Annotated in this window: 45 protein-coding genes; 26 read left to right on the top strand and 19 right to left on the bottom strand. The window is 73.6% G+C overall.

The genetic code is table 11. The features are described from left to right. Window positions 1-57 precede the first annotated feature (57 nt). Both ABTW95_RS25515 and ABTW95_RS25510 read left to right on the top strand, forming a co-directional pair. A complete protein-coding gene (locus ABTW95_RS25515; RefSeq protein WP_500227590.1) occupies window positions 58-1,143 on the top strand; it encodes an NAD(P)H-dependent amine dehydrogenase family protein in 1,086 nt (361 codons plus the stop codon). Between the two features lie 25 nt (window positions 1,144-1,168). Further along, window positions 1,169-1,906, top strand: a complete 738-nt coding sequence (locus ABTW95_RS25510) for a glucose 1-dehydrogenase (RefSeq protein WP_500227589.1) — start codon at window positions 1,169-1,171, stop codon at window positions 1,904-1,906. A 48-nt stretch (window positions 1,907-1,954) separates the two neighbouring features. On the opposite strand, the gene ABTW95_RS25505 is transcribed toward ABTW95_RS25510, so the two are convergent. The 9 genes from ABTW95_RS25505 to ABTW95_RS25465 form a co-directional block, all read right to left on the bottom strand. Next, window positions 1,955-3,499 carry a pectate lyase family protein gene (locus tag ABTW95_RS25505; RefSeq protein ID WP_396446502.1) on the bottom strand — a complete coding sequence of 515 codons (1,545 nt, stop codon included), beginning with the start codon at window positions 3,497-3,499 and terminating at the stop codon, window positions 1,955-1,957. Between the two features lie 54 nt (window positions 3,500-3,553). Next, window positions 3,554-5,134 carry a right-handed parallel beta-helix repeat-containing protein gene (locus ABTW95_RS25500; protein ID WP_396446501.1) on the bottom strand — a complete coding sequence of 527 codons (1,581 nt, stop codon included), beginning with the start codon at window positions 5,132-5,134 and terminating at the stop codon, window positions 3,554-3,556. Between the two features lie 309 nt (window positions 5,135-5,443). Continuing rightward, the gene (locus ABTW95_RS25495) at window positions 5,444-6,520 is read right to left on the bottom strand and encodes a dienelactone hydrolase family protein (protein ID WP_396446500.1); all 1,077 of its coding nucleotides are present in this window, start codon (window positions 6,518-6,520) and stop codon (window positions 5,444-5,446) included. Then, complete coding sequence (locus tag ABTW95_RS25490) at window positions 6,520-7,803, bottom strand: Gfo/Idh/MocA family protein (protein WP_396446499.1); 1,284 nt, start codon at window positions 7,801-7,803, stop codon at window positions 6,520-6,522. Before ABTW95_RS25490 ends, ABTW95_RS25495 begins: the two co-directional genes overlap by 1 nt. 91 nt (window positions 7,804-7,894) lie before the next feature. Further along, window positions 7,895-9,157, bottom strand: coding sequence for an ABC transporter substrate-binding protein (locus ABTW95_RS25485; RefSeq protein ID WP_500227588.1), 1,263 nt, complete (start codon window positions 9,155-9,157; stop codon window positions 7,895-7,897). Window positions 9,158-9,213: 56 nt separating this feature from the next. Next, a complete protein-coding gene (locus ABTW95_RS25480) occupies window positions 9,214-10,074 on the bottom strand; it encodes a carbohydrate ABC transporter permease (protein ID WP_396446497.1) in 861 nt (286 codons plus the stop codon). After that, window positions 10,058-11,050, bottom strand: a complete 993-nt coding sequence (locus tag ABTW95_RS25475; RefSeq protein ID WP_396446496.1) for a carbohydrate ABC transporter permease — start codon at window positions 11,048-11,050, stop codon at window positions 10,058-10,060. The genes ABTW95_RS25480 and ABTW95_RS25475 overlap by 17 nt, the downstream gene beginning before the upstream one ends. Window positions 11,051-11,258: 208 nt before the next feature. Then, window positions 11,259-12,221 (bottom strand): aldose epimerase family protein, encoded by a 963-nt coding sequence (locus ABTW95_RS25470; RefSeq protein WP_396446494.1) that lies wholly within the window; start codon window positions 12,219-12,221, stop codon window positions 11,259-11,261. Next, window positions 12,218-13,180 (bottom strand): LacI family DNA-binding transcriptional regulator, encoded by a 963-nt coding sequence (locus ABTW95_RS25465; protein WP_396446492.1) that lies wholly within the window; start codon window positions 13,178-13,180, stop codon window positions 12,218-12,220. Before ABTW95_RS25465 ends, ABTW95_RS25470 begins: the two co-directional genes overlap by 4 nt. Window positions 13,181-13,325: 145 nt before the next feature. Between ABTW95_RS25465 and ABTW95_RS25460 the strand changes: the two genes are divergently transcribed. From ABTW95_RS25460 to ABTW95_RS25450, 3 genes are read left to right on the top strand one after another with little or no spacing between them, the layout of a single operon-like run. Next, a complete protein-coding gene (locus tag ABTW95_RS25460; protein WP_500227587.1) occupies window positions 13,326-14,213 on the top strand; it encodes an NAD-dependent epimerase/dehydratase family protein in 888 nt (295 codons plus the stop codon). 9 nt (window positions 14,214-14,222) lie between these two features. Continuing rightward, complete coding sequence (locus ABTW95_RS25455; RefSeq protein ID WP_396446490.1) at window positions 14,223-15,269, top strand: mandelate racemase/muconate lactonizing enzyme family protein; 1,047 nt, start codon at window positions 14,223-14,225, stop codon at window positions 15,267-15,269. After that, entirely contained in the window at window positions 15,266-17,269 is a 2,004-nt protein-coding gene (locus ABTW95_RS25450; protein ID WP_500227586.1) for a DUF6807 family protein, read from the top strand. Before ABTW95_RS25455 ends, ABTW95_RS25450 begins: the two co-directional genes overlap by 4 nt. On the opposite strand, the gene ABTW95_RS25445 is transcribed toward ABTW95_RS25450, so the two are convergent. Together ABTW95_RS25445 and ABTW95_RS25440 are read right to left on the bottom strand one after the other, a co-directional pair. After that, the gene (locus ABTW95_RS25445; protein ID WP_500227585.1) at window positions 17,238-22,703 is read right to left on the bottom strand and encodes an ATP-binding protein; all 5,466 of its coding nucleotides are present in this window, start codon (window positions 22,701-22,703) and stop codon (window positions 17,238-17,240) included. The two genes, ABTW95_RS25450 and ABTW95_RS25445, sit on opposite strands and share 32 nt — an antisense overlap. A gap of 151 nt (window positions 22,704-22,854) precedes the next feature. Further along, window positions 22,855-24,888, bottom strand: a complete 2,034-nt coding sequence (locus ABTW95_RS25440; RefSeq protein WP_500227584.1) for a SpoIIE family protein phosphatase — start codon at window positions 24,886-24,888, stop codon at window positions 22,855-22,857. A gap of 263 nt (window positions 24,889-25,151) precedes the next feature. On the opposite strand from ABTW95_RS25440, the gene ABTW95_RS25435 reads away from it, so the two are divergent. The 7 genes from ABTW95_RS25435 to ABTW95_RS25405 all read left to right on the top strand — a co-directional run bounded on the left by ABTW95_RS25435 (window position 25,152) and on the right by ABTW95_RS25405 (window position 34,919). Further along, window positions 25,152-27,947: a LuxR C-terminal-related transcriptional regulator gene (locus tag ABTW95_RS25435; protein ID WP_500227583.1), complete on the top strand. Its 2,796-nt coding sequence runs from the start codon at window positions 25,152-25,154 to the stop codon at window positions 27,945-27,947. Between the two features lie 208 nt (window positions 27,948-28,155). Beyond that, window positions 28,156-30,603 (top strand): M4 family metallopeptidase, encoded by a 2,448-nt coding sequence (locus ABTW95_RS25430; protein WP_500227582.1) that lies wholly within the window; start codon window positions 28,156-28,158, stop codon window positions 30,601-30,603. 80 nt (window positions 30,604-30,683) lie between these two features. Next, entirely contained in the window at window positions 30,684-31,208 is a 525-nt protein-coding gene (locus ABTW95_RS25425) for a DUF488 domain-containing protein (RefSeq protein WP_500227581.1), read from the top strand. Window positions 31,209-31,399: 191 nt separating this feature from the next. Next, the gene (locus ABTW95_RS25420; RefSeq protein ID WP_396446482.1) at window positions 31,400-32,134 is read left to right on the top strand and encodes an SDR family oxidoreductase; all 735 of its coding nucleotides are present in this window, start codon (window positions 31,400-31,402) and stop codon (window positions 32,132-32,134) included. Further along, a complete protein-coding gene (locus ABTW95_RS25415) occupies window positions 32,131-32,892 on the top strand; it encodes a class I SAM-dependent methyltransferase (protein ID WP_396446481.1) in 762 nt (253 codons plus the stop codon). The genes ABTW95_RS25420 and ABTW95_RS25415 overlap by 4 nt, the downstream gene beginning before the upstream one ends. Window positions 32,893-32,915: 23 nt before the next feature. Further along, window positions 32,916-34,184, top strand: a complete 1,269-nt coding sequence (locus ABTW95_RS25410; RefSeq protein WP_396446480.1) for a low temperature requirement protein A — start codon at window positions 32,916-32,918, stop codon at window positions 34,182-34,184. An 81-nt stretch (window positions 34,185-34,265) separates the two neighbouring features. Beyond that, on the top strand, window positions 34,266-34,919 hold the full coding sequence (locus tag ABTW95_RS25405) for a TVP38/TMEM64 family protein (protein ID WP_500227580.1): 654 nt from the start codon (window positions 34,266-34,268) through the stop codon (window positions 34,917-34,919). Between the two features lie 76 nt (window positions 34,920-34,995). Here ABTW95_RS25405 and ABTW95_RS25400 read toward each other — a convergent pair whose 3' ends face one another. The 3 genes from ABTW95_RS25400 to ABTW95_RS25390 all read right to left on the bottom strand — a co-directional run bounded on the left by ABTW95_RS25400 (window position 34,996) and on the right by ABTW95_RS25390 (window position 37,022). After that, window positions 34,996-35,403, bottom strand: coding sequence for a cold shock domain-containing protein (locus tag ABTW95_RS25400; protein ID WP_500227579.1), 408 nt, complete (start codon window positions 35,401-35,403; stop codon window positions 34,996-34,998). A gap of 115 nt (window positions 35,404-35,518) precedes the next feature. Continuing rightward, a complete protein-coding gene (locus tag ABTW95_RS25395) occupies window positions 35,519-36,622 on the bottom strand; it encodes an NAD(P)/FAD-dependent oxidoreductase (protein WP_396446477.1) in 1,104 nt (367 codons plus the stop codon). Window positions 36,623-36,653: 31 nt separating this feature from the next. Further along, window positions 36,654-37,022, bottom strand: coding sequence for a metal-sulfur cluster assembly factor (locus ABTW95_RS25390; protein WP_396446476.1), 369 nt, complete (start codon window positions 37,020-37,022; stop codon window positions 36,654-36,656). Between the two features lie 155 nt (window positions 37,023-37,177). Between ABTW95_RS25390 and ABTW95_RS25385 the strand changes: the two genes are divergently transcribed. Further along, window positions 37,178-37,651 carry a hemerythrin domain-containing protein gene (locus tag ABTW95_RS25385; RefSeq protein WP_396446474.1) on the top strand — a complete coding sequence of 158 codons (474 nt, stop codon included), beginning with the start codon at window positions 37,178-37,180 and terminating at the stop codon, window positions 37,649-37,651. Between the two features lie 44 nt (window positions 37,652-37,695). On the opposite strand, the gene ABTW95_RS25380 is transcribed toward ABTW95_RS25385, so the two are convergent. Then, window positions 37,696-38,157: a DUF2249 domain-containing protein gene (locus tag ABTW95_RS25380; RefSeq protein ID WP_396446473.1), complete on the bottom strand. Its 462-nt coding sequence runs from the start codon at window positions 38,155-38,157 to the stop codon at window positions 37,696-37,698. Between the two features lie 98 nt (window positions 38,158-38,255). Here ABTW95_RS25380 and fdxA point away from each other — a divergent pair, with 98 nt between their 5' ends. Further along, entirely contained in the window at window positions 38,256-38,597 is a 342-nt protein-coding gene (gene fdxA / locus ABTW95_RS25375) for a ferredoxin (protein ID WP_396446472.1), read from the top strand. A gap of 137 nt (window positions 38,598-38,734) precedes the next feature. Here the strand turns inward: fdxA and ABTW95_RS25370 are convergent, their stop codons facing one another. Beyond that, entirely contained in the window at window positions 38,735-39,166 is a 432-nt protein-coding gene (locus ABTW95_RS25370; protein WP_396446471.1) for an SPW repeat protein, read from the bottom strand. A 267-nt stretch (window positions 39,167-39,433) separates the two neighbouring features. On the opposite strand from ABTW95_RS25370, the gene ABTW95_RS25365 reads away from it, so the two are divergent. The 4 genes from ABTW95_RS25365 (at window position 39,434) to ABTW95_RS25350 (ending at window position 43,901) form a co-directional block, all read left to right on the top strand. After that, window positions 39,434-40,276: an SAM-dependent methyltransferase gene (locus ABTW95_RS25365; protein WP_396446470.1), complete on the top strand. Its 843-nt coding sequence runs from the start codon at window positions 39,434-39,436 to the stop codon at window positions 40,274-40,276. A 63-nt stretch (window positions 40,277-40,339) separates the two neighbouring features. After that, entirely contained in the window at window positions 40,340-42,853 is a 2,514-nt protein-coding gene (locus tag ABTW95_RS25360) for a CHAT domain-containing protein (protein ID WP_500227578.1), read from the top strand. Then, on the top strand, window positions 42,850-43,200 hold the full coding sequence (locus ABTW95_RS25355) for a hypothetical protein (protein ID WP_396446468.1): 351 nt from the start codon (window positions 42,850-42,852) through the stop codon (window positions 43,198-43,200). The genes ABTW95_RS25360 and ABTW95_RS25355 overlap by 4 nt, the downstream gene beginning before the upstream one ends. Before the next feature lie 89 nt (window positions 43,201-43,289). Then, complete coding sequence (locus tag ABTW95_RS25350; protein WP_500227577.1) at window positions 43,290-43,901, top strand: hypothetical protein; 612 nt, start codon at window positions 43,290-43,292, stop codon at window positions 43,899-43,901. Between the two features lie 122 nt (window positions 43,902-44,023). Here ABTW95_RS25350 and ABTW95_RS25345 read toward each other — a convergent pair whose 3' ends face one another. From ABTW95_RS25345 to ABTW95_RS25335, 3 genes are all read right to left on the bottom strand, one after another. After that, entirely contained in the window at window positions 44,024-45,211 is a 1,188-nt protein-coding gene (locus ABTW95_RS25345; protein WP_396446542.1) for a hypothetical protein, read from the bottom strand. After that, window positions 45,208-46,527: a hypothetical protein gene (locus tag ABTW95_RS25340; protein WP_396446466.1), complete on the bottom strand. Its 1,320-nt coding sequence runs from the start codon at window positions 46,525-46,527 to the stop codon at window positions 45,208-45,210. The genes ABTW95_RS25345 and ABTW95_RS25340 overlap by 4 nt, the downstream gene beginning before the upstream one ends. A 351-nt stretch (window positions 46,528-46,878) precedes the next feature. Further along, window positions 46,879-47,106 (bottom strand): hypothetical protein, encoded by a 228-nt coding sequence (locus ABTW95_RS25335; protein ID WP_396446465.1) that lies wholly within the window; start codon window positions 47,104-47,106, stop codon window positions 46,879-46,881. A 267-nt stretch (window positions 47,107-47,373) separates the two neighbouring features. Between ABTW95_RS25335 and ABTW95_RS25330 the strand changes: the two genes are divergently transcribed. The 8 genes from ABTW95_RS25330 to ABTW95_RS25295 all read left to right on the top strand — a co-directional run bounded on the left by ABTW95_RS25330 (window position 47,374) and on the right by ABTW95_RS25295 (window position 57,091). Then, window positions 47,374-47,577 carry a cold-shock protein gene (locus ABTW95_RS25330; protein ID WP_024936225.1) on the top strand — a complete coding sequence of 68 codons (204 nt, stop codon included), beginning with the start codon at window positions 47,374-47,376 and terminating at the stop codon, window positions 47,575-47,577. Window positions 47,578-47,716: 139 nt separating this feature from the next. Next, window positions 47,717-49,108 carry a DEAD/DEAH box helicase gene (locus ABTW95_RS25325; protein WP_500227576.1) on the top strand — a complete coding sequence of 464 codons (1,392 nt, stop codon included), beginning with the start codon at window positions 47,717-47,719 and terminating at the stop codon, window positions 49,106-49,108. A gap of 213 nt (window positions 49,109-49,321) precedes the next feature. Beyond that, window positions 49,322-51,067, top strand: a complete 1,746-nt coding sequence (locus ABTW95_RS25320) for an ATP-binding protein (protein ID WP_500227575.1) — start codon at window positions 49,322-49,324, stop codon at window positions 51,065-51,067. Window positions 51,068-51,084: 17 nt separating this feature from the next. After that, complete coding sequence (locus ABTW95_RS25315; protein WP_500227574.1) at window positions 51,085-52,254, top strand: metallophosphoesterase family protein; 1,170 nt, start codon at window positions 51,085-51,087, stop codon at window positions 52,252-52,254. After that, the gene (locus ABTW95_RS25310) at window positions 52,254-54,698 is read left to right on the top strand and encodes an AAA family ATPase (protein ID WP_396446461.1); all 2,445 of its coding nucleotides are present in this window, start codon (window positions 52,254-52,256) and stop codon (window positions 54,696-54,698) included. The genes ABTW95_RS25315 and ABTW95_RS25310 overlap by 1 nt, the downstream gene beginning before the upstream one ends. Continuing rightward, entirely contained in the window at window positions 54,695-55,666 is a 972-nt protein-coding gene (locus ABTW95_RS25305; RefSeq protein WP_396446460.1) for a hypothetical protein, read from the top strand. The genes ABTW95_RS25310 and ABTW95_RS25305 overlap by 4 nt, the downstream gene beginning before the upstream one ends. Window positions 55,667-55,709: 43 nt before the next feature. Next, window positions 55,710-56,270 carry a GNAT family N-acetyltransferase gene (locus ABTW95_RS25300; RefSeq protein WP_396446459.1) on the top strand — a complete coding sequence of 187 codons (561 nt, stop codon included), beginning with the start codon at window positions 55,710-55,712 and terminating at the stop codon, window positions 56,268-56,270. Between the two features lie 53 nt (window positions 56,271-56,323). Continuing rightward, window positions 56,324-57,091 (top strand): ribosome hibernation promotion factor, encoded by a 768-nt coding sequence (locus tag ABTW95_RS25295; protein WP_500227573.1) that lies wholly within the window; start codon window positions 56,324-56,326, stop codon window positions 57,089-57,091. Window positions 57,092-57,230 lie beyond the last annotated feature (139 nt).

The raw sequence follows: 57,230 nt of genomic DNA, 5'->3' as shown, positions 1-57,230 counted from the left end.
ACGTGTTCTACATACTCTGGAATACTGACTGGACAGCTGTCTATCCGGAGGAGCAGCATGGCCGTCCGCGTCCTGCACGTGGCGACCGGCAACGTCGGCCGCATCGCCCTGGCGCAGCTGATCGAGGATCCCCGCTTCGAGCTGGCCGGGCTCGTGGTGTCCAGCCCGGAGAAGGTCGGCCGCGACGCCGGTGAGCTGGCCGGGCTCGACGTGGTCACGGGCGTGGCGGCCACCGGCGACCTCGGCGCGGCGCTGGCCGCCCGGCCGGACTGCACCGTCTACTGCGCGCTCTCGGAGACCCGGCTGTCCGAGGCGCTCGACGACGTCCGGCGGATCCTCGCCGCCGGCAGCAACGTCGTCGCCTCCTCGCCGGTGCCGCTGATCTACCCCTGGGGCCTCCTCCCGGACCGCATGATCGACCCCATCGAGGACGCCTGCCGCGAGAGCGGGGTGAGCGTCTTCGTCACCGGAGTGGACCCCGGCTGGGTCAACGACCTGCTGCCCTTCGCGATCGCCAGCACCTGCCAGCGGGTCGAGCAGGTGCGCTGCTCGGAGATCGCCGACTACGCGACCTACGACGGCGGCCCCGTCATGTTCGACTTCATGGGGTTCGGCAGGCCCGTGGGCGACCTGCCGAAGATGTTCAAGCCGGGGATGCTGGCGGCGTCCTGGGGCGTTAGCCTCCGGATGATGGCCCGCGGGTTCGGTTTCGAGCTGGACGACATCACCGAGTGGTTCGAGCAGGAGCCGGCGCCGGAGGCGTTCGACGTGGCCGCCGGGCACATCCCCGCGGGCGGAGTGGCCGCGATGCGCTTCCAGATCCGCGGGATCGCCGCCGGCCGGGAGGTGCTCGTCATCGACCACACCACCAGGCTGCGCGGCGACCTGCGCCCCGACTGGCCGCAGCCGGCGCAGGACGGCGGCTCCTACCGGCTGGAGATCGCCGGCGAGCCCTCCTACCGCGTGGACGTCTGCCCGTCCAGCGCGAGGGGCGACCACAACTACGCCGCGATCGCCGCCGGAGCCGGGCGCATCGTCAACTCGATCCCGGACGTCGTCGCGGCGCCGCCGGGCCTGCGTACCCCGCTCGACCTGCCCTTCAACACCGCCCGCGGCGTCTTCGCGACGGCGCCGGCCGACTGAGACCCCGCCGGAGAGGAGACCAGTGATGGGACGCGTGGCCGGGAAGGTCGCCCTGATCAGCGGAGGCGCGCGCGGCATCGGAGCGGCCGGCGCCCGCGCGCTGGCCGCCGAGGGGGCCAGGGTCGTGATCGGCGACATCCTCGACGACGAGGGCGGGGCCGTCGCGGACGAGCTGGGCGACGCGGCCCGCTACGTGCACCTCGACGTGACGCGCCCCGAGGACTGGGCGGCCGCGGTCGAGACGGCCGTCGGCGAGTTCGGCCGCCTGAACGTCCTCTTCAACAACGCGGGGATCGCCAACGGCGCCGCCATCAACCGGTTCAAGCTGGAGAAATGGCAGCGGATCATCGACGTGAACCTCACCGGCCCGTTCCTCGGCATCCGCGCGGCCACCGACGCGCTGATCGCGGCCGGCGGCGGCTCGATCATCAACAACTCCTCCATCGAGGGCCTCCGCGGCACGTCCTGGGCGCACGGCTACGTGGCCTCGAAATGGGGCCTGCGCGGCCTGACCAAGTCGGTCGCCGTCGAACTCGCCCCGCACGGGATCCGCGTCAACTCGCTGCACCCGGGACTGATCCGCACCCCGATCACCGAGGGCATCCCGGACGACATGGTCCCGATCCCGCTCGGACGCCCGGGGCAGCCCGAAGACGTCGCCTCCTTCGTGGTCTTCCTGGCCAGCGACGAATCGTCCTTCGCCACCGGCTCCGAATTCGTCATAGACGGGGGCACCGTCAGCCAGATCCCGCACAAGGCCTGACCGCGCCGGGCACCCGGGAGAGGGGAGGCCGGGTGCCCGGCGACGGTGTCAGGCGGCGTAGGTCTCGAACTCGGCGACCCTGGGGGTGCCGTTCGAGCCGGTGATGTTGAAGGTGATCTTCCGCAGCGAGACCGGGGAGAAGGCGATGACGCCCGCGCCGCTGCCGGAGGCCAGGACGGCGCCGGTGTCGTGGTCGAGGACCTGCCAGGAGCCGATGTTGCCCACGGCGTCGGCCGCCTCCCGGATGTTGATCTTGGACACCGTGGTGGCGGAGCCCCACTTGATCGAAATGGAGCCGGTCGAGCCGTTCGGCGACCAGTAGGTGCTCATGTCACCGTCCCGGACGTTGCCGTAGCTCGTCCCGCTTGCCTTGCTCGATCCATCCGAGCCCGCGCCGATGCTGAGGTTCGTCCCGCTGGGCGGATCGGTCGGCGTGGGGTCGGTGGGCGTGGGGTCGGTAGGCGTCGGCGTCGGGTCCGGCGACTGAGGTGTGCAGTTGCCGTCCGACACCCGCAGGCCCTTGTTGGCGCCGGCCGTCTGGCTCACGATGTCCGGCACGCAGGAGGCTCCGTCGAGGCTGTAGGAGTACGGAATGCTGACCGAGGTGTTGGACTGCACGTTGGGGCCGGCCGGGTGGTTCTCCTCGCCGGGCCGGCTCCAGGTCACGTTGTCGAAGATGTTGCCGCTGACCTGCCAGTAGCCGAGCTCGTCGGTGTAGAAGGTGCCGAGGACGTCCTTGGAGTCCTCGAAGTAGTTGTTCTCCACCTTCACGTGCGCGCCGACCCGGGAGTTGATGCCCGACTTGCTGAGGCCCACGAAGTGGTTGTCGTAGGTGTGGGCGGTGCCGGCGCGCAGCAGCGGCGTGCGCGAGTCGATGTTCTGGTACAGGTTGTGGTGGAAGGTCACGAAGCCGTTCGACGTGTCGCTCTCGCTGGACCCGATGAGCCCGCCGCGGCCGGAGTTGCGCAGGATGCTGTAGGACAGCGTCACGTACCGGGTGTTGTTCTTCATGTCGAAGAGCCCGTCGAACCCTTCGTCCTCGCCGCCCGACGCCTCCAGGGTGACGTGGTCGACCCAGACGTTGCGGACGTCGCTCTCCATGCCGATGGCGTCGCCGCCGTTGGACGTGGGCGAGCCCGACTTCTTGACGTTCCGGACGGTCACGTTCTGGATGACGATGTTGCTGGACTGGCGGATGTGGATGCCCAGCTGGTCGAAGACGGCGCCGCCGCCGACCCCGACGATGGTGACGTTGCTGATGTCCTTGAGCTCGATCTTGTCGTCGGCGGTGTTGCAGCTGTCGCCCGACACCTTGCTGGTGTTGCCGTGGTTGATCGTGCCCTCGACCTGGATGGTGATCGGGGTGCTGCTGCTGGCCCGGTTGCACAGCGCCGCGTGGATCGCGGTGCCCGTGGTGGCGCGGACGGTCTGCCCGCCCGCGCCGCCGGTGGTCCCGCCGTTCTGCGTCGCGTAGCCGGTCGCGCCCCCGGCCGCCGCCGACGTCTGCGGCGTCGACAGGACCACGCCGGCGGTCGCCGCGAGGGCCGCCGCGGCCGACGCCGCGGAGAGTCTCAGTGCCGATTTCCGTCTCATGCTCGCCTTTCCTTCCGTGTGTGCCGGTTCTGTGCGCTGGTCCCGGCGGCTGGGCTACGGCGTGGCCGTCCGGCCGCCGAAGGTGACGACGAGGTGCCCGTCCGAGGCGAAGTACCAGCCGAGGGAGCCGGCGTAGGACCCGCAGCGGGAGCCGTTGGAGCCGGTCCAGAACTGGTTGGAGCCGTCCGCGTTGCCGGCGGTCTTGTCGTTCGACCCGTCGCCGTCGAAGCGGCAGGAGGTGTTGTTCCGGAAGACGGAGCTGCCCGCGTCGAAGGAGAAGTTGCGTTCCTCGTTGTCGATGCTGACGTTGTCCGAGATCGTCATCGAGCCGGGGTTCCGGTTGTAGGTGAACCCGTGGTGGCCGTTGCCGACGGCGAAGGACCGCCGGACGACGTGGTCGACCGGGATGTCCTCGCCGCCGAGCTTGTAGCCGTTGCGGTCGCCGTTCCCGGCCTGTCCGCCGTTGCTGAGCGTGCCGTTGCCGAAGGACAGGGAGTCCTCGATGGTGACGGCGCCGATCGGGCCCGTCTCGTCCTTGGTGTAGAGGTCCCAGCCGTCGTCGATGTTGTTGTGGGACACGTCGTAGCGGAAGACGTTCCCGGGGCCGGAGGTCAGCTTGGCGGCGAACCCGTCGGCGTCCTCGCCGTCGGAGTCGGCGTTGTCGTGCGACTCCGAGCTCAGGATGAGGTTGTTGGACGGCCACTGGCTCTGCGGGGTGTCGGAGCTTCTGCGCGAGAGCTGGAGCCCGGTGTCGCGGTTGAAGCGCGTCACCGCGCGCTCGATGACGTTGTTGCTGCCGCTGACGAAGATGCCGTTGTCGCCGGCGTGCTCGACGACGATGCCGTACACGTGCCAGTACGACCCGTTGACCGCGAGCCCGCGGTTGGCGGAGTCCTCGCTCATGGCCGAGAAGTTCAGGACGGGCGTCTCGCCCGGGTAGGCCGACAGCCGCGTGCGGGCGCCGGAGGTGCCGCCGCTGCCCTGCGGGATGGTGATCGTCTGCGAGTAGCGGTACGTCCCGCCGCGCATGTAGATGGTGCCGCCGGGGGCGATCCGGCCGATCGCCGAGGTGAGCGTCGTCGGGTCCGACTGCGTCCCGGACGCTCCGTCGCTGCCGTTGGGCGCCACGTAGAGCACGTCGCCGCCGGGCGGCTGGGTGTCGCCGCCGTCCGTCTCGGCGTCGATGTAGTCGATGTTGGGCAGCCCGTTCGCGGTGGTGGGCGTGAACCGGACGGTGTTGCCGCCCGCGTGCACCGGCACCGTGAGGGTCTTCGTCGCCCAGGTGTCCCACGAGCCGGTGCTCTCGAACGACGCGGACCCGGTCGCGGACCCGTTCACCGTGACGTCCGCGGGCCGCGCGGTGCCGGTGCCGTTGGCGAACCGGACCCTTAAGGTCGCCGTGCCCGCGGCCGGGGCGTTCACTGTGAACTGGGCGTAGGCGCCGACCTCGTTGTCGCCGTTGCAGAACCCGCGGCCGGAGTAGCCGCCGTGGTCGGAGTCGATGGTCCCGCTGCACACCGCCGGGGGCTCCCCGGCCTCGTACCGGACGGTGTCGGCCTGCGCCGCGTTTCCGGTCAGCGCGACGAGCGCGCCCGCCAGCAGGGTGCCGCAGGCGATGAAGGATGTCCTTTGCATTGTCGTCTCCAAGCTCGGTCGGCTTGGCCGACCCAGATTTCGGGGGAAAGGCGCGGCGGAGAACTCGCGGGGGCGGCGATGGTCGGGTCACCGGCGCATTCCGCCGCATCGGATCGCTGTTCCTGGGTGGTTTCCGGCGGGGGCGGCGGGGCTCGCCGGCGGGGGAGCGGGCGCATGGCTGGGGCCCTTCTGTGGCGGCTGCGGCTGCGGCGATGCGGCCGCTTCGTGGCGGGGGGCGGACCGGACGGGTCGGCGGTCCGGTGCTAAAGAAAGCGCTTTCTCACACGGTAGGCGTTCACCCGGAACGCGTCAATGAACCTGCCGTTCTTTCATATGGCCGGCGGGGGAGAATTGCGCGGCGGTTTCGCTGAGCCAGCTGAAGGCCGCGTCCTGCATGGGCCGGTCGAATTGGTGGGCGGTGTCGAAGAATGCGCCGGTGTAATGGCCGGGCGCATTCCGGTAGGCCGCGGTGATCTGGCGGTGGGCGCGCCGCATGCCCTCGGCGGGGAAGAGGGGGTCCGCGGTCGCGTAGAGGACCATGAGCGGTGCGGGGGCGCGGGCCGCGACCACGCCGGGCCAGTCGGCCAGGCGGGTCAGGCCGGGCGGGAACAGCATCCAGGAGTGCGCGGCCACGTGCTCGTCGCGGAAGTCCCGGAAGGACGCGACCATCGCCGCCACCGCGACCGCGGCGATCCCGGGGTCGAGCGCGCCCAGCAGCGCGGCGCGCGCCCCGCCGCCCGACAGGCCGATCGCGCTGACGGACCCGATGTCGGGCCGGGAGCGCAGGTAGGCGGCGGCCGCGAGGTCCTCCGAGGCGAGGACGCCCGCGAACGAGGTGCCCAGCAGCGCGCAGGACTTCGCCAGGACGTGCTCGTGGTCGCGGGCGGCCCGGTCGTAGCGGTCCGGGTCGCCGCCGGTCCCGGCCAGCGGGAAGCGGCGGCTGCCCCAGGCGAACACGTCGTGGGCGAGCACCGCGAAGCCGCGGCGGGCCAGCTCGCCCGCGTAGGCGCGGCGGCCGTAGAGCGCGGCGCGCAGCCGGACGATCTCCGCGACCGGCGGCTCCGGCCCGTCGGCGATCTTGTCCTTGCCCGCCCACTTCATCCCCGCGTGGCAGTGCATCGCGACGACCCCCGGCAGCGGGCCCGCGGCGTCCTCCGGGCGGAGCAGGTAGGCGCGGGTGCGCGGGCCGAACCCGACCGTCCAGGACAGCTCCTCTCCAGCCAGCCCCGCATCGGTCCAGCGGCGCTCGACCCGGACGTCGCGGGCGCTCAGCTCCAGGACGCCCAGCGCGTCGCGGAGCCGCTCGGGCAGGCCGGGCCCCGGCGGCGGGAACAGGCCCAGGTCGCGTGCGGCGATCTCCGCCAGGCCTGCGAACTCGCCGAGCATCAGCCCGCCCTCCTGGTCCCGCCGGCGGTGAGGGCGACGGGGGCGCCGGTCGCCGCCGACAGGTTCGCGGACACGCCGATCATCACGCTCGCGACCCCCGCGCGGTACCCGGCCCGGCGGGCCAGCGGATCCTCCGAGGGGCCGCGGAACACGTCGTCGAGCAGCAGCGCGTCGCCGCCGCCGTGCGCTCCGGCGCCCCGCTCGACCGGGACCTCCTCCGGCCTCTCCCAGTGCCGCTGCAGCACCAGCCGCTCGGACGCGCCCTCGGCGTGCTCCTTCCCCGACGCGGTCGGGTCGATCGCGGCGTGCGGCGGTGTCCACGCCCGCTCGACGACGTCCAGCTCCAGCCGTCCCGCGGTGCCGTTGAACAGCACCCGGTACCCTTCGGCGGGCGCGTGGGCGTTGAGCGAGTAGGTGAGCAGCGCGCCGCGCTCGTACCGGACGAGGACCGCCATGTTGTCGTCGATCGTCACGCCCTCGCCGAACACGTCCTGGTCGCGGATGTAGCCGTCCTCGTGCTCGGCGTCCAGGTAGAGGCGCTTCAGCCGGGGGTCGGCGGACATGTCCAGCAGGAACGGGTCCGTGCCGAGCCCCGGAGCGTCGAACGCCCGCGCGGGACGGGCGGCGAGCCCGCGCGCCCGGGCGTTGCCGGCGCCGTAGAAGCGCAGGGACGCCTGGGCGTAGACGGACGCGGCCGCGTCGTCGATCCACCAGTTGACCAGGTCGAAGTGGTGGGTGGCCTTGTGCACCAGCAGGCCGCCCGAGTTCGCCCTGTCCCGGTGCCAGCGGCGGAAGTAGTCGGCGCCGTGGATGGTGTCGAGCGCCCACGAGAAGTGCACGGAGGTGACGTCGCCGATCGCGCCGTTCATGATGAGCCGGCGGACGGCGCTGTTGCGGGGCGAGTAGCGGTAGTTGAAGGTGACGATCAGCCTGCCGGCGCTCCGCTCGGCCGCGGCGGCGATCGCCGCGCAGTCCTCGGCGGTGGTGCACAGCGGCTTCTCGACGATGACGTCCTTGCCCGCGTCGAGGGCCTCGACCACGTAGCGGGCGTGCGCGGCGTCGACGGTGGCGACCACGACCGCGTCGGCGAGCCCGAGCATCGCGCCGAAGTCCTCGGGCGCGAAGCACGGCACCTCGCGGCCGATCAGGTCCAGGTAGTAGCGCAGCCGCGTCCGGTTGGGGTCGCAGAGCGCGGCGATCTCGCCGGTGTCGCTCCACGCGCCGAGCAGCGCGTCGACGTACATCTGCGCCCGGTGGCCGAGCCCGACGAAGGCGTATCGCATGGGGGACTCCTGAGAGCGGGGGTGGCGCCGTGCGGCCCGGCCGTCTTCACGGGCCGCACGGCTCGTCGCGGGTTCGCCTGCGACGGGGCCTCTACTGGGACAGCGCGCCGTTGGCCTCGGTCAGGAAGGTCTTGGCCGCCTCGTCGGGCTGCGCCTTGCCGAACAGCACCGAGTCGGTGGCGCGCTTGAGGATGTCCTCCATCTCCATCGCGCCCTTCGGCGGGACGACGATCGGGCTGAGGTCGCTCTTGATCGAGTCCATGAACTCCAGCACCTTCTGGTCGGCCGGGGACAGCTTGCCCTTGATCGCGGCGATGACCTCGGCGTTGGTCGGCAGGCCCCGGTCGCTGAGCAGGATCGCGCCGGCGGCGGGGTCGTTGACCAGGAAGTCGACGAACTTCTGGGCGGCCTCCGCCCGCTCGGTCTTGGCCGAGATCGTGTAGTACATGGCCGGCTGCAGGAACATGCCGGAGGCGGTGGCGCCCGGCGCCTTCGGCATGCGCAGCAGGTCGAGGTCCTGGCCGGAGCCCTTGGTCAGCGCGTCGAGCTGGTTGCTCCACCAGCTCCCGAAAGCGCTTTCGTTGGTGGCGAGCAGCGCCTGGTCGACCTTGGTGCCGGTCTCCAGCATCTCGGCCGCGCTGGGCCCCGCCTTGGTGTCGATGATCTTCTGCAGGAGCGCCCACCAGTCCTTGATGGTCTGCTCGGAGAGGGCGACCTTGCCGCCGGAGTAGAACTGCTCACCGCGCTGCGCGGCGTAGATCTGCAGGAACGCGGGGTTCTCGTTGTACTCGGTGCCCCAGACCTTGCCGCCGCTCTTCTCGGTCACCTTCTGGGACGTCTCGATGTAGTCGTCCCACGTCCACGTCTTGTCGTCCGGTACCTTCTGGCCGTACTTCTTCAGGGTCGCCGTGTTGACGATCATCGGGAACGCGTTGACGCCGGTGGGGATCGCGAACTGCTTGCCGTCGACCTGGCCGGCCTTGATGACGCCCTGGTCGAGGCCGGCGGTGTTCACCTTCCCGTTCATGTCGGCGAGCATGCCGCGGCCCGCGTACTCGGCCAGCCCGCGGATCTCGATCGTCATGACGTCCGGCGCGTCGCCCGCAGCGGCCTTGGTGGCCAGCTTCTCGTAGTAGCTGTCCCAGTCGGAGAAGTCGCCTTCGACGTCGATCGAGGGGTTCTTCCGCTCGAACTCGGCGATGGCCGCCTCGGTCAGCTTCTGCCGGGAGTCGCTGCCCCAGTAGGAGAAGACGACCTTCGTCTTGCCGCCCGACTCGCCGTCGTCGCCGCTGCCGCACGCGGTGGCCGACACCGCGAGCAGGGTGGCGGCCGCGGCCGCCAGAATGCGCTTCATCTGTTGTACCTCCGGGGGACGGGAATGGGGGAGGAGGGGTTCGGGGGATTCGGTTCCTATTTGAGGCCGGTGGTCGCCACACCGCGGACGAGGTATTTCTGGCCGGCCAGGAAGAAACCGAAGATCGGGCCGAGCGAGATGATCGACATCGCGAACATCGGCCCCCAGGAGGAGTCGCCGCTGGAGTCCATGAACTGGCGCAGCGCGACCGGGGCCGTGAGTTTGTCGGAATTGGTCAGGTAGAGGTTCTGGGTGAAGAAGTCGTTCCACGTCCAGATGAACGTGAAGATCGCCGTGGTGGCCAGCGCCGGGACGCAGAGCGGCATCACCACCTGGAGGAACGTGCGGAAGTGCCCCGCGCCGTCGATGGCCGCCGCCTCGTCCAGCTCCCGGGGGAGGGTGCGGATGAACTGCACCATCAGGAAGATGAAGAACGCGTCGGTCGCCAGGAACTTGGGCACGACGATCGGCCAGATCGTGTTGATCCAGTCGATCTTGCTGAACGCGATGTACTGCGGCACGACCGTCACGTGGTGCGGCAGCATGATCGAGATGAGCATGACGGCGAACCAGAGCCTCTTCAGCGGGAACTCCAGCCGCGCGAACGCGTAGGCCGCGAGCGAGCAGGCGGCCAGGTTGCCGACGACCGCGAGGGACGTGATGACCGCGGAGTTCCACAGGTAGTAGCCGAAGGAGTGCTTGAGCGCGTCCCAGCCGCCGGAGTAGTTCGCGCCGGTCACCTCCGTCGGGACGAGCCCGGGCTCCCGGAAGATCAGCTCCTCCGGCTTGACCGAGCTGGAGACCATCCAGAGCAGCGGGTAGAGCATGAACAGCCCGAACACGATCAGCAGGGCGTGCTTGGTCAGCCGCGAGGCGGGCCGGAACAGCACCGGCACGCGCTTACTTGTCGTCGCCATAGAAGACCCAGAATCGAGACATGAGGAAGTTGACGGCGGTGAGGGCCCCGATGATGAGCAGGAGCACCCACGCCATGGCGGCCGCGTATCCCATCTCGTAGTTCTTGAAGCCCTTGAGGTAGAGGTAGAGCGTGTAGAAGAGGGTCGAGTCGACCGGTCCGCCGTTGCCGCCGCTGACGACGAACGACTGCGTGAACGACTGGAACGACTTGATGACCTCCAGCACCGCGTTGAAGAAGATGATCGGCGTGAGCAGCGGCAGCGTGATCGACCGGAACTGCCGGATCCGGCCGGCGCCGTCCACCCGCGCCGCCTCGTAGAGGTTCTGCGGGATCTGCCGCAGCCCGGCGAGGAAGATGACCATCGGCGCGCCGAACGTCCAGACGTGCAGCACGATCAGCGTCCACAGCGCGGTGTCGGGGCTGGTGACCCAGCCCTGGCCGGTGTAGCCGAACCAGCCGAGGAACGTGTTGACGATCCCGTCCGTACCGAAGATCTTCTTCCACAGGATCGAGATCGCCACGCTGCCGCCGAGCAGCGAGGGCAGGTAGAAGACCGACCGGTAGAACGACAGCCCGCGCAGCCCCTTGTCCAGCGCCAGCGCCAGCCCGAGCGCGAACGCCAGCTGCAGCGGGACCGAGACCACGACGTAGGTGGTCGTGACCTTCAGGGAGTTCATGTAGCGGTCGTCGGCCGTGAACATCTTGTCGTAGTTGTCCAGGCCGACCCAGTGGGCCTCGCTCAGCAGGCTGTAGTCGGTGAACGACAGGTACAGCGAGGCGATCATCGGGCCGAGCGTGATGGCGAACAGGCCGATGAACCAGGGGGCCAGGAACAGGTAGCCGGCCCACGCCTGCGAGCGGGCGCGGGAGCTCTTCCGGCGGGCGGTGCGGCGCGCGGCCGTCCGCACGGGGGGCGCGGCCGCGGGCTCGGCCGTACCCGTCACCGTGTCCGCCGCGGCGGGCCTCGACGTCATCACTGGCCCTTCGGTGAGTGGTAGCTGGTTTGAGATAGCGCTTTCTTAGCGCGAAGCCGGAGATGTCGTCAACCCTTTGCAGTGAGATTCCTCACTGACCGAGGGTGCCCGTTTCCGTGTATTTCGAGGTCAGGGCACGAGTCGAGGCCGGAGCCCAATCTGGCTGGCTCCGGCCCCGCTGCTTGTTACTACAACCGTTTGCAGTCGCTCAGGAGAGGCTGAACCGGTACTCCGTGGTCGAGGCGTACTCCTCGCCGGGGCGCAGGACCGCGGACGGGAAGTCCGGCCGGTTCGGCGCGTCGGGGAAGCGCTGGGTCTCCAGGCACAGCCCCGCGAACGGCCCGTACGGGGTGGCGCCGGCGTCCAGCATGTGGCCGGTGTAGAACTGGACGCCCGGCTCGGTGGTGGTGACCTCCATCGAGCGCCCGCTGCCGGGATCGGTGACCGTGGCCCGGCCCTGGAGGACGTAGCAGTGGTCGTAGCGGCCGCCGAGCCGCGCGCCGACCTCCGTGGGGACGGTGAAGTCGAACGGCGTCCCGGCGACCGGCGCGAGCTCGCCCGTGGGGATCTTCCCCTCGTCCACCGGCAGGTACCGGTCGGCCTCCAGCATCACCACGTGACCTCGTACGTCGCCGGAGCCGGCCAGGTTGAAGTAGGAGTGGTTGGTCAGGTTGACCACGGTCGGGGCGTCGGTGGTGGCCCGGTACTCCAGCCGCAGCGCGTCGCCGTCCAGCAGGTACCGGACGCTCGCCGTCAGCGTCCCGGGGTAGCCCTCGTCGCCGTCCGGGCTCACCAGGCTCAGCAGCAGCTCCGCCGGGCCCGCCGGCTCGGCCCGCCACACCCGCTTGTCGAAGCCGCGGACGCCGCCGTGCAGGCTGTTCTCGCCGTCGTTGACCGGGAGGCGGTACTCGGTGCCGTCGAGGGTGAACCTGCCGCGGGCGATGCGGTTGCCGTACCTGCCGACGACGGCGCCGAAGTAGCGGCTGCGGGTCAGGTAGTCGTCCAGCGTGTCGAGGCCGAGCACGACGTTCGCGCCGTCGGCCAGCTCCAGCCGCTGGACGGTGGCGCCGTAGGTGAGGACCGCGACGCGCAGCCGCCCGTTGTCGAGCACGTGCCGTTCGACCTTCTCGCCTTCCGGGGTGGCGCCGAACGCGATGTCGGGACTGGTCATGGAAGTCCTTTCGGGGGAGCGGTGGACTCGCGGACCACCAGGTGCGTCTCCAGCACGGTGGCCGCACTCATCGATTTGATGAGCAGATCGACGGCCATGCGCCCGGCGTCGGCGGTGGGCATGGCGACAGTGGTGAGCTTGGGCCGGTACAGGCGCCCGGTGATGGAGCCGTCGATGCCGATCACGCTGATGTCGTCCGGCACCGCGACGCCCATCTCGTCCAGCCCTTCGATGAGGCCGATGGCGACGAGGTCGTTGTAGGCGAGCACGCCGGTCACGCCGGCGGCGGCCACCCGCCCGGCGACGGCGACGCCGCCCTCCTCGGTGGGCGCGTTGGGGCCGATGACGACCGTTTCGAGACCGGGCACGTCGGTGACGGCCCTGCGGATCTCGCCGCTGGTCCAGGAGCCGGACGGCCCCGACACGAGCGCGACGCGCCGGTGGCCGAGCCCGGCGAGGTGCTCCATCGCGGTGCGCGCGCCGCGGGCGACGTCCATGACGACGGTCGTCACGCCGCGGAGCCGCCGGTTGACCAGCACGAACGGTATCGTCTCGACCAGCCGCTCCAGCGCCTTGTTGGACGATCTGGGACTGCACAGCACGATGCCGTCCACCTGCTTGGAGAAGGCCATGACGAGCTCCTCCTCCTTGGCGGGGTCCTCGTCGGTGTCGGCGACGAACAGGTGGTAGTCCTGGGCGCGGGCGGCGGCCTGCGCCGCCTTGATCAGCGGCGGGAAGAACGGGTTGGCGAGATCGGCCACGATCAGCCCGAGGTTGTCGGTCCGGCCCGTGGTGAGCGACCGCGCCGCCCGGTTCGGCCGGTAGCCGAGCCGCTCGGCCACCGCCAGCACCCGGGTCCGCGTTTCGGCGTTCACCATGTGCGGCGCGGAGAACGTCCGCGACACCGTGGACACATGCACGCCGCACGCGTGCGCGACGTCCCGGATAGTCACTGCCATGGCGACAAGCTTAACGCAACCGTTTGCACGTTCGGAGTGATCATTCACGTCATTTCTGCTGGTCGTACAAGGCTCACTTGACGGGGCGGGGATGCTGGCGCAATCGTTACTGCAACTGGTTGCAGCGAGCTGAGGAGTCCATGCGGTGAGCAGAGTGCTCGTCACCGGAAGCGCGGGCCGACTGGGCCGGAGCGTCGTCACCACCCTGGCGGCGGCCGGACACGAGGTGATCGGCGTCGACAGCGCCCCCGGCACCCCGCGGGAGGCCGCCGAGGCGCTGCCGGCCGACCTGACCGATCTCGGCGAGGCGCACTCGGCGCTCACCCGGTTCCGGCCGGAGGCGGTGGTGCACCTCGCCGCGATCGCCGTCCCGTTCGGCCGGACGGACGCCACGACCTTCCGGGTCAATACGCAGCTGGCGTTCAACGTCTGCGCGGCCGCGGTGGCGCTGGAGGTGCCGAAGCTGGTCGTCGCGAGCAGCCCGACGGTGCTCGGCTACGGTGCGCCCGGCGGCTGGACGCCCGACTACCTGCCGCTGGACGAGGAGCACCCGCCGCGGCCCTGGAACGTCTACAGCCTGTCGAAGCTCGTCGCCGAGCAGACCGTGCAGACGTTCGCCCGCTCGGCGACCGGGACGCGGATGGCCGCGTTCCGGCCCTGCTTCGTCATCGCGCCCGAGGAGTGGGAGGGCGCGCCGACCCAGTCGGGGCACACCGTGCGCGAGCGGCTGGACCGGCCCGAGATCGGCGGCGTGTCGCTGTTCAACTACCTCGACGCCCGCGACGCCGGCGAGTTCATCGGCGCCCTCCTCGCCCAGCTCCCGGTGCTGGAGCGCAACGGCGAGGTGTTCTTCGCCGGGGCGGGGGACGCGCTGGCCCGCGAGCCGCTGGCCGAGCTGCTGCCCCGCTTCGTCCCCGGCACCGAGGAGGCCGCCGCCGCGCTCACCGGGACGTCCCCGGCGTTCTCGTCCGCCAAGGCCGAGCGGCTGCTCGGCTGGACCGCCAAGCGCAGCTGGCGCACCGAACTCGCCTGAGGGGCCGCGATGATGATCGAGGATCTGCGGGTGGAGCTGCGGTCGGTGCCGCTGGCGCGGCCGTGGGGGGCGGACGTCCAGCACAACCACGTCCTGCCGGTCACGCTCACGCTGGACGACGGGCGCTCCGGGACCGGGATCTCCTGGACTCCGCAGATCGGAGCGCACGCGGTCAAGGCGCTGCTGGAGCACGACGTCCGCGACGCGGTGATCGGGCTTCCGGCGCACCCGGGCGCCATCTGGGACGAGCTGTCGGCGCATCTCGGCGAGGCGGGGCGGTCCGGGATCGTCCCGATCGCGATGGCCGGGGTGGATCTCGCGCTGTGGGACCTGGAGTGCGGCGACCGCTCCCTGGTGGACGTCCTCGGCGCGAGGCGCGACAGCGTCCCGCTCTACGGCAGCGGCATCAACCTGCACTACCCGCTGGACGAGCTGACCGCCCAGGCGGAGCGGTGGGCCGCCGCCGGGTACCCCGCCGTCAAGATCAAGGTCGGCCGGCCCTCGCTCGCCGAGGACGTCGAGCGGGTCGCGGCCGTCCGGGAGGTCATCGGCCCGGACACGGCGCTGATGATCGACGCCAACCAGCGGTGGGACCTGCACCGGGCCCGGACCGCGCTGCGGGCGCTGGAGCGGTTCGACCTGTTCTGGGTCGAGGAGCCGCTGCCCGCCGACGACCTCGCCGCCCACGTCGAGCTGCGCCGGAGCATCGGCACGCCCGTCGCGGTCGGCGAGAACGTCGCGACCGTGCACGGCTTCCGCGACCTGCTGACGGCCGGGGCGTGCGACGTCGTCCAGCCGAACGTGGTGCGGGTCGGCGGGATCACCCCGTTCCTGCGCGTCGCCGAACTCGCCCGCGCCTTCGACGTGCCGGTCTACCCGCATCTGCTGACCGAGCTGTCGGGGCAGCTGGCCCTCGCCCTGCACCATCCCGCGATGGTGGAGCACCCGGAGGACGCCACGCTCACCGACCTCGGGCTGCTCGCCGATCCGCCCCCGGTCGAGCTGGCCGGCGCGGAGCTGCGGGCGACGGGCGCGCCGACGAGGTGGTCGCGGTGAGGCCGGTGAGGGTCGTGGTCGCCGGGGTGCACGGCTACGGGCGCAACCACCTGGAGAACGTCCGGCGGCTGGCGGCGGCGGGCCGCGCCGAGCTGGCCGGGGTGTGCGACGTCCGGCCGCCGTCCGGGCTGGGCGTGCCCGCCGCGGCGGACCTCCCGTCGCTGATCAGGGAGACCGGCGCGGAGGTCGCGGTGATCGCCACCCCGATCCACACGCACGCGCCGCTGGCCGTGTCCGCGCTCCGGGCCGGGGCGCACGTGCTGCTGGAGAAGCCGCCCGCGCCGTCGGTCGCGGAGTTCGAGGCGATCTCCGCGGCGGCGGCCGAGACCGGGCTGGCCTGCCAGGTCGGCTTCCAGTCGCTCGGCTCGGCGGCGATCGCGGCCGCGCGGGAGGTGCTCGGCGAGCCGGTCCGCGCCATCGGGGTCGCGGGGGCGTGGACCCGCCCGTTCGGCTACTACACCCGCTCGGCCTGGGCGGGGCGCCGCCGGCTGGACGGCGTCGACGTCATGGACGGGGCCCTCACCAACCCGTTCGCCCACGCCGTGGCCTCCGCCCTGGCCGTCGCCGGAGCGGACACGGTCGACTCGATCGCCGGCGTGGAGCTGGAGCTGTACCGAGCCAACGCGATCGAGTCCGACGACACCTCCAGCGCCCGGCTCCGCCTCGCGGACGGCACCGTCGTCGCGATCACCGTCTCGCTGTGCTCCGGCCGGCGCACCGAGCCCTACCTCCACCTCCACGGCGAGACGCGTTCGGCGCGGCTGTTCTACACCCTCGACGAGATCGAGACCGACGACGGGGTGCGGACCGGCTACGGCCGCGCCGACCTGCTCGCCGACCTCCTCTCGCACGTCCGGGACGGCACGGAGCCGCTGGTGCCGCTCGCGCGCACGGGCGGCTTCACCCGGCTGCTCGACGCGATCCGGCTCGCCCCCGAACCGGAGCCGGTCGGCGGGCGGTTCGTCCGGGCGGAGCCGTCCCGGCTGGTCCTGCCCGGCATCGAGGGCCTGGTCGTCCGCGCGGCCGAAGACCTCAAGACCCTCTCCGAGCTGGGCTTCCCCGAGAGCCTCGGGACGGTGGACGCCCCGTGGCCGGAGACCGTCCTGCGCGCCGGCGCGCGGGAGGTCGCCGCCTACGTCCAGCGCGGGGACCTGCGGGCCACCGACGCGCCGCGGCCGCATCTGCACCCCGTCCGGACCCTCGGCGGGACGGTCGTCACCGAGGTCCAGCCGGACGACCACGTCCACCACTTCGGCGCGGGCGTCGCGATCTCCGACGTCGACGGCGTCAACTTCTGGGGCGGCTCCACCTACGTCCCCGGCGAGGGGCCGAAGATCCTCCCCAACCACGGGCGGCAGCGCCGCCGCGAGCTCCGGCCCGTCGACGGCGGCTACGCGGAGAGCCTCGACTGGACCGGCCCGGACGGCACCGTCCTGGCCGCCGAGGAGCGCACCCTGACCGCGCGTCCCGTCCCGGGCGGGTGGGCGCTGGACTTCGCCTTCACGCTGACCGGCCGGACCGGGCGGCCGCTCGTCATCCAGAGCTCGGCGTGCAAGGGCCGGGCCGGGGCGGGCTACGGCGGGTTCTTCTGGCGCGCGCCCAAGGACTCCTCCGGCCTCGCCGCCTTCACCGGCGAGGCGTCCGGAGAGAAGGCCGTGCACGGCAGCGTCACGCCCTGGCTGGCGCTGACCTCCGACGCTTGGAGCCTGCTGTTCGTCCAGACCGCCGGGCTCGACCCGTGGTTCGTGCGGGTCGCCGAATACCCCGGCGCCGGCCCCGCCCTGGCCTGGGACGAGCCCCTGACCGTCCCGGACCGCCTGCACCGGGCGGTCACGGTGGTCGTCGCCGACGGGCGGCTGACCCCCGACCGGGCGCGCGGCCTCGCCGCCGCGGCGACGGCCCTGCGCGACCGCGAACCCGGCGCGTTCCCCGAAGCCGGGGCGGGACCCTCGTCCCGCCCTGACCCGGTCACGCCAGGCGGGACTCGATGGCCTCGATGATGCGCGGGCGCAGCTCGGCGGCCGGGATGACGGCGTCGACCGAGCCGACCTCGACCGCGCGGCGGATGTCGTGCACGGCGTCGAACTCCGCGGCGACCTCGCCGAGCTTCTCCGCGCGCACCGACGAGCGGAGCTCGTCCAGCTCGGCGAGCAGCGCCGCCCGGTCCGGGCCGGTGGACGCCGCGACGCGGGCCTCCAGCTCGCGGACCCGCGGATCGGCCGCGGTTCGCGCGTCGACGTCCCGGGAGAACACCACCGCCGCGGCCGGGGCGCCGCCGAGCACCGAGGCGAACGACCCCTCCAGCGCCAGGACGGTCATGTTCGGGTTCAGCGCCTTGGAGAACACCACGAACGCGCCGCCGTGGTAGCGCGAGATCACGCAGAACACGATGGGCCCGCGGAAGTTCACGATCGCGCGGCCGATCTCGGCGCCGTACTCCAGCTGCAGCTTGCGCAGCGACTCCGGCGACCCGTCGAAGCCCGACAGGTTCGCCAGCACCACCAGCGGCCGGTTGCCGCTGGCCGCGTTGATCGCCCGCGCGGCCTTCTTGGACGACTGCGGGAACAGCGTCCCGGCGGTGTAGGAGTCGGGGCCGTCGGTGGGCGGGAAGCCGCGCCGCGGCACCGCGCGCGACTCGATGCCGAGCAGGCACACCGGCATGCCGCCGAGGTGGACGTCCTGCACGACCGCGGTCTCCGCGTCCGCCATGCCCGCCCAGCGCTCCAGCACCGGGTGGTCCTGGTCGGACAGCGCCCGCATCACGGTCCGGATGTCGAACGGCTTCTTGCGGTCCGGGTTGGCCTCGGCGGAGAAGATCTCGCCGACGGTGGTGAACTCGCTGCCCTCCACGGTGTGCGGGAAGTCGGAGATGTCGCGGTCGACGGGGTCGGCCGTCTCCGCGCGGCGCGGTGCGTCCTCGCCGGGTGCGACGTAGGTGTGGTCGTAGTGCGCCATCAGGATGTCCCGCGCGGCGACCAGGTTCGGCGCCCAGTACTGCGCCTGCCCGTTCGGGCCCATGACGCGGTCGTAGCCGCCGATGCCGAAGTTGTCCTCGGCCGACACGCCGCCGGAGAAGTCGAGCGACTGCTTGCCGGTGAGCACCATCGCCGAGTCCGGCGTCATCACGAGCACGCCCTTGGTGTGCATGAGCATCGTCGCCTCGGCGTTCCAGTACGGCTGCGCGCCGACGTTGATGCCCGCGACGACGACGTTGATCTCGCCGCCGTCCTGGGTGAACTCGACGATCCGCTTCAGCGCCGCCGCCACCCAGTCCATGTTCTCGGTGCCCGACTCCATCGAGATCCGGGCGCCGGCGGACAGGGCGTACCACTCCAGCGGCACCCCCATCCGCTCGGCCAGGTCCAGCGCGGCGATCACCCGGCGGCACTCCGGCTCCGACAGCGCGCCGAGCGCCTTCGTCGGGTCGCCGAGCAGCACGACCCGGGTGACGCCCTGCGGGTGCCGCCGGGTCCGGGTGGTGACGACGCCCGCGACGATCGCCGCGGTGTTGCGGCCCTTCGGCCGGTCGACCGGCACCAGCCGGCCGTCCTCGTCGAGGTCGTGCTCGGCGAAGTCGCCCAGCACCTCCGTCAGCTCGTACGGGTATACGGTGTTGCGGCTGCGGGCGCGCAGCACCTTCTGCCGGTAGCCGTCGACGGGCTCGACCGGCTCGTCGGACGGCTCCCCGACGCTCAGCGTGGTGCCGCCGGTGGCGTCGAAGGAGACCCGGACGGCGACCTTGGCCAGCTCGCCGGTCCGCGGGTCGCGCCGCCGCGCGATGAACTCGATCTCCTCCAGCCCGGCGCCCGCGGCCGTCGGCAGCATGCGCTCGGCGAGCATCTCCAGCTCCGCGCGGGTCAGGTCGCTCGGCGGCCAGACGTAGATCACGATGCGGTTGGTGGGCAGCCGCTTCTTCGACGGCCGCCGCTCCTGCGCGCGGCGGATCGAGTCCAGGCAGGTGGCGACGGTGAACTCGGCGGTCGGCAGGGTGCGCAGGTTGCCGTCGTGGTCGCGCAGCTCGGTCAGGTCGCGGATCTGCGAGAACGCGACGAGGCGCTCGTCGGACGGGTTGTCCCGCGCGGTGCACTGGTAGAGGTAGACCTCCTCGTCCGACGACGGCAGCCGGGTGAGGTCGAACTCGCGCAGCCGCTCCATCCGCATCCGCTCCGCGATGTGCGGGTGCAGGCCGCGGATCAGCCGCTCCTCGGCCATCCCGGCGGGGGACGGGCGGAACGTGAAGTGGTGGTGCATCACCGCGCCGCTGCTGCCCGCGACGGTGGCGGTGACGCGGCGCACCCGCTCCGGCAGCGGGTGCGCGGCGATGACCCGGTGCAGCGCGGCGGCCATCGCGTCGAAGTCGTCCGGCTGGTTCTCCCAGGAGAGGTAGATGTCGGCGTCGACGGAGTCCTTGCCGTCCGCGAGTTCGGCGAGTCCGCGCAGCGCCCCGCCGAACGCCTCGAAGCTCACCGCGGCGGACGCCAGGCACGAGCCGGCGCGCTCGGCGACGACGAACTCGCAGCCCCCGGCCTCGCGGGTGCGGACGCCGGTCAGGCCCTTGTTGCCGTAGTACCGGCGGGTCAGCACCTCCAGCATGACGGCGTTGTTCCAGTTGCCGCGGAAGAGCCGCTGGCCGAGGAGCCGCACCAGCGGCTCGGTGCTGCGCACCATCTCGGCGATGCGCTCGGCGCGGTCCGGCGCGTCGGGGTGCGCGTCCAGGTGGCGCAGGTGCCGGCGGACGTCGGCGTACACGCGGGCGCGGTTGCGGCGCAGCAGCGGCTGGGCGTACCAGGCGAACACCACGCCGCACGCCAGGTCGTAGACCACCGGGAAGCGGACCTGCGTCGCGGCGATCAGCCGCTCCAGCGCGAGGCCGGCGGGCTCGCGCAGCGCCTCCGCCGGCGGCGGCTCGCGCAGCCACGCGCGCAGCAGCGCGGTGACGACCGCGGCGTCCGCGGACGCGCGCTGCTGGGCGAGGAAGATCCGGAAGAGCGCGGCCTCCAGCTCGGGGGTGCGGTCCAGGCCGGTGACGCCGTAGTGGCCGAGCGCCGTCTCCAGCCTGGCCCGGAACGCCGGCGGCAGCCCGGCCCGCTCGGCGTCCAGGCTCTGCAGGTAGGCGTGGAAGTGCTCGCGGGCGCTGTGCACGTGGCCGTCCGCGCCGTCGCCGCCGTCCCCGGCGCCCGCCGGGCGGTTGCGGCTCAGCTCGGCCAGGTCGGTGAACACCTCGATGAGCGCCAGCTCGGCGGCCAGCGGCCGGTGCCCGTCGGCGGCGGCGGCCTGCCGCGCGGCGAGGTAGTCGTCGAGGACCCGGCGCTCGTCGTGCGGGTCGACGTCGAAGCCGAGCAGCAGGCTGCGCAGATCCTCCTGGCCGCGCGCGGCGCGCCGCCGCGCCGGGACCGCGGCGGGCGCGGCGGGCAGGTCCAGCTCGACCGCGGGGCCGGACGCGGCGTCCTCGGCGCCGTCGTCGGCGAGCGGCTCCAGCCGCAGCAGCGGCGCGCCCGTCTCGACCTGGCTGCCCACCGACACGACGCATTCCTTGAGCCGCGCCCGGAACGGCGCCCGCAGCACCGTCTCCATCTTCATGCTCTCCAGCACCAGCACCGGCGCGCCCGCCTCGACCTCGGCGCCCGCCTCCAGCGGCGTCGCGACGACCAGCGCGGGCGCGGGGGAGCGGACGACGCCGCCCTCGTCCCGGCTGACCCGGTGCGTCACGCCGTCCACCTCGACCAGGTGGACCGGGCCGTGCGTGCCGGTGAGCAGCCGGTACCGGACGCCGTTGACGGTGATCTGCCCGCTGTACCGGTCGAAGCGGTCGAGCTCGACGTCGGCGGTGCGCACGTCCTCGCCCGCCTCGATGGCGACGCGGAACCGCTGCGCGCCGACCCGCGCCACCCGCACCCGGTAGCCGGCGCCGCGCAGCTTCAGGTCCAGCGGCCGGCCGCTCTCGTGCCGCACCTGCGGGCGCCCGCCGGACGCCGTGGCCAGCAGCCGCTGCCGGGCGGCGGCCTCGCCCTCCTCGTACGCCTCGATGGCGGCGGCGGCGAGCGCGACCGCGGAGTGCCGGTGGGAGACGAGGCCGCCCTCGGCGCGGACGCGGTCGATCCAGCCGGTGTCGGCGCTCGCGCCGACCACCTCGGGGCGGTCGAGCAGGTCGAGCACGAAGCTCTTGTTCGTCGCGCCGCCCTCGATGATCACGGTGGTCTGCGCCATCGCCCGGCGCAGCCGGCCGAGCGCCTCGTCCCGGTCCCGGCCGTGCGCGATGATCTTGGCGATCATCGAGTCGAAGTCGGCGGGGATGGTGTCGCCCTCCCGGACCCCGGTGTCCACCCGGATGCCCGGCCCGGCGGGCAGGTCCAGCCGGGCGATGCGGCCGGGTGCGGGCGCGAAGTCGCGGTCGGGGTCCTCGGCGTTCAGCCGGGCCTCGACGGCGTGCCCGCGCTCCACCGGCGGCTCGCCCTCCAGCCGGCCGCCGGCCGCCACGTGCAGCTGCGCCCGGACGAGGTCGAACCCGGTCGTGCACTCGGTGATCGGGTGCTCGACCTGCAGCCGGGTGTTGACCTCAAGGAACGCGAACAGCCGGTCGCCGGGGTGGTAGAGGAACTCGACGGTGGCCGCGCCCCGGTAGCCGACCGCGACGGCGAGCCGCTCGGCCGACGCCTTCAGCTCGGCGGCCTGCGCCGCGCTCAGCACCGGCGACGCCGACTCCTCGATGACCTTCTGGTTGCGGCGCTGCACCGAGCAGTCGCGCACGCCGAGCGCCCACGCGGTCTCGCCGTCCGCGATCACCTGGACCTCGACGTGCCGCGCGCCGGTGACCAGGCGCTCCAGGAACACGACGCCGCTGCCGAACGCCCGCGCGGCCTCCTGGCTGGTGCGCTCGTAGGCGTCCGCCAGCTCGGCCTCGGTGGTGATGACGCGGATGCCGCGCCCGCCGCCGCCCGCGGTCGCCTTCAGCATCAGCGGGTAGCCGATCCGGGCCGCCGCGTCGAGCGCCTCCTCCAGCGTGCCCACCGCGCCGCGGCTCCACGGCGCCACCGGCACGCCGACCTCCTCGGCGATCAGCTTCGCGCCGATCTTGTCGCCGAGCCGGCGCATGGCCTCGGCGCTCGGCCCGACGAACGTGACGCCGGTCTTCTCGCACAGCTCGGCGAACGCCGGGTCCTCGGCGACGAACCCCCAGCCGACCCACGCCGCGTCGGCCCCCGTCTCGGCCAGCGCGCGCTCCAGCACCTCCAGGTCGAGGTACGGCCGCGCCGACGCGGGACCGAGATCGTAGGACAGGTCGGCCTCGCGGACGAAGGTGGCGGTGCGGTCGACGTCGGTGTACAGCGCGACCGTCTCGATCCTCGCGCCGGTCTCGGCGGCGAGGTCCCGTACGGCGTGGATGAGCCGCATGGCGGCCTCACCGCGGTTGACGATGGCGACACGACTGAACACCCGACCGAGCCCTCCTGTAGACCACTGCACACCGCGGGACGGTGCCCCCCGACGGTGCAACCTTTCCGCCTACCGGCCCGTAGCGCCATGTCGCAGACATCGCACGCTGAGCGCCCGCAGTTGTGGGAAACCTGCAAAAGGGGGCCCGCGGTCACTCCGGGACGCGCAGGGCGATGACCGCTATGTCGTCGGCGCCGGTGACGGGGAGGCCGGTGAGGACGCCGTCGCAGAAGGCCGCCAGGGGAGCGGTGGCCAGTTCGGCGGCCTTGCGGCAGAGCCGGTCCAGGCCCACGTCCAGGTTCTCGCCGGGGTGCTCGATCAGGCCGTCCGTGTAGAGGAGGAGGGTGGAGCGGGGCGGCAGGGGCTCCACCGCGCTGACGTAGGGCTGGTCGACGAGCAGGCCGAGCAGGGGGTTGACGGCCTCGTCCAGCAGGCGGGCGCCGCCGCCGGCCGTGACCAGGAGCGGCGGCGGGTGGCCGGCCACGCCGAAGTGGAGCCGCCGTCCCTGCGTCCCGGAGCCCTCGACGCGGGCGAGGACGCAGGTGGCGGTGCTGTCGGGCGACAGGATCGCCATCGCGGTGTTCAGCCGGCGCAGGATGTCGCCCGGCGGCTCCTCGCGGTCGACCGCCAGGCCCCGCAGCATGTTCCTGATCTGGCCCATGTCGACGGCGGCGGACAGGTCGTGCCCGGCCACGTCCCCGATGACCAGGACGGTGGTGCCGTCGCGGAGCACGAACGAGTCGTACCAGTCGCCGCCCACCTCGGCGGCGGCCGGGCTGGGCCGGTACCGGGCGGCGATGTCGAGGCCGGGCACCTCGGGCGGCTCGGCCAGGAGGCTGTGCTGGAGGGCGAGGGAGACCCGCTGGGTGCGCTGGAAGCGCATGGCGGTGGTCAGCGCGTCGTGCGCGTGGTCGAACATCTGGCGCACCAGCGCCACGTCGTCCTCGCTCAGCGGCGGCCGGTCGCCGCACCTGGACGCGGTCACCACGGCCGCGACGGCGCCGTCCACGACGACCGGGAGCAGCATCGCGCTGTGGGCGCCCGCCTGGCTCATCCACTGCACGCTGCTCCCGGGCAGCAGGTTCTCGGGGGGCCGCCCGTGCGGGAACGTGAGCCGCATCGGGCGGCGCCGCCGGACCATCCGGACGAACTCGCTGTCGGCGGCGAACCACTCCTCGCCGAGCGTGAGCCGCGTCGGCAGCCCCGGCCGCGCGGCGGTGGCGATGCGGCGGGCGAGGACGGGAGCGCCCTCGGGGCGTTCGCCGATGTCGGGCAGCAGGAACACGCCGCAGCCGTCGGCGAGTTCGGGGACGAGCACGTCCGCCAGCGCGCCGAGCATCTTCCGCAGGTCGCTGTGCTCGGCGATCGCGACGGCCGCGCGGCCGAGGATCTCCTGGCGGCGGCGCCGCGCCCACTCCTTCTCGACGTCGGTGCAGGTGCCGACCCACTCCACGACGGTGCCGTCCTCGTACACCGGCGTGGCGTGGACCTCGAAATGCCGGTACGCGCCCTGCACGGTCCGCAGCCGGTAGACGTGCCGCCACGGCCGGGCCGTGCGCTGCGCCTCGTTCCAGGACCGCAGGGTCGCTTCGCGGTCGTCGGGGTGCACGACCCGCAGCCAGCCCGTGCCCTGGTACTCCTCCCAGGTCTGCCCGGTCACCCGCTCCCATCCGGGGCTCGGCTCGATCGGGCTGCCCTGCGGGCTCGTCACCCACACGATCTCCGCGCTCACCTGGACGAGGCTCTGGAACCGGTGCAGCAGCCGGCGCCGAGTCTCCGCCATCTCCCCCGCCCGGCGGGCCGCCATGACCTGCTCGGTGACGTCGGCGCTGACCGCCAGGACCCCGGGCGTGCCGTCGCCGTACCGGGAGAGGCTGAAGGAGAAGTAGCGCGTCTCGCGGCCGGCGCCGGGGAAGACCAGGCTCACCGGCGCCTCGGCGACGTTGATCGGCCTGCCGGTGCTCAGCACGCGGTCGAACAGGTCGAGGTAGTCCCGCTGGACGAGGTCGCCGAACGCCTCCCGGATCGGCCGCCCGAGCGGGCGCTCCCCGAAGGTCTCGCGGTAGGCGGCGTTGGCGTAGACGAGGCGGTGGTCGGGGCCGCGCGTGACCAGGACGCCGACCGGCGCGGGGTCGAAGACCTCAAGCGTCAGCCGGCCGGGCTCCTCCTCCCGGGCGTGATCCATGCTCCCCCCGTCGACCGGCCGTTGTCAGGAGGGCCGTACCCCGGGAACCGGCCGAGTATGTGACCTGCGCTCCTCGTCCGCGCGGCCGCCTTCTCCCCGGCCGCCGGGCGCCGGGCGCGGGGCCGTCCGGCCGGTCCCGGGGCCGGCTCCGGACCCGCCCCGGCGGCCCGCGCCGCACCCCTTCACGGGATCTTGACGGGGGTTGCGGAGAGGTTTACCGTCCGCGGCGGGTTCATCGCCGCACCGGCGTTCGGAGGCCGCACATGACGCATGGGGTCCAGCCGGCCGGGAAGAACGCGATGGGCAGGGCGGACGTGCTGGGCGAGGTGCGCGGCCACCTCGCCGGGGGCGGCGGCGTCCTGCTGCTCGGCCCCGTCGGGATCGGCAAGTCGACGCTGCTGTCGCTGCTGGCGGACGAGCACGCGGCGGCCGGCTACCGGATCTTCGCCTGCTGCCCCGCCGAGACCGAGCGCCACCTGCCGTTCCTCGGCCTCATCGACCTGATCTCGCAGGCGGTCGGCGAGGTCGCGGGCCGCCTGCCCGCACCCGAGCGGGACGCGCTGCGGTCCGCGCTGCTGCTGCACGACGTCCCCACGGGGGAGCGGGACCTGCTGAACCTCCGGCTGGGCGTCCTGCACGCCTTCCGCATGTTATGCGCCGACCGGCCCGGGCTGGTGCTGGTCGACGACGCCCAGTGGCTGGACCGCCCGTCCGGGGAGCTGCTGGCCTTCGTGGCGCGGCGCGCGGCCGGGCTGGCGCCGCGGCTCCGGATCGCCGCCTCCGCCCGGCCCGGACCGGCGGCGGGCGAGGACGGGGGCCGGTGGCGGGACGCGGCCGCGCTGTGCCCGAAGCCGGCGCTGACGGTGCGGGTGCCGCCCATGTCGGCCGCCGAGCTGGGCGTCCTGCTCGGCCACCGGTTCGGCCGGAGCTGGCCGCGGTCGCGGCTCGCCCGGATCCACGAGGTCAGCGGCGGGAACCCGTTCTTCGCGGTGGAGCTCGCCCGCAGCGTCCTGGAGCACCCGGAGGCCGACGACCCGCCCATCCCGCAGAGCCTCTCGACGCTGATCCGCGAACGGGTGGCCGCGCTGCCGCCCGCCACCCGCGAGACGCTCCTCATGGCCAGCGCCGCGTCCCGGCCGTCGGTCGGCCTGCTGCGCCGGACGGGCCGCGCCGACCTCGCCGAGGCCGAGCGGCGGGGCATCGTGGAGGTGGACCCCGCCGGGGCGGTCCGCTTCACCCATCCGCTGCTGTCGGCGGTCATCTACGCGGAGGCCGAGACCACCGAGCGGAAGGCGGTGCACCGGGCGCTGTCCCAGGCGGTGCGCGACCCGGTGGAGCGCGCGCTGCACCTGGCCCGGCTGACCTCCGGCCGCGACCGGCGGATCGCCGGCACGCTGGAGGAGGCCGCGGCCGTGGCGCGCCGCCGCGGCGGGCTGTCCACCGCCGCCCAGCTCGGCGAGCTGGCCGCCGACCACACGCCCGAGGAGGCCGGGGACGCGGCGGTCGGCCGGCGGCTGCGCGCCGCCGAGGACGCCGTGGCGGCGGGCGACTACCCGCTCGCCCGGCGGATCGCCCGCCGCGTCCTGGAGACGACGGCGCGGCCCGCCGAGCGGGTCCGCGCCTGGATCGTCGTCCTGGACTCCTCCGGCCAGGCCCTCGCCGAGGTGGAGGAGGTCTTCCCCAAGGCGATGGAGGACGCGCGCGGCGACCCGTCGCTGCTCGCGCCGCTGCACTACAGGCTGAGCTGGCGGGCGTGGATGGTGCGGGGCTCCGCCGAGGCCGCGCACGTGCACGCCCGCCGCTCCGCCGAGCTGGCCGCGCTCGCGGGGGACCGCGCCACCGAGCTGTTCGCGCTGGCCAAGCAGGCGAACATCGAGCTCTTCCTCGGGCACCCGGACGCCGAGCGGACACTGCGCAGGGCGCTGGCCGACCCGCAGGAACCGCACGTGAGGTGGCACCACAACGGCCCCGTCTACCTCAAGCACCGGCACCACCTGATGCACGACCGGGTGAAGGAGGCGCGGGCCGAGCTGCGGTCGCTGATCTACAGTGTCCGCCAGCGCGGCGTGGTGGAGAGCCTGTGCGTGTGCCTGTACTGCATGACCCAGGTCGAGATCTACCAGGGCCGCTGCCGGCAGGCGCTCGGCGCGGCCCGGCAGAGCCTCGAACTGGCCGAGGACTCGGGGCTCAGCCAGGGGCCCTCGTGGTACGCGATGGCGCTCGCGGAGGCGGCCGGCGGCGACCTCGGGCGGGCGCTCTCCGCCGCGGAGCAGGCCGTCCAGCACAGCGCGGACGACGGCGACCAGCTGTTCCTGCCGCGGGCGCTGCACGCGGAGGGCCTCGTCCGGCTGCAGCTGGGCGACGCGGCCGCGGCGGCGCGGGTGCTGGGGCAGGTCCGGACGATGGAGACCGCGCAGGGCCTCGGCGATCCCTCGCTGCGCCGCTGGCACGCCGACCTCGCCGACGCGCTCGTCGCCGTCGGGCGGCCCGGGGAGGCGGCCGCGCTGGTCGCCGAGACCAGGGCGCGGGCCGCCAGGCTGGGGCGCCGCGGCGTCCTCGCCGTCCTGGAGCGCTCGGCCGCGCTCGTCCGCGCCGCCGAAGGTGACCTCGACGCCGCAGAGCGCGGGCTGCTCAGCGCGGTGGAGCTTCTCCAGGCCCTCCCTTATCGGCTGGAGGAGGGCCGGGCGTGGCTGGAGCTGGGCGCGCTGCGCGCCCGGCGGGACGACCCGCGCCGCGCCCGCGCCGACCTGCTGCGGGCGCGCGGCGTCTTCGCCAAGGCGGAGGCGCGGCCCTGGCTGGACCGCGCCCAGGCCGAGCTGCGGCGGCTCGACCACGCCGCGCCGGTGCACCGGGCGGCCGGCGACGACCCGCTCGGCGTGCTCACCGACGTCGAGCGCAGGGTCGCCGTCCTGGTCGCCGAAGGCGCCACCAACCGGGAGATCGCCGCCCGGCTGTTCCTCAGCACCAAGACCGTCGAGGCCGCGCTCACCCGGACGTTCCGCAAGCTCGGCGTCCGCTCCCGGGTGGACGTCGCCCGGCTCGCCGTCTCCGGCCGCTGACGCCCCCGGATCCCGACGTATAGGGATTTCCCTATACATGCTTAGCCAGGCTTCTTAAACCGCTCCCACCTCCTCACACTCGCGCTTGTCCGGGATGCGCGGTGCAACGGAAAGCGCAGCGAAAGGAGCGGCCCGCCGGCGCGTCCGGACGTCCGCCCCTCCCGTCACCACGGGCTCCCTCTTCAGTGGTGAAAGGACATCCACCCCCATGTCCCAACGGACCCTCGCGATCGCCACGTCGGCGGCGGCACTCGTCGCGCTGACCGGCGTCGCAGCAGCCCCGCAGGCCGCGGCCACCCCGCAGGCCCCGCCCCGTCCCCGCCAGCCGGCAGGGCGCTCCGCCTTCACGGACGCGCCCTTCACGCTCGACCCGTCCCCGTCCGTCCGCAAGCGGGCGGTCGGCAAGGCCAAGAAGGCCATCGCGGCGCATCCGGGCCGCGCGCACCGCGTCAGCGGGCACAAGTTCAAGGTCAGGTCGGTGACCGTCGACCGCGACGGCTCCGCCGACGTCCGGTTCGACCGCACCTACCGCGGCCTCCCCGTCTACGGCGGCGACCTCGTCGTCCACCTCAAGCCGGACGGCTCCTACAGCGCGCTGGAGACCGCGTCCGACACCGCCGGCAAGATCAGCACGACGCCCTCGGTGAGCGCGCCGGCCGCCGCCCGGCTCGCGCGCGAGCAGCTCAAGGGCACGGTCTCGGCCGTCTCGAAGCCCAAGCTCGCGATCAGGGCGCAGGGCCGGTCGGCCGCGCTCGTGTGGCAGACCGTCGTCACCGGGGTCCGCGCCGACCAGACGCCCAGCCGGCTGCACGTCATGGTGGACGCGCGGAAGGGCCGGGTGATCCAGAGCACCGACGAGGTCCACACGTTCGCGCCGTCCGGCCTGCGGTCGGCCCCCGCCGCCCCCGTCCGGGCCGCCCTCACCCAGGGCACCGGACACGGCCTCTACGTGGGCACCGTCAACCTCGACCTGACCCAGTCCGCCGGAACCTGGACGATGCGGGACCCCTCGCACGGCAACGGGTTCACGACCAACCTGAACCACCGCACGTCCGGGACCGGCACCACCTTCAGCAACTCCACCGGCGAGTTCGGCAACGGCAGCAACTCCGACCCGGCCTCCGCGGGCGTGGACGCGCACTACGGCGCCGCCATGACGTACGACTACTTCAAGAACGTCCACGACCGGAACGGCATCTTCGGCGACGGCAGCGGCGTCCCCTCCCGCACCCACTACGGCAACGCCTACGTCAACGCCTTCTGGGACGGCACCCAGATGACCTACGGCGACGGCGAGAACAACGCCAGGCCGCTGGTCGAGATCGACGTCGCCGGGCACGAGATGAGCCACGGCGTGAGCGGCGCCATCGTCGGCTGGGGCGAGAACGGCGAGACCGGCGGGATGAACGAGGGCACCAGCGACATCTTCGGGACGATGGTGGAGTTCTACGCCGACAACCCCGTGGACAAGCCCGACTACACCATGGGCGAGCTCATCGACATCTTCGGGAACGGCGACCCGCTCCGGTACATGTACAACCCGTCGCTGGACGGCCGGTCGCCCAACTGCTGGGACAGCCGCAACGGCGGCCTGGACCCGCACTACTCGATGGGCCCGCTGAACCACTGGTTCTTCCTCACCGCCGTCGGCAGCGGCGACCACGGGTACGGCAACAGCCCCACCTGCAACAACTCCACGGTCACCGGGATCGGCAACGACAAGGCCGCCAAGATCTGGTTCAAGGCCCTCGCGTCCTACGCCAACAGCAACGAGGACTACGGCGACGCCCGCGTCGACTCGCTGAAGGCGGCCGCCGACCTGTACGGCGCGCACTGCGCCGAGTACAACACCGTCATGGCCGCCTGGGCGGCGGTCAACGTCACCGGGTCCGACCCGGTGCCGGGCGAATGCCCCGGCCAGGGCGACAACCCGCGCGTCACCGACCCCGGCGACCAGACGAGCACGGTCGGCACGGCGGTGAACCTGGCGATCCACGCCACCGACCCGAACGGCGGGACCCTCACCTACAGCGCGACCGGGCTGCCGGCCGGGCTGTCGATCAACGCGTCCAGCGGGGTCGTCTCCGGCACCCCGACCACGGCGGGCACCAGCACCGTCACCGTCACCGCGACGAACGCGTCCGGCCTCTCCGGCTCGGCCTCGTTCACCTGGACGGTCAACCCGCCGGGCGGCGGCTGCTCGTCGCCGGGCGACAAGGTGTCCAACGGCGGGTTCGAGAACGGCACCTCACCGTGGAGCACCACGTCCGGCGTCGTGTCGTCCAACAGTGACGGCGAGAGCGCCCGCACCGGGACGCACTACGCCTGGTTCGACGGCTACGGCCGGTCCCACACCGACTCGGCGGCGCAGTCGGTGACGATCCCGGCCGGCTGCACGGCGACGCTGACCTTCTACGTCCACATCGACACGGCGGAGACCACCGCCGTGACGCCCTACGACACCTTCACCGTGAAGCTCGGCGGCGACACCGTCGCGACCTTCTCCAACCTCGACGCCAACTCCGGCTACGTCCAGAAGAGCATCGACGCCTCCGCCTACGCGGGCAGGACCGTCACGCTCTTGTTCTCCGGCACGGAGGACGTCGCCCTCTACACGAGCTTCGTCGTCGACGACGTGGCCGTGAACGCGAGCTGACCGCCCCTCCTCAAGCCGCCGGCCCCGCCCGGGGCCGGCGGCGCTCGCATCTGCCCGCCCTTCAGGGGAATGCCGGAGATGTGGAGCCGCTGGTCACGTTCGGTCACGGCACGGCGGGGCGCGCGGAGCTGGCGCGCCTGCTGCGCGGGGCCGGGGTGCGGTCGGTCGTGGACGTCCGCACCGCGCCGGGCAGCCGCCGCAACCCCGACGTCCACCGCGGCGCCCTGGAGGAGTGGCTTCCGGCCGAGGGCATCGCCTACCGCTGGGAGAAGCGCCTGGGCGGCTTCCGCCGGGTCGCCCCCGACTCGCCCGACACGTTCTGGCGCAACGACTCCTTCCGCGGGTACGCGGGCCACACCCGCAGCCCCGAGTTCGCGGACGCGATGGACGAACTGCTCCGGGAGGCCGGGCGGACCCGCACGGCCGTCATGTGCAGCGAGTCGGTGTGGTGGCGGTGCCACCGCCGGATCATCGCCGACTTCGCCGTCCTGGCGCGCGGCCGCCCCGTCCTGCACCTCGCCCACGACGGGCGCCTCACCGAGCATCCGCCCACGTCCGGGGCGAGGCTGCGTGACGACGGGCTGCTCGTCTACGACGGACAGTGACGGGCCGCGGGGGTGTTCGCCGCCCTGAGCCGGGGATGAACAGAGCCCAGGGAGGGGGCCAGTGATCCACCCTGGTGCCCCCGGGCCCGCGGACGGTGACAGTTGGGCTGTCACACGGGGCGGCGGGACCGCCCCGTCCTCGACGGCGGCCGGACGGCGCAGGGCGCCCGGCGAACAGAAGGGATCTCGGCATGAAGATCGTGGTAATCGGCGGCACCGGCCTGATCGGCTCGAAAGTCGTGTCGGCGCTGGGCGAGCACGGCCACGAGGCCGTGGCGGCCTCGCCGAACACGGGCGTGAACACGCTGACCGGGGAGGGCCTCGCGGACGTCCTGGCCGGGGCGTCGGCCGTGGTGGACGTGGCGAACTCGCCGTCGTTCGAGGACGCCGCCGTCCTGGACTTCTTCGAGACCTCGACCGGCAACCTGCTCGCCGCGGAGGCGGCCGCGGGCGTCGGCCACCACGTCGGGCTGTCGATCGTCGGGACCGACCGGCCGCCGGAACGCGGCTACTTCCGCGCCAAGCTCGCCCAGGAGAACCTGATCCAGAAGTCGCAGGTCCCGTACTCGATCGTGCACGCCACGCAGTTCTTCGAGTTCACCAGGGCCATCGCCGACGACGCCACCCGGGACAACGCCGTGCACATGGCGCCGGTGCTGTACCAGCCGATGGCCGGCGACGACGTCGCCCGGCAGGTCGCCGCGGCCGCGATGGGCGCGCCGCTGAACGGGCGGGTCGAGATCGCCGGGCCCGAGCGGTTCCGGATGGACGAGTTCTTCCGGGACGCGCTGGCCGCCTGGGACGACCCGCGCGAGGTGGTCACGGACCCGCACGCGCTCTACTTCGGCGCCGAGGTCGAGGAGCGGAGCCTGGTCCCGCTCGGCGACGCCGTCCTCGGCACGGTCCGCTACAGAGACTGGGCGTGACCGCGGCGGCGATGCTCGCCGAGTTCGACGACGTCGCCGGCTGGACGGCGGACGCGGTGGAGGCCCTCGGCGAGCGGCACGCGATCCCGGCCGCCTGCCGGGGCAGCGCGAGCCCGGCGGCGCTGGCCTGGCTGGCGGAGGCGTGCGAGCTGACCGCCGGGGCCGCGCTGCTGGACGTCGGCGCCGGGGCGGGCGGCCCGGCGGCGTGGGCGGCGGAGCGGTTCGGCGTCCGGCCGGTCCTGCTGGAGCGGAGGCCGGTCGCGTGCCGGGCCGCCGCCCGGATGTTCGGGCTCCCGGTCGTCACCGCGGACGCCGCCCGGATCCCGCTCCGGACCGGCTCGGTCGACGCCGCCTGGTGCCTGGGGGTGCTGGACACCGTCCCGGACGAGGGCGCCGTCCTCCGCGAGGTCCACCGGGTCCTGGCGCCCGGCGCGCCGCTGGGGCTGCTGGTGGTCGTCGCCCGGGGCGCGACCGGTTTCGCGGCCCCGGACGGCAACCGCTTCCCCACCCAGGCGGAGCTGTCCGCATCGCTGGACGGCGCGGGGTTCGAGCCGGTCGAACAGATCGACCGGCCCGGCGACGCGCCGCTGGCCTGGTCGCGCCGCGCCGAGCGGGTGGCCGCGGTCGTCGCGGCCCGGCACCGCGGCGACCGCGCCTACCGGCTGGCGGTCCGGCAGAGCGAGCGGCTGTCCCGCCTGTTCGCCTCCGGGCGGCTGTCGATGCAGCTGGTGCACGCCGTCGCCCGCCCGCCGTCCTGATGCCCGTGCACGATGATGGGGGGATGGACCGCGACCCGCCCCCGCCCGCGGCAGGCGCCGGGATCAGGCTCCGCGTGCGGATGAGCGCCCGCCGGATCGACGAGCCGCACCGCGCCGCGAGCCCGCTGGAACTGCTGTTCGACCTGACCTTCGTGATCGCAGTCGCGGCCGTAACGGCGCGATTCGCCCACGACATCGCCGAGGGCCGCGCCGCCGACGGGATCGTCCCGTTCCTCCAGGTCTTCTTCGCGGTGTGGTGGGCCTGGATGAACTTCACCTGGTTCGCCTCGTCCTACGACACCGACGACGTCGCCTACCGGCTGCTGACCATGGTGCAGATGGCCGGGGTGCTGGTCCTCGCCGCCGGGGTGCCGGCCGCCGTCGACCACGACGACTACCGCGGCGTCACGTTCGGATACCTGATCATGAGGATCGGGCTGGGCGCGCAGTGGCTGCGGGCCGGCATCGAGGACCCGGCGGGCCGCCGCACCGCGTTCCGCTACGCCGCGGGCATCTCCCTGCTGCAGGTGGGGTGGCTGCTGCGCCTGCTGTTCGCCGAGATCGGCGTCCTCCCCTCCTCCGCGCTGGTGCCGGTCTTCGCGGGGCTGGTGCTCCTCGAACTGGCGGTGCCGCCATGGGCGGAGCGGGCGGCGCCCACCGCCTGGCACCCGCACCACATCGCCGAGCGCTACGGCCTCTTCACGATCATCCTGCTCGGCGAGAGCGTCCTCGCCGCGACCCGCGGCGTCGAGGGGGCCCTGGAGGAGACGGAGGTCGGCGGCCCGTTCCTCCTGATCGCCGTGTCCGGGCTGGTCGTCCTGTTCGCGCTGTGGTGGCTCTACTTCCTGGCGCCGGCCGGGGACGGGCTCAGGGACCGCCGCCACCGCTCCTACCTGTGGGGGTACGGCCACTACGGCATCTTCACGTCCCTCGCGGCGCTCGGCGCCGGCCTGGAGGTCGCGGTCGAGCAGACCGGGCACGGCGTCGCTGCGTCCCCGGCGGCGATCTGCTACGCCGTCGGGATCCCTCTCAGCGTGTTCCTCTGCCTGCTCTGGCTCGTCCACGCGTCGGTCGTGGCCGAGCCCCTCGCCCATCCCGCCGCGGTCGCGGGCTGCGTCACCGCGATCCTGCTGCTCCCGCTCGGGGCATCGCGTCTGGGGGTCGCCGCGGTGATCGCCGCGTTCGCAGCGATCTGCGTCCTGCTGACCGGGATCACCATCGCGGCCAGGCGCGGCCGGAACCGGTACTTGGGATACGGGCGTGGTTCCGCTGAAATGGGGGAGCACACCTAACGCGTCTTCGCGGGAGCCCCCATGAGCCACGATCCGTCTGCGGCGCCCCCGGCCGGGCGATCGCGTGGACCGCTCGCGAGGTTGCTGGCCCTGGCCGCGGTGCTGCTCGGGGTCGGCGTGCTGGTGGCGCTGACCGGCGGCGCGCTCTGGGGCCACGTCAGCGACTGGGTCGAGTCGCTCGGCCTGTGGGGGCCGCTGGTGTTCGCGCTGTGCTACGTCCTGGCGGTGGTGGCGCTGGTGCCCGGTTCGGTGCTGAACGCCTCCGCCGGAGCGCTGTTCGGCGTCGGCGTCGGCACGCTCGCGGTGCTCGTGGGGGCGACGGCCGGCGCGGCGCTGTCCTTCGGCCTGGCCCGCCTCCTGGGACGCCCTGCCGTGGCCCGCTACACCGGTTCGGGACGGCTCGCCCGCCTGGACGCCTTCCTGTCGCGCAGGGCCTTCGAGTCCGTCCTCGTCCTGCGCATGGCGTCGGTGTTCCCGTTCGGCGCGGTGAACTACGGGGCCGGGGTGGCCGGGATCCGCTTCGCCCCCTACATCACCGGGACCGCCCTCGGCATCGTGCCCGGCACGCTCGTCTACACCGGCCTCGGCGACGCGCTGCGCGAGCCCGGTTCCCCGCTGGTGTGGATCGCGCCGACCGGTCTCGTGGCCCTCAGCGTCTTCAGCTGGTGGCTGGCCCGCCTCGTCCGCTCCCGCACGGCCGGCGACCCCCCAGCCCCCGAAGACGCCGCAGCCTGAAAGCCCCCTCCCCGCACGGACGGCGAGGAGCCGGGCCGGGGGCGTGGTCGATCCCCGTGGGGCGGGGAGGGCGGGGTTAGTCTTCGCTCCAGCCGTGCTTGCGGGCGAAGCTCAGGAGGCTGTCGCGGAGCTTGAGGAGCTGGGCGCCGGTCAGGTCGGGGGCGCTCTCCAGGATCAGCTCGGTCAGTTCGGCGCGCAGCTCCGTCGTGGTGAGGACGTCGCACAGGCCCTCGTCGTCCGGTGAGGAGGCGGAGGGGCGGCCGGCGGGGGCGAAGGACGGCGCGCGGTCGCCGATGATGCTGACGTCGAACGCCTTCAGGCCGCGCTCGCCGTCGATGAGCTCGTACTCGACGGACGTCCCCGTGGTGATGAGGCTCTTGTCGTCGTTCAGGTCGTTCACGTGCACGAAGACGTCGGGACCGCCCTCGTCGGGGGTGATGAACCCGTATCCGCGAACCTCGTCGAACCGCGCGATCCTGCCCACGTGTACCACGACAACATCCTTCACCGAACGCACCTGCCGAAATTCGCGGAGTGATGGGGACCGCGCCGCGTCGTCCCGGCCTGTCAGTCCCAGAGTAGCCAACCCGGCCCCGGCGTCAGCGGCGGTCGGGCCGGTAGGGCGCGAGCGAAGGCTCGTCCTCGTGGAGGTCGGCGGCGATGAGGTCGGCCAGGTGGGGGCCGAGGGTCATGCCGCTGTGGGTGACGGCGGTGTAGAGGCCCGGAGCGTGGCGTCCGATCAGCGGGCGGCCGTCGGCGGGCAGCGGCCGGACGCAGCGGCGCACCTCTTCGATGCGCGCGGTGAGGGCGGGGATGAGCGCGCGGGCGCGGGCGAGGAGTTCGGCGGCGCGGGCGTCCAGTTCCGAGGGCGGCGTGCCGAGGTCGGTCGCGGCGTCCAGGTCGCCGGCCTCCAGCATCAGCCCGCGACCCGGCGCGGGACGCACGTCGATGCCGGGGGAGTGGACGACGCCGTTGATCAGGCCGGGCGCCGGTCCGGTCGTTGCGGTGAGGCCGGGCGCGTCCGACCCCGGTGCCTCGGCGTCCACCAGGGGGAGGCCGAGGCCGGCGGTGGCGAGCAGGGCGGGGCTGCGCCGGCCCGCCGCGCAGATCGTGAGGTCGGCGCCGAGGTCCTCGCCGGTGCCCAGCCGGACGCCGGTGACGCGGTCGCCGCGCTGGGTGAGCCGGGTCGCGGGCGTTCCGGTGATCAGCCGCGCCCCGTTGCCGCGGGCCCGGCCGACCAGGGCGGCGACCGCGTCCGCGCCGTGCACGTACCCCTCGTCGGGGTAGTGGGCGATGACGGCTCCGGGGGCCGGACGCACGGCCGGTTCGAGGTCCCGCAGGCGGGCCTCGGTGATCAGCGAGGCGGCGTAGCCGAGGTCGGAGAGCCGCTCGACCCGGTCGGTCAGCTCGGCCTTGGCCCGGTCGGCGACGGCCCAGGCGGTGTTGCCCGTGACGCGGAACCACCCGGGGTCGCCGAACCCGGCGGCCAGGCGGCGCCAGGTCCGCAGCGCCGCGACGCGAAACGCGTGGTAGGCGGGGTCGCCCGGGTCGTTGGCGTTGAGCCAGGCGAAGCTCGCACCGGACGTCCCGGCGCCGGGCCGGTCCTGTTCGACCAGTGTCACCCCGGCCGTACCGGAGTCGCGGGCGAGCCGGTCGGCCAGGGCGGCGCCGATGATCCCCGCGCCGATGATGACGATGCGCACGCCTCCAGAGTCGCAGGTTCCGGACGGGCGGTCACCCGCGCCAGCCGAGCATCTGCTTCGCCTCGTCGGTCATCATGTCCGGCTCCCAGACCGGATCCCACACGATCTGCGTCTCGACGTCGCGGACGCCGGGCGCGCCCCACAGCGCGGCGCGGATCGTGTCCTCGAAGTAGCCGCTGAGCGGGCAGGCGGGCGTGGTCATCGTCATCCGCACCTGGGCCACCCCGTCGGTCACGCCGACGTCGTAGACGAGGCCGAGGTCGATGATGTTGACGCCGAGTTCCGGGTCGAGGACCTCCCGCAGCATCTCGCGGAGCAGCTGCGTGTCGGGGGTGTCGGCGAGCCATGCCGTCACCTGGCCGGCCTGGGCGGCCGGCTCGGCGTCGCCGTGCTTGCTCATGGCGCATGTCCTTTCCGTCGGGGACCCGCGCCGCGGCTTCCTCGGCGGCGCTTCGGTTCGGCCGGGGCGGCGGCCGCTCGGACCGGCCGCCCCCATTTTTTACAGATGGTGTTGTATAAAAACGAGGAGAGTCCGGACGAACGAGGGAGACGAGCATGGGGAGCGAGACGCTGTCCGCGGCGCTGGAGCGCGAGCACCGCGAGATCGACGAGGGGATCGAGACCTTCACCGCCGGCCTGGCGGAGGGCGCGCCCGACACCGCGCCGCTCAAGCGGGCGCTGGAGGCGCTGCGCCGCCACATCTACCTCGAAGAGGAGTTCCTGTTCCCGCCGCTGCGCGACGCGGGCCTGATGGCGCCGGTCTTCGTCATGCTGCGCGAGCACGGCGAGCTGTGGCGGGCGATGGACGGGCTGGAGGCCGAGCTCGCCGAGGGGGCGGCCGCCGACGCGGCCGGGCGCCGCTGCGAGGAGCTGCTCGCCATGCTGGACCGGCACAACTCCAAGGAGGAGCCGATCCTCTACCCGCAGGCCGACGCGGTGCTGTCGCCCGAGGCGGCCGAGCACCTGCACGGCTTCCTCGCCGCCGGCCGGACGCCCGACGGCTGGGTGTGCCAGGGCGCGCGGGCCTGACCGGCGGGGAGGGGCGGCCCGGCGACCGGGCCGCCCCGGCCGCGCTAGGCGGCGGCGGTGCGGCCGATGCGGACGCGCCACGTCTCCGGCCCCTGCTCCAGGTAGTCCCAGGTGAACTCCCCGTCGTGCTCGGCGGCGAACTGGTAGTAGAGCGGCTTCGGGTCGTGGTCGTTGATGAGCACGAAGCCCTCCCCGTCGCCCAGCGACTGCCACGTCTCGAAGATGAGCGTGTGGCGGCGCGCGGGGGCCTCGGAGCGGACGTCGAGCGGACGGTCCTCAGCGGTCATGCGGGTCTCCTTCGCAGGGTCGTTCCCGGGCAGGCGGGCCAGGTAGTGCAGGACGCCGTTGAGCCGCTCGGCCTCGCCCGGATGGTCGTGGCGGAGCACCGCCCACCCGTCCGCGGCGAGCCGGCTCGCGTCGACGGGGTGGCCCGCCCGGCCGAGCGCGCGGACCGCGCGCGAGAGCAGCCGGGTCAGCGCCGGCACCGGCTCCTGCGTCGTGCTCACCGAATCCGCCTCCCTGGATTTATCCAGCCTTGGTTTGTTTATACAAGAACAGTAGTGCAAAATAGGGGGCGCCGACAACGCCGCTGAGGAGACCTGCCGTGACCTACGTGATCGGTGAGCCGTGCATCGACGTGATGGACCGCGCCTGCGTCGACGAGTGCCCGGTCGACTGCATCTACGAGGGCGAGCGCTCGCTCTACATCCATCCGGACGAGTGTGTCGACTGCGGTGCCTGCGAACCGGTCTGCCCGGTGGAGGCGATCTACTACGAGGACGACCTGCCCGCGTCCCTGGAGCCCTACCGCGAGGACAACGCGAGGTTCTTCGCCGAGACGCTGCCCGGCCGCGACGAGCCGCTCGGCACTCCCGGCGGCGCCACCAAGCTCGGCGCCCTCGGCGTCGACACGCCCCTCGTGGCCTCCCACCCGCGCCCCGAGTAGCCGCCCGCCCGGTTCGCGCGCGCCTGCGGACGCGCGGCGGCGGGACGGCCGGGCGTCCGTGGACGACCGTGTTGAGACCCCGCGCGAGCATGAGCCGGGGCCGGCGCTCAGGCGCCGGCCCCGACCCCGTCGGACCGTCAGACGTTCTTCCGCATGGCCGCCACGCCCATCGCGGCCGCGCCGAAGACGACGGCGACCGCCCCCGTCACGACGTTGTTCCAGATGGTCGAGGTCGTGGACATGTCACCGGCCACCACCCAGGGGGCGATGATCGTCCAGATCCCGATGATCGGGGCCGTCCAGGTCAGCGTGTGGGTGCGGCCGTAGGCGGACGCGAAGCCCGCGGCGAGCAGGGCCAGCGCCACCCCCATGATCAGGTTGTTGATCGTGAGGTTGCTCAGGCCGCTGAACCCGACGATCCACGGGGACGCCGCCAGGTACAGGCCCGTGAGGGCGATCACACCGGTCACGCCCTGCGCGACGGGAGTCTCCGCCGCCGCCTCGTACCGGGCGCGCATCTCGACGATGTCGGGGTGCTGCTCGATGCTTCCCGCAGGATGAGTGGTCATGGGTTCTCCCCTTCCTCTCGTCGTCCCCACGGCTCTCGGCGATCCCGGCCGCGACCGCGGCCGTTATATCGCTTCACGATATTTATGACCGGGACGATGCGGCCCTAACGTCCTCTGCCAAGATTTTTCCCACCGGCCCCTTGACCGACTCCTCCGCATGCGCTAGTCCGACGTTCTTCCTGATGCGCGGGCGGGACGGGGCGTACCGGGATAGCATGTCGGCAAAGATCACTTATTCGGGTGACATGTAAACAGGGTGGGGTTCTGGTGGCGGAGAACGATCCTTGGCCGGGCGACCACGCGCCGTCCCTCGACCTGCGGACCGACGTCCCGCACTCGGCCCGCATGTACGACTACTACCTCGGCGGCAAGGACAACTTCGCCGCTGACCGCGAGGCCGCCGACAAGGTCCTGCAGATCTTCCCCGACGTCGCCGTCGGCGCGCAGGCCAACCGGCGGTTCCTCGGCCGCGCGGTCAGGCTGGCGGCCTCCATGGGCATCCGCCAGTTCCTCGACATCGGCACCGGCATCCCGGCCGCCGACAACACCCACGAGGTCGCCCAGGCCGTGGCCCCCGAGTCCCGCGTCGTCTACGTCGACAACGACCCGATCGTCCTGACGCACGCCCGCGCCCTGCTGGCCGGCACGCCCGAGGGCCGCACCGCCTACCTGGACGCCGACTACCGCGACCACGAGAAGATCCTCACCGCCTCCGAGACCCGCGCCCTGATCGACTTCACGCGGCCGGTGGCGCTGCTCACCGTCGCCCTCCTGCACTTCGTCCCGGACGAGGACGACCCGGGCGCGATCCTGGAGCACTACAAGGCCGCCATGCCGCCCGGCAGCCTGATGATCTTCTCCCACTCCACCACCGACCTCGCGCCGGACCCGGAGGAGGCCGCGAACGTCGTCCGCACCTACCGCGCGGCCGGCGTGAACCTGACGCCGCGCTCCGAGGAGCGCATCACCGGCTTCTTCGCCGGCTGGGACCTCCTCGACCCCGGCGTCGTCCCGGTCACCGAGTGGCGCCCCGACGGCGACCCCCGCGACGCCGCCCTCGACCGCTCCCAGGCCGGCGCCTTCGGCGGCGTCGCCGTCAAACCCGCCTGACCGGGTTCGGCATACCCGCCGGTTCCGCCCGGGAGGCCGCCGCGCAGCGGCGAGGATGTGCGCATGCACGAGGTGTCGAGGGTCCTCTACCGGGCGTGGACGGAGGCGACGGAGCGTGCGGACGCGCACCGCGCGCTCGCCGGCCTCCGCAGTCCCGGACGGGTCGAGCTGCGGTCGAGGTTCCTGCATCTGCTCGACGAGTCGGCCGTCCTGCCCGCGACGCTCGGCGAGCCGCTCGGCGAGGCGCGCTGGGAGGAGATCCTCCGGCTGGAGCACGAGGGCGACGTCGCCCTGGGCCGCGCCCCGAGCGAGGCCGCCGGGCCGTTCGCCCGGCTGGCCGGCCTGGAGTACTCCACCCGGCTGAGGGTCGTCACCGTCCACGCGTTGATCGGCTTGGGGGACGCCGCCCGGCAACTGGACGACGACAGGTGCCTCGACCTGTTCCGCGAGGGCATCGGCATCGCCCGCGCGGACGGCTACCGCCCCGGCCTGATGCGCGCCCTCGTCTCCTGCGGGTATGCGCTGATGGTCGAGGGGCCGCTGATGGAGGCCGAGTCGCATTTCGAGGAGGCGGCGCGGCTCGCGGAGGAGCTCGGCGACCGGCTCTACCAGGCCAACGCGCTGCTCGGCCTCGGCGAGACCAGGATGCGGCAGCGGGACCTGCCCGCCGCGCGGCGGCACATGTGGGCGGCCCGGCGCGCCTTCGCCCGGCTGGGGTCGCCCATCGGCCTCGGGAACGTCCACGAGCGGCTGGCCTCGGTGTTCAAGAGCGAGGGACGGCTGCGGGACGCGGCCGACATGCTGCGCGAGGCCGAGGTCGCCTTCGACGCGGCCCGAAACGTCATCGGACGGGTCAACGTGCTGGAGCAGCTCGGCGACGTCGCGGTGGCCGCCGCCCGGTACGGCGAGGCCCGGGAGGCGTACCGGCGGGCCGAGCGGGAGGCCGCGCGGCACGGCTACCGGCGCGGCCGGCTCAACGCCCTGGAGGGACTCGCCCGGGCGGCCAGGGAGGAGGGCGACTGGCCGGCCGCCGAGGGCCTCTACCGCGAGGTCCTCGGCGGGTACCGGGAGATGGAGGACGTCGTCGGCACCGTCCGGGCCTTCGACGGGCTCGCCCTGAGCCGCGGGGCCAACGCCGGCCCTGAGGAGGAGACGGCCGAACGCATCAGGTCGATCCAGGAGCTGGAGCGGCTGCGCGCCGGCAGCGACCGCCACGACGTCCAGGTGGAGTACCGGAAGCGGTTCACTGGGATGTACGGTGCGGCCCTGCGCTGCGCGGTCGACTCCGCCGACCTGGACGCCGCCGTCTACGTGCTGGAGAGCCTGGCGGGACGCCGGCTCGCCGGGATGGTGGAGCAGGACGCGCGGGTCCCGGACGACGGGCTCGCCGCCCACATGCTGGCCCGCGCCGACCAGCGGCTGCTGGGCAGGCTCCCCATGCCAGGCGGGACGTCCCGGCAGGAGCGGGTGAAGCGGCTGCTGGGCGCCACCGCCGTGCGCAGCACGCTTCCCGGCCGGGCCGCCGCCGAGGCCGACGACGCGGCCGCCGCCCTGTACCTGCCCGCCGACCCCGCCGAGGCGAGCGACCTGCTGGGCGCGGTGCCGCCCGGCTGCCACGTGCTCTTCTGCGGATACGGCCTGACCGGCACCCCGGAGCCGGAGCTGGCCTGGCTGTGGCGCGACCCGTCCGGCGCCACCGGCTGCGGCAGGGCTCCCGCGAGCGAGCATCTTCGATGGTTGATCGAGCGCGGCGGAGCACCGACCGTCGCCGAACGCCTCGGCCCGTCCGTGCGCGGGCCTTCCTGGGAGGACGTCCTTCCGCCGGGTCTGGCTGAGGCGCTCGACGGTCCCGGCCACGGCGACCTGGTCGTCCTGCCGATCGGTGCGATGTGGCGGCTGCCCTGGCCCGCTGTGCGGCTGCCGTCCGGACGCGTCCTGGCCGGACGGGCCAGGCTCAGGCTCTGCCCGTCGCTGACCGTGCACCGCGCCTTGGTCCGGCGGGCGGCCGAGCCCGTTCCGGACGGCGAGCGGATGGCCTGGCGGAACCCGGACCTGTCCGCCCACGAACTCGCGGCGGCGGCATCGTGGCAGGCGGCGTCCGGGCCGGGCGACGTGAGGACGGCGCTGCTGAAGGGCGGTCCCGGCCTGCTCGCCGTCGTCGCGCACGGCCGCCACAACGACGGCGCCGTCTACCTGGAGCTCGCCCCGGGCGAGGTGCTGCCGCTCGCCGACATGCTGACCGCGCGCCCGCCCCGCCGGCTCGCCCTGGTGTGCTGCTGGGGCGGCGCCCCGCCCGGCGAGATCCCCGCGGACCCCGTGTCGTTCGGCCTGGTGGCGCTGCTGCGCGGCAGCCACGAGGTGCTGTCCTGCCTGGACGAACTCGCCGACACCGATGAGGCGACCATGCTCGTGAACCGGATCCTGCACCAGTTCGGACGCCTTCCCCTGCCCGAAGCGGTGCGTCAAGCGTGCGAAGCCCTGTTCAAGCACCCTGTCCTGCGCGCCCAGGCCCTCTACCACTGGGCGCCGCTCGTCTGCCTGGGCGCCTACACCGCCTCCGAGGGGAGCACTGAATGACGACACCCGAATCCTGGCTCGAGACCGGCGGGTTCGACTACTCGTGGACTCTGAAGGCGTACGACCTGCTCGTCGAGGAGAAGATCAAGGCCGAAGTGAGGATCGTCGACAACGTCGAGGTCAGCGTCGTCAGCGGCCCGTGCCCCCGGTGCGGACACGAGTTCACGGACAGCCAAGTGCACACCGCCGTCACCGAACGCGGCACCCTCGGAGTCGACCCGGTCGAGTCCGAGGTCAGGGAGATCGACCTGTGGTGCGACTGCGGCCGTGAGCACCCGGGCCGGCCGGAGACCGGCAAGGGCTGCGGCATCGCCTACCGGGTCATCGCCACCGTCCAGATGCCATGACCGAGCCGCCGCGACCCGAGTCGCCACCACCGTCCCAGCCGCGACGACCCGAGCTGCCACGGCCCACCCGCGGCCCTGACCCGGCCGCGATGCGCGACGCCGACGACTTCGCGGCGCTGGCCGCCGAGTCGGTCCGGCAGGTCCGGGAGAGCGCCGAGCGCTGGCGCACCGGCATGGCCGCACTGGTCACCCTCGTCACGACCGCGCTCCTGCTGAAGGGACCGGAGAAGGCCGCCGAACTGCCGGTCCGCTGGCGCCTCACGTTGACGATCATGCTCGGTTTCGGCCTCGCGCTGGCCATCGCCGCACTGTGGCGTGCTCTGCAGGCCGCCGCCGGCGAGCCAGGTCTCGTCCGGGCGGCCGACATCCGTGCCCGCTACGTCACCATCGCCGCGTTCCGCGTGGCCCAGGCGCAGCGGGCCGCCGTCCAGCTCAAGCACGCCCGCCGGCTCCTCATCCCGGCCCTGAGCCTGCTGGCGGCCGGCATGCTCGCCTGGTGGTGGGCGCCTCCGGCCCCCGCCGAGGCGCTGATCAGCATCGAGTACCGGCCGCCCGGCGCGTCCGGCACCGTGACCGCCTGCGGCGAACTGGCCTCCGCCGATGCTCAGACCGCCGTCGTGAAGCGATCCGGAACGTCCCGCCCCACCAAGATCCCGTTCGCTCAGATCGAGAACATGCGCGTCCCCGCCACCTGTCCCTGAAGCCGGCGACCCCATGGGACCGCCCAAGGCGCACCGGGCCGCGCGGCGGGGGAGGGCCGGGAGGACCACCCCCGCCGCGGTGGTTCGAAGGTCAGCGAGTGCGGGACGCCGGAGCCGGGTGGTCAGCGTGTGGCCAGTGCCTCGGCGACCTCTTCTGCCGCTGCGTAGGCGCCTCGGATCGCGTGTGCGCGGCTTAGCGGTTTGCGTTTGTCCCTCGCTTCGTAGGTCACCCGGACGAGCACGTCGCCGTCTCGGAAGACGACCTCGCCGGGGATGACCTCGGGGATCTGCACGGCGAACGCCTGATCGCCCAGGCCGGTCACGGCGCGGAAGTACTTCCTGTCGTGGACGCTGAGCGTCTCCTCCGCGCGGGCGTCGACGTGCCGCATCACGTATTCGCGGGTGGCGAGGCCGGCGCCGTCGATCAGGCCCGAGCCCGGCATGGCCGTCGCGGAGACCGCCAGTTCGCGGTCTTCGGACGTCCAGGAGCAGCCGCCGATCTTGGCGTCCTTGACGGTGCGGGCGCTGCCGGGCGAGTCGGAGGTGCCGGTGATGTCGTCGCCCCTCACCAGCATGTGCAGTGTCCGCTCGGATACGGCGGTGCACAGGTCGGGGAGCGTTCGGGGCGGGGCCGGTCGCGGCGCCGGGGCGATCGCTGGGTGCGCGGGCGTCCGCGCGCCCAGCGCGGCGGCGACCTCGGACGCGGTGGCGAACGCGCCGTCCCGCGCCGTTCCCTCCGGGAGTGCTCCGAAGAGCGAGCGGTACTGGACCGTGACGTTCGCGTTCCCCACCCGCATCACGACCGTCGCGCCAGTGGACGGGGAGACCTGCACGAACGCCTCGTCGCCCAGGCCCGCCACCGCCGTGCTGGACACGCTGGACCATTTCGGGCCCAGGGCCATCATGGCCGCCGCGACCGGCGCCCGCCCGGTCTGCGGCGCTCCCGGACGCAGCGGGGTGCCGGGGAACACGGCGAAACCGACCGACAGGTACCGCTCGGACCTGCGGTCGTCCTTCCGCGACGACCACGTGCAGGTGCCCTGGCCGCCGTCCTTCGCCGTCCGCGTGCCGGGCACCAGCCGGGCGAGGGTGGCGGCGGAGACGCCGCAGCGTTCCGGGTACGCGCTGACGATCGGCCCCTCCGGCACCCGGTCGGGGCCGGCCGGCGGGTCGGGCAGCCGGTCGAGCGGGCCGGGCGACGGGAGCGCCTTCACCAGGACGACGCTGAGCACGATGACGAAGACCGCGGCGAACAGGACGGCTCCGCCGGTCCCGTCCGGCGAAGCGGCGGGGCGCGGGCTCTGCGTCATGACCGCAGCGACCTCTCTACCGCGACGGCGACCGTGTAGGCGCTGTCGATCAGGCGGTTCCCGCTCAAGGGCGTCTCCTCATCGGCGCCCCGGTAGGACACCTCGACCAGCAGGTTGCGTTTCTGGAAGGCCACGAATCCCTCGTCGCCGCCCGACGAGCCGCGTGCGACCCGGGTGACCGCGAACGCCCGGTCGCCGGGGCCGGCCAGAGGCTTGAAGCCGGTGAACCGGTCCGACCCGGGAGTGTTGCCCGCCCGCAGGTTCTCGTAGGCGGCCAGGTACCGGCGCCCGGCCTGGAAGGCCCCGAGCCCCGGGAGGCGGTCGTCCTCCACGATGATCGCCACCGTGAGGGTGCGCGACTGGCCCTCGTCGGCGAACCGGGACGTGCGCGCCTTCCACGCGCAGGCGTCGGTGGACGTCCCCGGCAAGGTGAGGGCCGGGAACAGGGACGCGGTGGCCCGCTCCCGGTACGCGCCGCGCGCCACCTTGTCGACGGTGGCCGCCGGGACGGCGTCGCACGGCTTGGGTACGTGCCGCACCGGCGGCGTGACCGGATGCTTCACCCTGCTCACCACGGGCCGCGCCGCCGTGCCCAGGCTCTTCGCCGTCTCGGACGCCGCCGCGAAGGCGCCGTCCAGCGCGGTCTTCTTCGGGATCGTCCTGCGCTCGCCGCGTACGGCGTCCCAGCCCCGGTAGCGGACCGTCGCGACGGCGTTGCCGACGCGGAACTTGACGATCGCGCCCCCGGTATCGGTCTCCGCCGAGTAGCGGGCGGTGGCCTCCTCGCCCAGCCCCTCGACGATCTCGGGCGGGGCGGAGCCGCGCACGGGCGACGGCGGCTCGTCCATCTGCCGCATCGCCTCGCCGATCGGCGACTGCAGGCGGTTCCCGGCGAGGACGATGTCGACGTTGAGGACGCGCTCGTTGCGGAAGTCGCCGGTGCAGATGCCGCACTTGACCTTGCCGTCGTCCAGCGAGTACCACATGCAGCTCCCGGGGCCGCCCTCGCGGAAGAGGCCGCCCTTCTCGGCGTCGGGGTCGGAACCGGGCGCGAGCCTGGCGGCCGTGCGCTTCGACACCCCGCAGTCGGCGGGCATCTTCTTCACGATCCGGCCGGCCGGCACGGTGTCGGCGGTCGCGGGCGCGGCGGTGAGAGGCCCGTCGGAGATGCCCGCCGGCTCGGACCGCTGCGCGGCGACCGCGGCGACCGTGCCGCCCAGGACGAGCGCGAGCGCCGCGGCCATCGCGCCGACACGCCAGTTGCGGTCCGTCCGCAACCGGCGCACGAGACCGGATTCGTACTGGGAATCGGGCATGCGAACTCCAGGCCGGGGGCGAGTGCCGGTCCTTGGAGGCCCGATCGGGACAGGACGGTTCCCCGGGACCGGCGTCCGGTTTCGGCCATGCCCAATTCCCAGGCCGGTGCAAGGGTCGGCGGACCGCAATGGGGCGGAGCGTCCGGCCGGCTGAAATGAGAACGGCGACGGCCGAAGCGGGGCGACGGCGAACGACGGCATCCGCGCCGGATCACCCGGGGACGCGCGGCGGCGTCCCGCCGCCTCGCCGCCCGCTGACCCGCCCCGGGCCGAGCTCGTGGTGGCGGGCGCACACTTCTGACCAGAAGGCGGAGGTCGGCAAGCTCGCCCGCAAGCCGGGCGAGGCGCGAGTCAGAGCTTGAAGAGCTTGCTGAACGGAGCGGGGATCTTCACCTTCTGGGTCCCGAAGTCGACGAGGACGGACCGGCCCTCGTGGACTTCCAGGATGCGGCCGAGCCCGTACTTGTCGTGGGTGACCCGGTCGTCCGGCTCGAAGGTCTTGGCCGGCGGCGCGGCGGGCGGTGGCTTGAACGGGCTGGTGGGCAGGTGTCGCCGCCTGCCGGGTTCAGTGGACTTCACCTTTGCAGTATGCGCTCCCGCGGGTCGTCCGCGGACTGTGTTCAGCAGGTGATATGGAAAACGTCACAGTAAAATCCGGGTTCCGGCACCGGCCCGCGAACCGTGTGGTAGCGTCGAGGCAGTTGCGGTTCCCAAGACATGTGCATGCGCCTGCGGATCTACTTCGGCAGGCGCATTTTTTGTTGCTCTGGAATTTTCCGGATGGGCCATCGCGGCGCCCCGGCCGCGCACGGTGTGCGGCCGGGACCGATCAGAAGGAGACCGACCATGGCCACCGGTACCGTGAAGTGGTTCAACGCCGAAAAGGGCTTCGGCTTCATCGAGCAGGACGGCGGCGGCGCCGACGTCTTCGCCCACTACTCCAACATCGCCGCCCAGGGCTTCCGCGAGCTCCAGGAGGGCCAGAAGGTGTCGTTCGACATCACCCAGGGCCAGAAGGGCCTGCAGGCGGAGAACATCGTCCCCGCCTGAGCGCACGCCGCGCGGCGGGCGCCCTCCCGGGGCCGCCCGCCCCGCTCCGCCCCGGCGGCCGCGAGTGCCGCCGGTTCCACTCCGGTTCGTATTGAGAGCACCTCCTCGACGCGCACCGCTTTCGAGGAAGGTCTCTCCCATGCCCCGCACCGCCCAGCCCGGCCGACGAGAACGCCGCCGCCCCGCGAAGCGGCGCGACGCCGTTCCCCCGAGGGCGTCCACCGCGCCGGTCCCCGCTGTCGAGTCGTTCTCGGAGCTGCGCATGCCGGCGCCGCTCCTCGCGGAACTGGCCCGCCAAGGGGTGACGGCCCCGTTCCCCATCCAGGCCGCGAGCCTGCCGAACGCCCTCGCCGGACGGGACGTCCTCGGCCGCGGGCGCACCGGCTCCGGCAAGACGCTCGCCTTCGGCCTGGCGGTGCTCTCCCGCATGGCCGGCCACCGCGCGGCGCCGCGCGCCCCCCTCGCCCTGGTCCTCGTCCCCACCCGGGAACTCGCCCAGCAGGTCGAGAGCGCGCTGAGCCCCTACGCGGACGCCGTCGCGGTGCGGCTCGCCACCGTCGTCGGCGGCCTGCCGATCTCCCGCCAGGCGAACGCGCTGAAGAGCGGCGCGGACGTCGTGATCGCCACCCCCGGACGGCTCGCCGACCTGGTCGAGCGCGGCGACTGCCGGCTCGGCGAGGTGCGGATCACCGTGCTGGACGAGGCAGACCAGATGACCGACATGGGGTTCCTGCCGCAGGTCACCCGGCTGCTGGAGCGGACACCGCCCGGCGGCCAGCGGATGCTGTTCTCCGCGACGCTCGACCGCGACGTCGACCGGCTCGTCCGCCGCTTCCTCGGCGACCCGGTCACCCACTCGGTCGACCCGCCGGCCGGCGCGGTCGCGGCGATGGAGCACCACCTGCTGCACGTCGCCGAGGCCGACAAGCACGAGACGACCGCGCACATCGCGTCCCGCACCGGCCGGGTGATCATGTTCGTGGGCAAGAAGCACGCCGCGGACCGCCTGGTCAAGAAGCTGACGGCGCGCGGCGTGCGGGCCGCCGCCCTGCACGGCGGCAAGACGCAGTCGCAGCGCAACCGCGCACTGAACGGCTTCCACGGCGCGGACGTCACCGTGCTCGTCGCCACCAACGTCGCCGCCCGCGGCATCCACATCGACGACCTCGACCTCGTCGTGAACGTCGACCCGCCCGCCGACCACAAGGACTACCTCCACCGCGGCGGCCGCACCGCCCGCGCCGGACGCGCGGGGACGGTGGTCACGCTCGTCCTGCCCGAGCAGCGCCGCGAGATGGACGACCTGATGAGCAAGGCCGGCATCACCCCGCACACCAGCCGGGTGCGTCCCGGCGACCCCGAACTGGCCCGCATCACCGGCGCCCGCGCCCCGTCCCGCGCGGCCGCCCCGGCGCCCGCCGCGCAGACCGCGAAGCCCCGGCCCGGTAAGCACCAGGCGGCGAAGGCGGGCAAGCCGCGGACGCCCCGCGACCGCGGGCCGCGCCGCCGCCAGTCCTCGCTGAACACCTGACGCCGCGGGCCGCGGCGCCCGCGGCCGGTCCACGCCGAAGCGGCCGGCCGGCGCGGCGGCGGGACACGGCGGCGGGTTCCTGGCCTGCCGGAACGCGGAGCGAACGCTGCGGTGGCGGAAAGCGGTCAGTTCTCCGGGTCGCTTTCCGCTGCCGGGATTTCGCGTGGTAAGCCCGTTGGTGACGCGGTGAGCGGGTGATGACGGGGTGACGCGATGGACGAGGCGGGGAAGGCGGGGGAGGTCGTCGGGCGCGTCCTGGGAACGCAGACCGCGACGCCGCTGACGTTCTGGGTGGGGCTGGAACCGGGCACGGTCGTCCAGCTGGACGAGGTGATCGCCGCGCGGCGGGAGGTGCCCGGACGCGGCGAGGTGCTCATCGCCGGCGTCGTGACGAACGTGGAGGCCCGGCACGAGGGCGCCGCCTACGACTCGGACGTCTTCCTGATCGTCCAGGGGGTGCTGCCGGCCGCCGTGGTCGAGTCCGCCGAGGTCACGGTCACGCGGGTCGAGCCCGAGGTGTACGTGCCGCCGCTGCCGGGGACGGAGGCCCGCCGGGCCGGAGAGGACGACCGGCGGCGGGCGCTGTACTTCGACGTCATGGAGCGGCGGGTCCCGGTCGGGCTGGGGCGGGACGGCGAGCCCGTCCACCTGAACATGGACTTCCTGGACGGGACGCGCGGCGCGCACGTGTCGATCTCCGGGATCTCCGGTGTGGCGACCAAGACGTCGTTCGCCACCTTCTTGTTGTACTCGGTGTTCAACTCCGGGGCGCTGGGCGCCGAGGCCCACAACACCAAGGCGCTGATCTTCTCCGTGAAGGGAGAGGACCTGCTCTTCCTCGACCACGCCAACAACCGGCTCGACGAGGACGCGCGCGCCGCGTACCGGAAGCTCGGGCTGACGCCGGGCCCGTTCCAGAGCGTGCACGTCTTCGCGCCGCCCAGGCCGGGCGACCCCAACGGGACGCCGCATGTGTCCGCGCGCACCCAGGACGTCAGCCCGTTCTACTGGACCCTTGCCGAGTTCTGCGAGGAGGAGCTGCTCCGCTACGTCTTCGCGGACGCCGAGGACGAGCGCGCCCAGTACACGATGCTCATCGGGCAGGTCGCGGCCAGGCTGAAGCACGCGGCCGGGGCGGTGGGGGACGGCGGTGCGGTGCGGCTCGGCGACGGGCCGGTCTGCCGCACCTACGAGGACCTCGTCGGCGTCATCGAGGACGCGCTGACCGACGAGGACGCGCGCCGCGAATGGGGCGCCCAGCTGATGGGGCTCGGCACCGTCAACGCGTTCCTGCGCAGGCTCCGATCGTCCGTGCGGGCCCTGTCGCCCCTGCTGCGCGGCGACCTCCCGGCCCGCGCCGACCGGACGATCAGCACGTCCCGCACCCAGGTCACGGTCGTCGACCTGCACAACCTTCCCGAGCGGGCGCAGCGGTTCGTCGTCGGCGTCGTGCTGCGCGGCGAGTTCGCGGACAAGGAGCGCACCGGCAGCGCCCGCCCGCTGCTGTTCGTGGTCCTGGACGAGCTGAACAAGTACGCACCGCGCGAGGGCGGCTCCCCGATCAAGGAGATCCTCCTGGACGTCGCCGAGCGCGGCCGGTCGCTCGGCGTGATCCTCATCGGCGCCCAGCAGACGGCGTCGGAGGTGGAGCGCCGCATCGTCGCCAACTGCGCGGTCCGGGTGGCGGGGCGGCTGGACGCGGCGGAGGCGGGGCGCGGCGAGTACGGATGGCTGCCGCCGGCGGCGCGGGCGCGGGCCACGATCGCCAGGCCCGGGACGATGTTCGTCGGCCAGCCCGAGATCCCGGTGCCGCTCGCCGTCGAGTTCCCGTTCCCGGCCTGGGCGACCCGCCCGGCGGAGGCGAGCCACCGGGCGCGGCCGCCCGCCGCGGACGGGCGGGCCGCCGACCCGTTCGCGGGCCTCGGCGCCGCGGACGACGACGAAGTGCCGCCCTTCTGATCCGCCCGGAGGTGGACGTGAAGATCCTGCATACCGCCGACTGGCACGTCGGCAAGGTGCTCCGGGGCCGGTCCCGGGCCGACGAGCACGCGAAGGTGCTGGACGAGCTCGTCGGCGTCGCCCGGGCGGAGGACGTCGACGCGGTCATCGTCGCCGGCGACGTCTTCGACTCCGCCGTCCCGACGCCGCCCGCGCAGGCGCTGGTGATGAAGACGCTGCTGGCGCTGCGCGAAGGGGGCCGGGAAGTGGTCGTCCTCGCCGGCAACCACGACGACGCGCGCCTGCTCGACGCCGTGTACCGGCCGGTGCTGGGCCGGCTCGGCATCCGGGTCGTGGGGCGGTTCCGCCCGCCGGAGGACGGCGGGGTCCTGACGTGGACGAGCAGGGCCGGCGAACCCGTCAGGCTCGCGGCGATGCCGTTCCTGTCGCAGCGGTACGTCGTCCGGGCGCTGGAGGCGCTCACCGGCGCCCCCGACCAGCACAACCGCGACTACGCCCACCGGTTCGCGCAGCTCGCCGACGCGCTCACCGCCGGGTTCCGCTCCGACACCGTCAACCTGATCGCCGCGCACGGCACGCTGCCGGGCGGCCGGCTCGGCGGCGGCGAACGCGAAGCGCAGACGATCTTCTCGTACTACTTCGAGTCCTCGGCGTTCCCGGCGTCCGCGCACTACGCCGCCCTCGGCCACCTGCACCGGCGGCAGCGGATGCCCGGCCCGTGCCCGATCTGGTACAGCGGGTCGCCGATCGCCGTGGACTTCGGGGAGGAGCAGAACACGCCGGGCGCGCTGGTGGTGGAGGTGAGCCCGGGCCGCCCCGCCGACGTGCGGGAGGTGACGCTGCGGGGCGCCCGCGTCCTGCGCACGGTCAGCGGCACCCTCCCGGAGCTGGAGGCGATGGCCGGCGAACTCGGGGACGCGTGGCTGCGCGTCGTGGTCCGCGAGAAGCCGCGCGCCGGGCTCGCCGACGACGTCCGGGACGTCCTGCCGAACGCGCTCACCGTCGACATCGACGAGGCGTTCCGGCCCACGGCCGCGCGCCGCCGCGCGGCCGCCGCCGCCGGGGCGGAGCCGCCCACGCCGAGGCGGCTCTTCCGGACCTACCTCGCGGAGACCGGGCACGAGGACGAGCGGGTCGTGGCCCTGTTCGACCGCCTCTACGACGAGATCGACGAGCAGGGGGACTGATGCGTCCGCTGTGCGTGCACATGGAGAACTTCTGCAGCTACCGCGCGCCGACGACGGTGCGGCTCGCCGACGTCGACTACTTCGTCCTCGTCGGCCCCACCGGGTCCGGCAAGAGCACCGTCATCGACGCGGTCTGCTTCGCCCTGTACGGGTCGGTGCCGCGCTGGGCCAAGGAGAACGTGATCAAGCTGGCGCTGGCGCCGTCCGCCAACGCGGGCAAGGTCGCGCTCGTGTTCGAGACGGCGGGCCGCCGCTACGGCGTCGTCCGCTCGCTGGCCCGCAGCGCGCGCGGCGCGGTGACCACGCGGGAGGCGCGGCTGGACGAGCTGGACCCGGCCGCCGATCCCGCCCTCGGCGTCGAGGAGCTGCTCGCCGCGCAGGTCCGCAGCATCGCCGCCGGGGAGCGGGTGACGGAGGCGGTCGAGCGCATCACCGGCCTGGAGTACCGGTTCTTCACCCAGTGCGTCGTCCTCCCGCAGGGCCGCTTCGCCGACTTCCTGCAGGCCGAGCCGAGGAAGCGGCAGGACCTCCTGGTCCAGCTCCTGGACGCCGGGAAGTTCGAACTGGTCAAGCAGCGGGCGGGCGAGGAGGAGAAGGCGGCCGAGGCCCGCGCCGCCGCCGCCGAGGCCCAGCTCGGCAAGCTCACGGAGGCCGACGAGGCCGCCGAGACCGAGGCCGCGCGGCACCTCGACCGGCTCGGCGCCCTGACCGAGCGGGTGCGCTCGGCCCTCGACGACCTCCAGCGGACCGACGCCGAGGTGCGGGAGCGGGAGGCGGAAGCGGACGAGGGCGAGCGCGCGCTGGCCGCGCTGGCCGCGCTCGCCATGCCGGAGGACGTCCCGACGCTCGCGGACGACCTGCGGGCCGCGAGCGACGAGGCCGAGCGGCTCGCGCGGGAGGCCGCCCGGTGCGAGGAACGCGAGTCGGCCGCCCACGACCGGCTCGCCCGCCTCGGCGACAAGACCGTCCTGGACCTGGCGGGCCGCGCGCACCGCGACCACGCGCGGATCAGCGCCGAGATCGAGGACGTCCAGGGCGAGATCGCGGAGGCGCGCGGCGTGCTGGCCGAGGCCGAAGCGGACGCCGAGGCCGCCCGCGCGAGCCTGCGGCAGGCCGAGGACGAGCGGCAGCGCGTCCGCGACGAGCACGCCGCCGCCGGCCTCGCCGCCCGGCTGGTGGTCGGCGAACCCTGCCCGGTCTGCCTGACCGAGGTCGCCCGGCTGCCCGAACGCCACGTCCCGTCGCGGATGAGCGAGGCGGACCGCGCCGTCGACGACCGCCGCGCCGAGTTCGAGGCCGCGCAGCGGGCCGCGCACGCCGCGGGCCAGGCGCTGTCGGGGCTGGAGGCGCGGCTGGACACCCTCCGGCAGAACCTCGACGAGCAGGCCGAGCGCATCCGCGCCCACCCCGACCCCGAGGACGTCGAGCGGCGCCTCGCCGACATCCGCGCGGCCGAGCAGGACATCGTGCACGCCCGGCGGGAGGTGGCCGCCGCCCGCGCCGACGCGGCGAAGGCCGCCGGACGGCGCGACGAGCTGTCCGGCGACGCGGCCCGGGGGCTCGCCCGGCTGGACGAGGCCCGGGACACCGTGGTCGCGCTCGGCGCGCCGCCGCTCGACCGCGCCGACCTGCACGCCGCGTGGACGGCCCTGCTCGCCTGGCGCGACCGCGAGGCGGCCGCGCGCCGTGAGGCGGCCGAAGCCCTGCGCCGCGATCTGGAGGGCCTCCGCGACCGCCGGGCACGGGCGCGCCAGGCGATCGCCGCTGAGCTGGCCGAGCACGGCATCGCCGCGTCCGGCGCGCCGGACTCCCTCTGGGAGGCCGTGCTGAACGCCCGCAACCAGGCCGAGCACCGGCTGGAGCGCATCCGCCGCGACCGCCGGATGGCCGCCGAGCTCGTCCGGGACGCCCGCCGCCACCGCGCGGAGGCCGCGGTCGCGCACGAGCTGACCGTGCGGCTGCGCGCCGACAACTTCGAGAACTGGCTGTGCGGCGAGGCCCTGGAACTGCTGGTCATGGGCGCGTCCGAGACGCTGCGCGAACTGTCGGACGGCCAGTTCGAGCTCGCCCTGGACGGCCGGAACTCCATCGAGGTGATCGACTACGCGGAGGCGGGGCTGCGCCGCAGCGTGCGGACGCTGTCCGGCGGCGAGACGTTCCAGGCGTCGCTCGCCCTCGCGCTGGCGCTGTCGGACCAGGTGGCCCGGTTCGGCGGGGGCGCCGCGGCGCGCAGCCTCGACTCGATCTTCCTGGACGAGGGGTTCGGCACGCTCGATCCCGTGACGCTCGACACCGTCGCCGCGACGCTGGAGCGGCTCGCCTCCGGCGGCGACCGCATGGTCGGCATCGTCACCCACGTCCCGGCGCTGGCCGAGCGGGTCCCGGTGCGGTTCGACGTGCGCCGCGACGCCACCGGCTCGCACCTGGAGAGGAGGACGGCGTGACCACGGCGCCCCCGTCGGCGACGACGATCACCATCGACCCCTGGGACCCCGCGTACGCGACGTCGGTCACCGCCGATGCGCTCGCCGAGCTGGACGCCACGTCCGTCCAGCTCGACCTGGACGTGGAGATGCCGTCCGGCCGGTGGCGCCCGATCACCCCCGCCCCGCGGGAGGCCCCGCCCGGCGGGCTGATCGTCGCCGACGGGGTCCGGCGGATCGAGGCGAGGGTGTGGGTCGGCGACCCGTCCGGCGGGATGCCGGCCGCGGGCATCGCCGCGTCCTGCGCGGCGGGCGTGGTGCGGCGCGTCCCCGGGGGGCGCGCGGAACTCGCGGACGTGGCGGTGCGGCGGTCGCTGTTCACCCCGTCCCCGCACGCCCGCGACCTCGAAACCGGCGCGGGCGCCTACACGGCGGTGCGGGCCGGCGGCGGCACCGCCGAGCAGCTGTCGCTCGCGCTCCAGCGGACCCTCAGCGACCTGGAAGTGAGCCTCGCGACCCGGTACCGGTCGGCCTCCGCGGAGGAGGACCTGCTGATCGTGGACGGGCCGCTGCGCGGCCGCGCCCACCTGCCGCGCACGATCGGGTACGTCAAGACCCACCACGCCGCCTACCTGTCCGGGCCGGAGGCGGCCGTGCTCGCGGCGCTGCGGCCCGGCCAGCGCACCCCGGTCTTCCTCATGACGACGAGCTGGGCGCGCCATTCCTGGTACCTGCGGCTGCCGGCGCCCTCGGGGGCGCCCTGGGCGGGCATCGCCCGCTGCGAGGCCGCCGCCGACCTCTCCCGCACCGAGGTCGCCGACCTCGCCGACGAGTGCACGGCGCTCATCCCGCACCTGGCCGGCGTCGGCTACAAGGATCCGCGCGCACCGCAGAACCTCGTCCCCATCGGCGCGCTGGAGAAGCTGCTCCGCCATCGCCTCGGCGACCCCGGGCTCCTCTACCGCGCGCTCCGCACCGCGACGCGTTGAGGGGAGCGTCCCGCCGGACCACGCGGCCCAGTAGGGTCGGCCGGTGACCTCCCCATTGCGGACCGACCGCCTGCTCATGCGCCGCTGGACCGGGACCGACCGCGAGCCGTTCGCCGCGCTGAACGCCGACCCGCAGGTCATGGAGCACTTCCCGGCGCCGCTCAGCCGGGCCGAGAGCGACGCCCTGATCGACCGCATCGAGGCGCGCTTCGACGAAAGCGGGTTCGGCTTGTGGGCGCTGGAGGTCGCCGCCACGGGCGAGTTCATCGGCTTCGCCGGGCTGTCGGTGGCGCGGTTCCAGGCCCACTTCACGCCCGCGGTCGAGATCGGCTGGCGCCTCGCCCGGTCCGCCTGGGGCCACGGCTACGCCACCGAGGCCGCCCTCCGCGCGCTGGGCTACGCCTTCGACGACGCCCATATCGACGAGGTGGTCTCCTTCACCAGCGTCCTGAACGTGCGGTCCCAGGCCGTCATGCGGCGCATCGGCATGTCCCGCGACCCGTCCGGCGATTTCGAGCACCCGCTCGTGCCCGAAGGCCATCGCCTGCGGCGCCACGTCCTGTACCGCATTACCGCCGTACGCTGGAAGGACGTTCGTCCCTAGTGGCTCCGACCCCCATACCGAAGGGTGGAGATAAGACCGAACGAGGGGGACGCATGGTGCAAGCGAAGAATCTGCAGGACGTCGACGTGGCCTTCGAGGTCAGGGGCGACGTCCCGGACCGGTTCGTCGAGGCGGCCCGCGAGAAGGTCGCCGCGTCGTTCAGGCAGGCGCCCGGCCCGGTTCTGTTCGCCCGTGTCAAGCTGTCCACCGCTCCCGACCCGGCGGTGGAGCGCCCCGCGATGGCGCAGGCCAACGTCGACGTGAACGGCCGCCTGGTGCGGGTGGAGGCCGCGGCGGAGACGATGCAGGAGGCCGTCGACCTCCTGCCCGACCTGCTGCGCGCCAGGTTCGAGCGCATCGCCGGCCGGCGCGAGGCGTCCCGTGCCCCGAAGGCCGGGCGGAACGCGCACCGGCCCGTCCGCTCCGTCCTCCCGCCGCACGAGCGGGAGATCGTGCGGCGCAAGACGTTCGCGCCCGAAACGCAGACCCCGGACGAGGCCGCGTTCGACATGGACGTCATGGACTACGACTTCTGGCTGTTCACCGACGCCGAGACCGGCCGGGACGCCGTGCTCTACCGCGACGACGGCGGCTACCGGCTCGCCCTGACGGACCCGGACGCCGACCTCCGCGGCCCGGTGGCGATCCCGCTGACCGTCAGCCCGCACCCGGCCCCGCGCATCTCCGAGAAGGAGGCGATCGAGCGCCTGGAGGCGCTCGGCCTGCCGTTCCTGTTCTTCGTGGACGGTGCCACCGGCCGCGGCAAGGTCCTGTACCACCGCTACGACGGCCACTACGGCCTCCTCGAATCCACGCCGTGACCGCCGCGGAGGGCCGCCCCGCCGGTTCGGCGGGGCGGCCTTCTCATGGTGCGCCCAGCATGGGCGATTGCTTGGGGGTGAAAGTCCCCTGGAGGAAGAGGTGGTGCTAACTCCGAGCCGGAGGCAAGGGCGTCGTCGT

This window comes from Spirillospora sp. NPDC127506, assembly GCF_040302145.1.
Taxonomy (GTDB): domain Bacteria; phylum Actinomycetota; class Actinomycetes; order Streptosporangiales; family Streptosporangiaceae; genus Spirillospora.
The sequence above is the reverse complement of the archived record's forward strand: the minus strand, read 5'-3'. Positions and strand labels throughout refer to the sequence as shown.

What these genes read in the sequence shown, in the direction of transcription:
- ABTW95_RS25515 (WP_500227590.1), top strand. Translation starts at nt 58, where the DNA reads ATGGCCGTCCGCGTCCTGCACGTGGCGACCGGCAACGTCGGCCGCATC.
- ABTW95_RS25510 (WP_500227589.1), top strand. Translation starts at nt 1,169, where the DNA reads ATGGGACGCGTGGCCGGGAAGGTCGCCCTGATCAGCGGAGGCGCGCGC.
- ABTW95_RS25505 (WP_396446502.1), bottom strand. Translation starts at nt 3,499, where the DNA reads ATGAGACGGAAATCGGCACTGAGACTCTCCGCGGCGTCGGCCGCGGCG.
- ABTW95_RS25500 (WP_396446501.1), bottom strand. Translation starts at nt 5,134, where the DNA reads ATGCAAAGGACATCCTTCATCGCCTGCGGCACCCTGCTGGCGGGCGCG.
- ABTW95_RS25495 (WP_396446500.1), bottom strand. Translation starts at nt 6,520, where the DNA reads ATGCTCGGCGAGTTCGCAGGCCTGGCGGAGATCGCCGCACGCGACCTG.
- ABTW95_RS25490 (WP_396446499.1), bottom strand. Translation starts at nt 7,803, where the DNA reads ATGCGATACGCCTTCGTCGGGCTCGGCCACCGGGCGCAGATGTACGTC.
- ABTW95_RS25485 (WP_500227588.1), bottom strand. Translation starts at nt 9,157, where the DNA reads ATGAAGCGCATTCTGGCGGCCGCGGCCGCCACCCTGCTCGCGGTGTCG.
- ABTW95_RS25480 (WP_396446497.1), bottom strand. Translation starts at nt 10,074, where the DNA reads ATGGCGACGACAAGTAAGCGCGTGCCGGTGCTGTTCCGGCCCGCCTCG.
- ABTW95_RS25475 (WP_396446496.1), bottom strand. Translation starts at nt 11,050, where the DNA reads ATGACGTCGAGGCCCGCCGCGGCGGACACGGTGACGGGTACGGCCGAG.
- ABTW95_RS25470 (WP_396446494.1), bottom strand. Translation starts at nt 12,221, where the DNA reads ATGACCAGTCCCGACATCGCGTTCGGCGCCACCCCGGAAGGCGAGAAG.
- ABTW95_RS25465 (WP_396446492.1), bottom strand. Translation starts at nt 13,180, where the DNA reads ATGGCAGTGACTATCCGGGACGTCGCGCACGCGTGCGGCGTGCATGTG.
- ABTW95_RS25455 (WP_396446490.1), top strand. Translation starts at nt 14,223, where the DNA reads ATGATGATCGAGGATCTGCGGGTGGAGCTGCGGTCGGTGCCGCTGGCG.
- ABTW95_RS25440 (WP_500227584.1), bottom strand. Translation starts at nt 24,888, where the DNA reads ATGGATCACGCCCGGGAGGAGGAGCCCGGCCGGCTGACGCTTGAGGTC.
- ABTW95_RS25435 (WP_500227583.1), top strand. Translation starts at nt 25,152, where the DNA reads ATGACGCATGGGGTCCAGCCGGCCGGGAAGAACGCGATGGGCAGGGCG.
- ABTW95_RS25430 (WP_500227582.1), top strand. Translation starts at nt 28,156, where the DNA reads ATGTCCCAACGGACCCTCGCGATCGCCACGTCGGCGGCGGCACTCGTC.
- ABTW95_RS25420 (WP_396446482.1), top strand. Translation starts at nt 31,400, where the DNA reads ATGAAGATCGTGGTAATCGGCGGCACCGGCCTGATCGGCTCGAAAGTC.
- ABTW95_RS25410 (WP_396446480.1), top strand. Translation starts at nt 32,916, where the DNA reads ATGGACCGCGACCCGCCCCCGCCCGCGGCAGGCGCCGGGATCAGGCTC.
- ABTW95_RS25390 (WP_396446476.1), bottom strand. Translation starts at nt 37,022, where the DNA reads ATGAGCAAGCACGGCGACGCCGAGCCGGCCGCCCAGGCCGGCCAGGTG.
- ABTW95_RS25385 (WP_396446474.1), top strand. Translation starts at nt 37,178, where the DNA reads ATGGGGAGCGAGACGCTGTCCGCGGCGCTGGAGCGCGAGCACCGCGAG.
- ABTW95_RS25370 (WP_396446471.1), bottom strand. Translation starts at nt 39,166, where the DNA reads ATGACCACTCATCCTGCGGGAAGCATCGAGCAGCACCCCGACATCGTC.
- ABTW95_RS25360 (WP_500227578.1), top strand. Translation starts at nt 40,340, where the DNA reads ATGCACGAGGTGTCGAGGGTCCTCTACCGGGCGTGGACGGAGGCGACG.
- ABTW95_RS25355 (WP_396446468.1), top strand. Translation starts at nt 42,850, where the DNA reads ATGACGACACCCGAATCCTGGCTCGAGACCGGCGGGTTCGACTACTCG.
- ABTW95_RS25350 (WP_500227577.1), top strand. Translation starts at nt 43,290, where the DNA reads ATGCGCGACGCCGACGACTTCGCGGCGCTGGCCGCCGAGTCGGTCCGG.
- ABTW95_RS25345 (WP_396446542.1), bottom strand. Translation starts at nt 45,211, where the DNA reads ATGACGCAGAGCCCGCGCCCCGCCGCTTCGCCGGACGGGACCGGCGGA.
- ABTW95_RS25340 (WP_396446466.1), bottom strand. Translation starts at nt 46,527, where the DNA reads ATGCCCGATTCCCAGTACGAATCCGGTCTCGTGCGCCGGTTGCGGACG.
- ABTW95_RS25330 (WP_024936225.1), top strand. Translation starts at nt 47,374, where the DNA reads ATGGCCACCGGTACCGTGAAGTGGTTCAACGCCGAAAAGGGCTTCGGC.
- ABTW95_RS25325 (WP_500227576.1), top strand. Translation starts at nt 47,717, where the DNA reads ATGCCCCGCACCGCCCAGCCCGGCCGACGAGAACGCCGCCGCCCCGCG.
- ABTW95_RS25320 (WP_500227575.1), top strand. Translation starts at nt 49,322, where the DNA reads ATGGACGAGGCGGGGAAGGCGGGGGAGGTCGTCGGGCGCGTCCTGGGA.
- ABTW95_RS25310 (WP_396446461.1), top strand. Translation starts at nt 52,254, where the DNA reads ATGCGTCCGCTGTGCGTGCACATGGAGAACTTCTGCAGCTACCGCGCG.
- ABTW95_RS25295 (WP_500227573.1), top strand. Translation starts at nt 56,324, where the DNA reads ATGGTGCAAGCGAAGAATCTGCAGGACGTCGACGTGGCCTTCGAGGTC.